The organism is Paenibacillus sp. Soil750, assembly GCF_001428045.1.
Taxonomy (GTDB): domain Bacteria; phylum Bacillota; class Bacilli; order Paenibacillales; family NBRC-103111; genus Paenibacillus_E; species Paenibacillus_E allorhizoplanae.
The window spans coordinates 1-56,328 of sequence record NZ_LMSD01000004.1 but is presented as its reverse complement, the minus strand read 5'-3'; the positions used below and the strand labels follow the sequence as shown (position 1 = coordinate 56,328).

60 protein-coding genes and 1 riboswitch (1 of these 61 only partly in view) are annotated in these 56,328 nt (G+C 47.5%); of the genes, 32 read left to right on the top strand and 28 right to left on the bottom strand.

Translation table 11 applies throughout. The features are described 5' to 3' along the window. The 6 genes from rsbW to ASL11_RS05560 all read left to right on the top strand — a co-directional run. Nucleotides 1–393, top strand: the 3' portion of a protein-coding gene (rsbW, locus tag ASL11_RS05580) for an anti-sigma B factor RsbW (protein ID WP_056610812.1). It extends 54 nt beyond the left edge of the window; the window shows 393 of its 447 coding nt (coding positions 55–447); the start codon falls outside the window, past its left edge; its stop codon occupies nucleotides 391–393. Beyond that, nucleotides 390–1,163 carry a sigma-70 family RNA polymerase sigma factor gene (locus ASL11_RS05575; protein ID WP_056610809.1) on the top strand — a complete coding sequence of 258 codons (774 nt, stop codon included), beginning with the start codon at nucleotides 390–392 and terminating at the stop codon, nucleotides 1,161–1,163. The genes rsbW and ASL11_RS05575 overlap by 4 nt, the downstream gene beginning before the upstream one ends. Before the next feature lie 97 nt (nucleotides 1,164–1,260). Next, entirely contained in the window at nucleotides 1,261–4,041 is a 2,781-nt protein-coding gene (locus ASL11_RS05570; RefSeq protein WP_056610805.1) for a CHASE3 domain-containing protein, read from the top strand. Then, on the top strand, nucleotides 3,936–4,904 hold the full coding sequence (locus ASL11_RS05565) for a CheR family methyltransferase (protein WP_082595274.1): 969 nt from the start codon (nucleotides 3,936–3,938) through the stop codon (nucleotides 4,902–4,904). Before ASL11_RS05570 ends, ASL11_RS05565 begins: the two co-directional genes overlap by 106 nt. Before the next feature lie 169 nt (nucleotides 4,905–5,073). Further along, nucleotides 5,074–5,238, top strand: coding sequence for a DUF1328 domain-containing protein (locus ASL11_RS35650; protein WP_082595273.1), 165 nt, complete (start codon nucleotides 5,074–5,076; stop codon nucleotides 5,236–5,238). Nucleotides 5,239–5,304: 66 nt separating this feature from the next. Next, nucleotides 5,305–5,697, top strand: a complete 393-nt coding sequence (locus ASL11_RS05560) for a general stress protein (protein WP_056610798.1) — start codon at nucleotides 5,305–5,307, stop codon at nucleotides 5,695–5,697. Between the two features lie 77 nt (nucleotides 5,698–5,774). Here ASL11_RS05560 and ASL11_RS35645 read toward each other — a convergent pair whose 3' ends face one another. Both ASL11_RS35645 and ASL11_RS05555 read right to left on the bottom strand, forming a co-directional pair. After that, nucleotides 5,775–5,975: a cold-shock protein gene (locus ASL11_RS35645; protein WP_081787428.1), complete on the bottom strand. Its 201-nt coding sequence runs from the start codon at nucleotides 5,973–5,975 to the stop codon at nucleotides 5,775–5,777. Nucleotides 5,976–6,040: 65 nt separating this feature from the next. Next, nucleotides 6,041–6,241, bottom strand: coding sequence for a cold-shock protein (locus tag ASL11_RS05555; RefSeq protein WP_028555458.1), 201 nt, complete (start codon nucleotides 6,239–6,241; stop codon nucleotides 6,041–6,043). A 223-nt stretch (nucleotides 6,242–6,464) separates the two neighbouring features. After that, nucleotides 6,465–6,561: riboswitch (purine riboswitch) on the top strand. A 60-nt stretch (nucleotides 6,562–6,621) separates the two neighbouring features. On the opposite strand from ASL11_RS05555, the gene ASL11_RS05550 reads away from it, so the two are divergent. After that, entirely contained in the window at nucleotides 6,622–7,986 is a 1,365-nt protein-coding gene (locus ASL11_RS05550) for an 8-oxoguanine deaminase (protein WP_056610792.1), read from the top strand. Nucleotides 7,987–8,042: 56 nt separating this feature from the next. Here the strand turns inward: ASL11_RS05550 and ASL11_RS05545 are convergent, their stop codons facing one another. Both ASL11_RS05545 and ASL11_RS05540 read right to left on the bottom strand, forming a co-directional pair. Beyond that, nucleotides 8,043–8,396, bottom strand: a complete 354-nt coding sequence (locus tag ASL11_RS05545; protein ID WP_056610789.1) for a hypothetical protein — start codon at nucleotides 8,394–8,396, stop codon at nucleotides 8,043–8,045. A gap of 111 nt (nucleotides 8,397–8,507) precedes the next feature. Continuing rightward, nucleotides 8,508–10,022 (bottom strand): copper amine oxidase N-terminal domain-containing protein, encoded by a 1,515-nt coding sequence (locus ASL11_RS05540; RefSeq protein WP_056610786.1) that lies wholly within the window; start codon nucleotides 10,020–10,022, stop codon nucleotides 8,508–8,510. Nucleotides 10,023–10,227: 205 nt separating this feature from the next. On the opposite strand from ASL11_RS05540, the gene ASL11_RS05535 reads away from it, so the two are divergent. From ASL11_RS05535 to ASL11_RS05520, 4 genes are all read left to right on the top strand, one after another. After that, on the top strand, nucleotides 10,228–10,767 hold the full coding sequence (locus ASL11_RS05535; protein WP_056610783.1) for an NfeD family protein: 540 nt from the start codon (nucleotides 10,228–10,230) through the stop codon (nucleotides 10,765–10,767). Between the two features lie 54 nt (nucleotides 10,768–10,821). Further along, the gene (locus tag ASL11_RS05530; RefSeq protein WP_056610780.1) at nucleotides 10,822–12,264 is read left to right on the top strand and encodes a flotillin family protein; all 1,443 of its coding nucleotides are present in this window, start codon (nucleotides 10,822–10,824) and stop codon (nucleotides 12,262–12,264) included. Nucleotides 12,265–12,504: 240 nt separating this feature from the next. Then, the gene (locus ASL11_RS05525) at nucleotides 12,505–13,995 is read left to right on the top strand and encodes an HD domain-containing phosphohydrolase (protein ID WP_056610777.1); all 1,491 of its coding nucleotides are present in this window, start codon (nucleotides 12,505–12,507) and stop codon (nucleotides 13,993–13,995) included. Nucleotides 13,996–14,045: 50 nt separating this feature from the next. Continuing rightward, entirely contained in the window at nucleotides 14,046–14,225 is a 180-nt protein-coding gene (locus ASL11_RS05520) for a hypothetical protein (protein WP_056610773.1), read from the top strand. Nucleotides 14,226–14,362: 137 nt separating this feature from the next. On the opposite strand, the gene ASL11_RS05515 is transcribed toward ASL11_RS05520, so the two are convergent. Continuing rightward, nucleotides 14,363–15,673, bottom strand: coding sequence for a hypothetical protein (locus ASL11_RS05515; RefSeq protein WP_056610770.1), 1,311 nt, complete (start codon nucleotides 15,671–15,673; stop codon nucleotides 14,363–14,365). Beyond that, nucleotides 15,660–16,226 (bottom strand): RNA polymerase sigma factor, encoded by a 567-nt coding sequence (locus tag ASL11_RS05510; RefSeq protein ID WP_056610767.1) that lies wholly within the window; start codon nucleotides 16,224–16,226, stop codon nucleotides 15,660–15,662. The genes ASL11_RS05515 and ASL11_RS05510 overlap by 14 nt, the downstream gene beginning before the upstream one ends. Nucleotides 16,227–16,515: 289 nt before the next feature. Here ASL11_RS05510 and ASL11_RS05505 point away from each other — a divergent pair, with 289 nt between their 5' ends. From ASL11_RS05505 to ASL11_RS05490, 4 genes are all read left to right on the top strand, one after another. After that, entirely contained in the window at nucleotides 16,516–16,965 is a 450-nt protein-coding gene (locus tag ASL11_RS05505; protein WP_056610763.1) for a hypothetical protein, read from the top strand. Nucleotides 16,966–17,174: 209 nt separating this feature from the next. After that, nucleotides 17,175–18,404, top strand: coding sequence for an S-layer homology domain-containing protein (locus tag ASL11_RS05500; protein ID WP_056610759.1), 1,230 nt, complete (start codon nucleotides 17,175–17,177; stop codon nucleotides 18,402–18,404). Between the two features lie 130 nt (nucleotides 18,405–18,534). Continuing rightward, a complete protein-coding gene (gene araD, locus ASL11_RS05495; RefSeq protein ID WP_056610756.1) occupies nucleotides 18,535–19,224 on the top strand; it encodes an L-ribulose-5-phosphate 4-epimerase in 690 nt (229 codons plus the stop codon). A gap of 406 nt (nucleotides 19,225–19,630) precedes the next feature. Next, on the top strand, nucleotides 19,631–20,122 hold the full coding sequence (locus ASL11_RS05490) for a GAF domain-containing protein (RefSeq protein ID WP_056610753.1): 492 nt from the start codon (nucleotides 19,631–19,633) through the stop codon (nucleotides 20,120–20,122). A 124-nt stretch (nucleotides 20,123–20,246) separates the two neighbouring features. On the opposite strand, the gene ASL11_RS05485 is transcribed toward ASL11_RS05490, so the two are convergent. From ASL11_RS05485 to ASL11_RS05475, 3 genes are all read right to left on the bottom strand, one after another. After that, nucleotides 20,247–20,528: a response regulator transcription factor gene (locus tag ASL11_RS05485; RefSeq protein ID WP_056610750.1), complete on the bottom strand. Its 282-nt coding sequence runs from the start codon at nucleotides 20,526–20,528 to the stop codon at nucleotides 20,247–20,249. A 200-nt stretch (nucleotides 20,529–20,728) separates the two neighbouring features. Continuing rightward, nucleotides 20,729–21,364, bottom strand: a complete 636-nt coding sequence (locus tag ASL11_RS05480) for a thiamine diphosphokinase (RefSeq protein WP_056610747.1) — start codon at nucleotides 21,362–21,364, stop codon at nucleotides 20,729–20,731. Nucleotides 21,365–21,484: 120 nt separating this feature from the next. After that, entirely contained in the window at nucleotides 21,485–21,718 is a 234-nt protein-coding gene (locus ASL11_RS05475) for a hypothetical protein (protein ID WP_056610744.1), read from the bottom strand. Nucleotides 21,719–21,838: 120 nt separating this feature from the next. On the opposite strand from ASL11_RS05475, the gene ASL11_RS05470 reads away from it, so the two are divergent. Further along, the gene (locus ASL11_RS05470; protein WP_056610741.1) at nucleotides 21,839–22,576 is read left to right on the top strand and encodes a DUF554 domain-containing protein; all 738 of its coding nucleotides are present in this window, start codon (nucleotides 21,839–21,841) and stop codon (nucleotides 22,574–22,576) included. A 2-nt stretch (nucleotides 22,577–22,578) separates the two neighbouring features. On the opposite strand, the gene ASL11_RS05465 is transcribed toward ASL11_RS05470, so the two are convergent. Next, entirely contained in the window at nucleotides 22,579–23,280 is a 702-nt protein-coding gene (locus ASL11_RS05465) for a response regulator transcription factor (RefSeq protein ID WP_056610738.1), read from the bottom strand. Between the two features lie 238 nt (nucleotides 23,281–23,518). On the opposite strand from ASL11_RS05465, the gene ASL11_RS37825 reads away from it, so the two are divergent. After that, nucleotides 23,519–23,719, top strand: coding sequence for an S-layer homology domain-containing protein (locus ASL11_RS37825; protein ID WP_082595272.1), 201 nt, complete (start codon nucleotides 23,519–23,521; stop codon nucleotides 23,717–23,719). Between the two features lie 167 nt (nucleotides 23,720–23,886). Continuing rightward, nucleotides 23,887–25,515, top strand: a complete 1,629-nt coding sequence (locus tag ASL11_RS05460; RefSeq protein ID WP_056610735.1) for an S-layer homology domain-containing protein — start codon at nucleotides 23,887–23,889, stop codon at nucleotides 25,513–25,515. Between the two features lie 370 nt (nucleotides 25,516–25,885). Here the strand turns inward: ASL11_RS05460 and ASL11_RS05455 are convergent, their stop codons facing one another. From ASL11_RS05455 to ASL11_RS05435, 5 genes are all read right to left on the bottom strand, one after another. Then, nucleotides 25,886–26,398: a spore germination protein GerPE gene (locus tag ASL11_RS05455; RefSeq protein WP_056610732.1), complete on the bottom strand. Its 513-nt coding sequence runs from the start codon at nucleotides 26,396–26,398 to the stop codon at nucleotides 25,886–25,888. Between the two features lie 3 nt (nucleotides 26,399–26,401). Next, nucleotides 26,402–26,584 carry a hypothetical protein gene (locus ASL11_RS05450; RefSeq protein WP_056610730.1) on the bottom strand — a complete coding sequence of 61 codons (183 nt, stop codon included), beginning with the start codon at nucleotides 26,582–26,584 and terminating at the stop codon, nucleotides 26,402–26,404. 46 nt (nucleotides 26,585–26,630) lie between these two features. Continuing rightward, nucleotides 26,631–27,341: a spore germination protein GerPC gene (gene gerPC, locus ASL11_RS05445; protein WP_056610727.1), complete on the bottom strand. Its 711-nt coding sequence runs from the start codon at nucleotides 27,339–27,341 to the stop codon at nucleotides 26,631–26,633. Nucleotides 27,342–27,429: 88 nt separating this feature from the next. Continuing rightward, nucleotides 27,430–27,639: a spore germination protein GerPB gene (locus ASL11_RS05440; RefSeq protein ID WP_056610723.1), complete on the bottom strand. Its 210-nt coding sequence runs from the start codon at nucleotides 27,637–27,639 to the stop codon at nucleotides 27,430–27,432. Nucleotides 27,640–27,674: 35 nt separating this feature from the next. Next, nucleotides 27,675–27,899: a spore germination protein gene (locus ASL11_RS05435; protein WP_056610720.1), complete on the bottom strand. Its 225-nt coding sequence runs from the start codon at nucleotides 27,897–27,899 to the stop codon at nucleotides 27,675–27,677. A 129-nt stretch (nucleotides 27,900–28,028) separates the two neighbouring features. On the opposite strand from ASL11_RS05435, the gene ASL11_RS05430 reads away from it, so the two are divergent. Further along, nucleotides 28,029–28,487 carry an Hsp20/alpha crystallin family protein gene (locus tag ASL11_RS05430; RefSeq protein WP_056610716.1) on the top strand — a complete coding sequence of 153 codons (459 nt, stop codon included), beginning with the start codon at nucleotides 28,029–28,031 and terminating at the stop codon, nucleotides 28,485–28,487. Nucleotides 28,488–28,632: 145 nt separating this feature from the next. Here the strand turns inward: ASL11_RS05430 and ASL11_RS05425 are convergent, their stop codons facing one another. From ASL11_RS05425 to ASL11_RS05390, 8 genes are all read right to left on the bottom strand, one after another. Beyond that, complete coding sequence (locus ASL11_RS05425; RefSeq protein WP_056610713.1) at nucleotides 28,633–29,181, bottom strand: C40 family peptidase; 549 nt, start codon at nucleotides 29,179–29,181, stop codon at nucleotides 28,633–28,635. A gap of 258 nt (nucleotides 29,182–29,439) precedes the next feature. Further along, nucleotides 29,440–30,804 (bottom strand): sensor histidine kinase, encoded by a 1,365-nt coding sequence (locus ASL11_RS05420; RefSeq protein WP_056610710.1) that lies wholly within the window; start codon nucleotides 30,802–30,804, stop codon nucleotides 29,440–29,442. Further along, on the bottom strand, nucleotides 30,801–31,541 hold the full coding sequence (locus tag ASL11_RS05415; protein ID WP_056610707.1) for a response regulator transcription factor: 741 nt from the start codon (nucleotides 31,539–31,541) through the stop codon (nucleotides 30,801–30,803). Before ASL11_RS05415 ends, ASL11_RS05420 begins: the two co-directional genes overlap by 4 nt. Nucleotides 31,542–31,588: 47 nt before the next feature. Then, complete coding sequence (locus tag ASL11_RS05410) at nucleotides 31,589–32,458, bottom strand: PIG-L deacetylase family protein (RefSeq protein ID WP_056610704.1); 870 nt, start codon at nucleotides 32,456–32,458, stop codon at nucleotides 31,589–31,591. A 76-nt stretch (nucleotides 32,459–32,534) separates the two neighbouring features. Then, complete coding sequence (locus ASL11_RS05405) at nucleotides 32,535–32,744, bottom strand: hypothetical protein (protein ID WP_056610701.1); 210 nt, start codon at nucleotides 32,742–32,744, stop codon at nucleotides 32,535–32,537. Continuing rightward, on the bottom strand, nucleotides 32,744–33,910 hold the full coding sequence (locus ASL11_RS05400) for a Ger(x)C family spore germination protein (RefSeq protein WP_082595270.1): 1,167 nt from the start codon (nucleotides 33,908–33,910) through the stop codon (nucleotides 32,744–32,746). Before ASL11_RS05400 ends, ASL11_RS05405 begins: the two co-directional genes overlap by 1 nt. Further along, entirely contained in the window at nucleotides 33,907–35,343 is a 1,437-nt protein-coding gene (locus ASL11_RS05395) for a spore germination protein (protein WP_056610695.1), read from the bottom strand. The genes ASL11_RS05400 and ASL11_RS05395 overlap by 4 nt, the downstream gene beginning before the upstream one ends. 13 nt (nucleotides 35,344–35,356) lie before the next feature. Further along, nucleotides 35,357–36,451: a GerAB/ArcD/ProY family transporter gene (locus ASL11_RS05390; protein WP_056610692.1), complete on the bottom strand. Its 1,095-nt coding sequence runs from the start codon at nucleotides 36,449–36,451 to the stop codon at nucleotides 35,357–35,359. Between the two features lie 184 nt (nucleotides 36,452–36,635). Between ASL11_RS05390 and ASL11_RS05385 the strand changes: the two genes are divergently transcribed. Continuing rightward, nucleotides 36,636–36,959, top strand: a complete 324-nt coding sequence (locus ASL11_RS05385) for a hypothetical protein (RefSeq protein ID WP_056610690.1) — start codon at nucleotides 36,636–36,638, stop codon at nucleotides 36,957–36,959. A 92-nt stretch (nucleotides 36,960–37,051) separates the two neighbouring features. Here ASL11_RS05385 and ASL11_RS05380 read toward each other — a convergent pair whose 3' ends face one another. Continuing rightward, nucleotides 37,052–38,017: an aldolase catalytic domain-containing protein gene (locus ASL11_RS05380; protein ID WP_056610687.1), complete on the bottom strand. Its 966-nt coding sequence runs from the start codon at nucleotides 38,015–38,017 to the stop codon at nucleotides 37,052–37,054. A gap of 168 nt (nucleotides 38,018–38,185) precedes the next feature. Between ASL11_RS05380 and ASL11_RS05375 the strand changes: the two genes are divergently transcribed. The 4 genes from ASL11_RS05375 (at nucleotide 38,186) to ASL11_RS05360 (ending at nucleotide 42,338) form a co-directional block, all read left to right on the top strand. Next, on the top strand, nucleotides 38,186–39,034 hold the full coding sequence (locus ASL11_RS05375; RefSeq protein WP_056610683.1) for an inositol monophosphatase family protein: 849 nt from the start codon (nucleotides 38,186–38,188) through the stop codon (nucleotides 39,032–39,034). Nucleotides 39,035–39,151: 117 nt separating this feature from the next. Continuing rightward, complete coding sequence (locus ASL11_RS05370) at nucleotides 39,152–39,568, top strand: hypothetical protein (RefSeq protein ID WP_056610680.1); 417 nt, start codon at nucleotides 39,152–39,154, stop codon at nucleotides 39,566–39,568. A 468-nt stretch (nucleotides 39,569–40,036) separates the two neighbouring features. Then, nucleotides 40,037–40,804 (top strand): hypothetical protein, encoded by a 768-nt coding sequence (locus tag ASL11_RS05365; protein WP_056610677.1) that lies wholly within the window; start codon nucleotides 40,037–40,039, stop codon nucleotides 40,802–40,804. A 178-nt stretch (nucleotides 40,805–40,982) separates the two neighbouring features. After that, nucleotides 40,983–42,338, top strand: a complete 1,356-nt coding sequence (locus ASL11_RS05360; RefSeq protein WP_056610673.1) for a dicarboxylate/amino acid:cation symporter — start codon at nucleotides 40,983–40,985, stop codon at nucleotides 42,336–42,338. Between the two features lie 90 nt (nucleotides 42,339–42,428). Here ASL11_RS05360 and ASL11_RS37065 read toward each other — a convergent pair whose 3' ends face one another. The 3 genes from ASL11_RS37065 to ASL11_RS05350 form a co-directional block, all read right to left on the bottom strand. Further along, a complete protein-coding gene (locus ASL11_RS37065) occupies nucleotides 42,429–42,587 on the bottom strand; it encodes a hypothetical protein (protein ID WP_164483561.1) in 159 nt (52 codons plus the stop codon). 390 nt (nucleotides 42,588–42,977) lie between these two features. Continuing rightward, entirely contained in the window at nucleotides 42,978–44,237 is a 1,260-nt protein-coding gene (locus ASL11_RS05355; protein ID WP_056610670.1) for an NAD(P)/FAD-dependent oxidoreductase, read from the bottom strand. Nucleotides 44,238–44,607: 370 nt separating this feature from the next. Further along, a complete protein-coding gene (locus ASL11_RS05350) occupies nucleotides 44,608–45,378 on the bottom strand; it encodes an FAD:protein FMN transferase (protein WP_056610667.1) in 771 nt (256 codons plus the stop codon). 214 nt (nucleotides 45,379–45,592) lie between these two features. On the opposite strand from ASL11_RS05350, the gene ASL11_RS05345 reads away from it, so the two are divergent. After that, nucleotides 45,593–46,276: a response regulator transcription factor gene (locus ASL11_RS05345; RefSeq protein ID WP_056610663.1), complete on the top strand. Its 684-nt coding sequence runs from the start codon at nucleotides 45,593–45,595 to the stop codon at nucleotides 46,274–46,276. Beyond that, nucleotides 46,273–47,787 (top strand): sensor histidine kinase, encoded by a 1,515-nt coding sequence (locus ASL11_RS05340; protein ID WP_056610660.1) that lies wholly within the window; start codon nucleotides 46,273–46,275, stop codon nucleotides 47,785–47,787. The genes ASL11_RS05345 and ASL11_RS05340 overlap by 4 nt, the downstream gene beginning before the upstream one ends. A 441-nt stretch (nucleotides 47,788–48,228) precedes the next feature. Here ASL11_RS05340 and ASL11_RS05335 read toward each other — a convergent pair whose 3' ends face one another. After that, on the bottom strand, nucleotides 48,229–48,615 hold the full coding sequence (locus ASL11_RS05335) for a DoxX family protein (RefSeq protein WP_056610657.1): 387 nt from the start codon (nucleotides 48,613–48,615) through the stop codon (nucleotides 48,229–48,231). Between the two features lie 248 nt (nucleotides 48,616–48,863). Between ASL11_RS05335 and ASL11_RS05330 the strand changes: the two genes are divergently transcribed. From ASL11_RS05330 to ASL11_RS05310, 6 genes are all read left to right on the top strand, one after another. Then, on the top strand, nucleotides 48,864–49,673 hold the full coding sequence (locus ASL11_RS05330) for a hypothetical protein (protein WP_056610655.1): 810 nt from the start codon (nucleotides 48,864–48,866) through the stop codon (nucleotides 49,671–49,673). Between the two features lie 310 nt (nucleotides 49,674–49,983). After that, nucleotides 49,984–50,115 carry a hypothetical protein gene (locus ASL11_RS37820; protein WP_268796185.1) on the top strand — a complete coding sequence of 44 codons (132 nt, stop codon included), beginning with the start codon at nucleotides 49,984–49,986 and terminating at the stop codon, nucleotides 50,113–50,115. Nucleotides 50,116–50,341: 226 nt separating this feature from the next. Then, nucleotides 50,342–52,036 carry an efflux RND transporter periplasmic adaptor subunit gene (locus ASL11_RS05325; protein ID WP_056610652.1) on the top strand — a complete coding sequence of 565 codons (1,695 nt, stop codon included), beginning with the start codon at nucleotides 50,342–50,344 and terminating at the stop codon, nucleotides 52,034–52,036. A gap of 34 nt (nucleotides 52,037–52,070) precedes the next feature. Then, nucleotides 52,071–52,796, top strand: a complete 726-nt coding sequence (locus ASL11_RS05320; protein ID WP_056611329.1) for an ABC transporter ATP-binding protein — start codon at nucleotides 52,071–52,073, stop codon at nucleotides 52,794–52,796. After that, nucleotides 52,793–53,968, top strand: a complete 1,176-nt coding sequence (locus tag ASL11_RS05315; RefSeq protein ID WP_056610649.1) for an ABC transporter permease — start codon at nucleotides 52,793–52,795, stop codon at nucleotides 53,966–53,968. Before ASL11_RS05320 ends, ASL11_RS05315 begins: the two co-directional genes overlap by 4 nt. Before the next feature lie 19 nt (nucleotides 53,969–53,987). Beyond that, entirely contained in the window at nucleotides 53,988–56,204 is a 2,217-nt protein-coding gene (locus ASL11_RS05310; RefSeq protein WP_056610646.1) for a hypothetical protein, read from the top strand. Nucleotides 56,205–56,328 lie beyond the last annotated feature (124 nt).

Here is a 56,328-nt window from a genome sequence, read left to right as displayed (position 1 = left end):
GTTCGACTCACCTTATACGGCGTTGCAACCAAAGCGGGCTTCTCCTTTGAAGATATTGAAGATATGAAAGTCGCTGTCGCGGAAGCGTGCAACAACGCCATTCTTCATGCTTATGCAGAGGGGAATCCAGGCATCGTAGAGATTCAATTCGAGCCTAGCGAGGGCTATATGAAAATAACGGTAAAGGATGAAGGCGACAGCTTTCATTACGTTCAAACGGCCCCCGAAGAAGTAACGCTGCACCATAAATCGATTCAAGAAGCTAACGTTGGTGGACTCGGTCTCTTTCTGATGCAAGCATTAATGGATGATGTGCAGGTGTTAGCGCGTGGAGGCCAAGGAACTGAGGTCATTCTGACCAAGCAGGTGTATAGAAAAGAGGAGATTGTATGAATGCGAAGGGAACTGTCTCTTCCTCCGACCCTTTATATGAGATCTATGAAAAGAAGAAGATTTATAAGGAAACCGGATGTCAAGAGGCAGCTACCGCATTGCTCTTGCACTATGAACCGATTGTGCGAATGGCAGTAGCCAAAATGTCGCGAAGCCGCCCTGATCTCTACGAAGATCTCTTTCAAGTCGGTCAGATGTCGATGCTTAGATTGTTTACGCAGTATGACCATGCGATGGAAGTGCCCTTTGAAGGCTATGCCATGAAAAGCCTCATCGGTCATCTCAAAAATTATTTGCGTGACAAATCCTGGTACATACAAGTCCCCAGACGCATTAAGGAAAAGGGAGCGCAGATTCAGCGTGCGTTGGACGAGCTGACGGCTAAGCTGGAGCGCTCGCCGAATGTGGACGAAATAGCAGCTTATTTGGAGCTGAGTCCGGAAGAAACCATCGAAATCCTAGCTGGACGCGATTATTATCACTACACATCCCTAGATACCCCGCTCACAAGTGAGGGGGATGGGGCCACGATTGGGGATATGATAGCAGGTGCCTCCGATGACTATCAAGCCCTAGAGCGGCGTATGGATCTTGCAGAAGCTATGGATTGCTTGAAGGAAGAGGAACGTACCGTCATTGGGATGATCTACCAAGAAGGGCAGTCCCAACGCCATATTGCCGATCAGCTAGGCATCTCTCAGATGAGTGTATCTCGTATTCAGAAGAGGGCGATGTCGAAATTAAAAACAGCATTAACCTCGAATGTATAGCAGGTTAGTTACCTGCTAGGGGCTGAAATTGTGGTATAGTAGATTAGTATAATGTTATCTTACATTTGCTACCAACTGTACCAGGAGGCACTTTCTTATGTTTAATTCCATCCTACTTAAGATTAAACCCAAGATTATGCTGGGTTACATCTTAATTATTATTTGTCTAGGTCTAGCGCTACTAGTTGTGAGTAGTCGCGTAACGGATCTGCAGAAAGAAGTTAGTTTCATCTCCTCCCATGACATGGAAGTACACGATCAGCTGCACGAATTACAGAAAAATGTGCTCGATATGGAAACAGGCTTGCGCGGCTTTGTCATCACAGCCGATGACCAATATCTAGAGCCTTACAATGACGGAAATCGAAGCTGGCTTGAAACGTTTAATAAAATTCATCAGCTTATCAGTGATAATTCCTCCCAAGTGCAAAGCTTGGATTCGATTAAAGAGACGATTCAGGCTTGGTTGAAAACGAGCGGGGACAATGTTATCCGCATGAAAAAGGAAAACAATACAGCAGCAATCAATGACTATTTTAAACAGAATGCAGGCAAAAAAGTGATGGATCAGTTGCGGACGCAATTTGATTCCTTTCTCATCACGGAGAAGAAGCTTACCTCTTTAAGAGTCGAGCAAATCGCCAAAAGCAACTATAATCTTAAAGTTGTTCTTTTTACTATTTTGGCTCTTATTTCCATTGTGGCTGTAGTTGTGGCATTCATTCTATCGAATTCGATAACGAACACCATTAAACAAGTTACCCAGAAGATTCGCGATATTACCGCAATGGAAGGGAATCTAGCTTCTCGGATTGAAGTGAGGACGAATGACGAGATCCGTGTGTTGGCTGAAGCAACGAATGAGCTATTGGCGAGTTTAGAGAAACAGAGCTGGATTCAATCGGGTATTACAGAAGTTGCAACACTATATCAAGGCATACGTGATATAACATCGCTAAGTGAAGCCTTTATCCATAAGCTGGCACCCATGTTGGATGCCAGCTATGGCGTTATCTATCTAAGGCTGAACGAAGAAGGACAACCTACTTATGAGAAAATTGCTGGATATGCAGTCTCTGGACAGGATCAAGCTGCTTCCCGTTTTCAACTAGGCGAAGGCTTAGTTGGACAGTGTGCAGTCGATAAACGAATTTTCCTGATGGATAATCTTCCTGATAATCATGTAAAAATAACGTCTGGATTAGGAATCTCAACGCCTCGCAGCCTTCTATTAGCACCGATTCTTGTAGATGGAAGAACCGAAGCCGTTATTGAGTTGGCTTCCATTCATCAATTTCAGTCAAAGCATCTGACTTTGGTTGATTCTCTGCAAGAGAAGTTCGGGACGGCGATTACGAGTGTGCGCAGCCGTATGGAAGTGGAGCGTCTCCTCTCAGAGTCGCAAATTCTGACGGAAGAGTTGCAAACGCAATCGGAAGAGCTTCAGACACAGTCCGAAGAACTCCAAATGCAGCAGGAACAGCTGCGGATGACGAATGAGTTTCTGGAGGAGCAGAATCAATTTTCTGAGCAGAAAGCAGCGGAGCTCGAGAAAGCCAAAGACGAGCTTGAGAAGTATTCGTTGCAGCTGAAGACAAGTTCTCAGTACAAAACCGACTTCTTGGCTAATATGTCTCATGAATTGCGTACACCGCTGAATAGCATCATGATTCTTTCGCAAATGCTAGTCGAGAGTAGCGGAGACATGCAAATGTCCGAGGTCGTGGAGTATTCGCGTGTGGTGAATGCGGCGGGTCATGATTTGCTGTCATTGATCGACGATATTCTGGATTTATCCAAGGTCGAAGCTGGGAAAATAGAGATTATGCAGGACGAAGTTAATGTGACGGAGATTCCACAGTCCATGGAGCTTATGTTCGCACCAGTGGCTGCTAAGAAGGCGCTTGATTTCCATGTTATTCTGGATTCAAATGTGCCGTCTGTCATTGTGACTGATGGTCAACGCCTGCAGCAAATTCTGAAGAACCTGCTGTCAAATGCTTTTAAATTTACCGAAACAGGCTCTGTTACGATGAGAATAGCTCTCTCTGATTCAGCGCGTATTAGAGAAATTCTCCATCGAGGTTCAGAGGAAACGATTCTTGCAATTTCGATCAAGGATACAGGTATTGGGATTCCAATTGATAAGCAGCACATTATTTTTGAGGCCTTCCAGCAAGTGGATGGTACAACCAATCGTCAGTATGGCGGGACGGGTCTTGGTCTATCGATCTGCCGCGAGTTTACCCGATTGCTTGGAGGGACGATTGTTGTGAAGAGTGAACTGCAGGTAGGCAGTACGTTTACCTTATATATCCCAAATAGCCCAGAAGATCGTGTTCACCCTGACGATTCCTCTGCGCAAAATCAGATCGCCGCTTCTAGTGAACATGTGATTCCGTATAGGGGGGAGGCTTCCTACGCGAAGAGTTTCTTTAGTGACGCTGAGCTTTCCCTAGAGGGGCCAATTAACGCGGATGCACAGCTGTTCGAAGGGAAGAAAGTATTGCTTGTCGATGATGATGCCCGTAACGTCTTCGCACTCGTGAGCGCCTTAGAAATTAAAGGTGTAACGGTTGTTGTAGCCGAGAATGGTAGAGAAGCGATTGAGCTATTAACCGTGGATTCCGATTACGACTTGGTATTAATGGATATCATGATGCCAGTTATGGACGGTTACGACGCCATGAAGGAGATACGGGGAGGGCTGGAGTTGCGCCACTTACCCATCATTGCATTGACAGCAAAAGCTATGAAAAGTGAGAAAGAGAAATGTCTCGAAGCGGGAGCATCGGACTATATTACGAAGCCGCTGCAGATGGAGCAACTCTTCTCGCTGATGCGGGTGTGGCTCACGAAGCAGGTGAAGAAGCATTGACACGGGAACCTCAAGATGTATGGAATGAGTTGGAAGAGTCCCCTGTCGATGAGAGGGAAAATATTGAGATCAATCTGCTCCTGGAGGGCTTATATCAAATGTACGGATTTGATTTCCGTCATTATGTGCGCTCCTCTTTACGCAGGCGTATTCTAAACCGTATGAAGATGGAAAAGCTGCCAACGATAACAGCGCTTCTGGAGAAAGTGCTGCATGAGCCGCTATTCGTAGACAAGCTACTGGGCGATATGTCGATTCGCGTGACGGAAATGTTTAGAGACCCCAGTTTCTTCAATGCTTTTCGGACCCAAGTCGTGCCAGAGCTTCGGGACTATCCGGAAATTCGAATATGGCACGCGGGTTGCGCAACAGGCGAAGAAGCCTATGCCATGGCAATCCTCATGCAAGAAGAGGGCTTGGCGGAGAAAACGCGAATTTATGCTACTGACATGAACGAGCAGGCCATAGAATCGGCGCAAAAAGGCGCCTTCCCGCTGAAGCAGATGCAATTGTATACGACTAATTATTTGGAATCCGGTGGCACCAAAGCGTTCTCGGAGTACTACACTACGGATCATCAGTATGCGTATTTCAAACCGCAGCTGAAAGAAAATATGATGTTTGCTCAGCATAACCTAGTGACGGATGGCTCCTTTAACGAATTTCACGTTATCCTCTGCCGGAATGTGATGATCTACTTCGATCCGAAGCTGCAGCAGCAGGTGCACAGTTTGTTTTACAGCAGCTTAACCCCGCAAGGTTTCTTGGGTCTCGGGAAGAAAGAGTATATTCTCCACGTGCCTGAAGGTGTGCAGTATGATGATTTTGTACCACATGAGCGTATATACCGTAAGAAATCATAGCAGGTGTTATCGGAAAGGGTGTCCCAAAGCCATGTATATGGCGGGGGCACTTTTTTCTTTTGCACGAATGACACATTCGTGCAAAAGCCTGTTTCAATCCTAGGAGGGATGGGTAATAGAAAGCATAGCAAGATGAACACTATCGAAAAGGAAGAGAGAGGTGTTGGGTATGTTAGGATGGGCTATGACGTTTCTAGTAATTGCGTTAGTTGCAGGTGTTTTTGGATTCTTTGGGATTGTCTCAACAGCAGTTGGTATTGCCAAAATCTTGTTCTTCGTTTTCCTTATTATGTTCGTAGTATCACTAATCTTCGGCGGACGTCGAAGCATGTAGAACAAAGTAGCTACTCAAGGTAACACGGATACACCCTATAAAACCCATTGACGAGGAGGAATTGCCATGAGTACGTATACCAGAGTAAGTGTGACATCCAGTCTTGAGGATACGCAGAATAAGGTACAACAACTGCATAACGAAGGCTTTAAAAAGGATCATATTTATGTTCTGACACACAGTGCTGAAGGTACAAATTACGTCGCGGAGTATGCGGGTGCAGAGCAGATTTCGATGGCCGAAGAAGGATTGTTCACGTCGATCGCCAATCTGTTCCGATCACGTGGCGAGGAGTTGAGAGCGAAGATCCTGGCGCTCGGCGTGCCTGAAGCGGAGACGGACAGACTCGTAACTGAGTTGGAGTGGGGGAAAATCCTCGTATTAGCTACCCCTCATATGAGTGAGGAAGATACCTTGATGATGTACCAAGGCGAAGCATTTCAGCGAACTATATATTAAGTGGATTACTATCATATAGTCCTATAACAAGAAAAGCCCTTGTCTCCATTGGAGACAGGGGCTCTTCTGTGCCGGATTCATCGCCTGCTGCTTGTGTTCGATAAGGTTGGGAGCATCTTTAAATCCTTGACCATGGATGAATTGCAAATCGGACATGCGGGACTATCCGCGAATGAAAAGTTATCTCTCATCCAGCAAGAGCACTGATCAGTGCTGCAGGTCCAGATGCTGGTTTGTTCCTCCGGTACTGGTTCCAATGATTTTTTTGAAAAATACAATCGAACTCCTCCTTGTCATAATTGACTCTGACGCGCAAGCAGTTAAAGCAATATGTGATGAAGGACTACAGCTTGACTACATTTTCAGCTTGCGGTCCGCGGTTACCTTGAACAACTTCGAATTGCACACGTTGGCCTTCATCCAAGCTTTTAAAACCTTCCCCTGTAATGGCGCTGAAATGAACGAATACGTCATTGCCGCCTTCCATTTCGATAAACCCAAATCCTTTTTCTGCGTTAAACCATTTTACCGTACCAGTTTCCATGTGTTCATAAACCTCCAACAATAATTTGTGCCTGCGATTCTCATCGGCGGAATCAACTCGTTCCGATGAGCTTGTAAGTCATTAACGCAGCTTTGATAATATATCCATTATTAGGGAAGCTTATTCCACTTTTCTGAAAAAACATCATAGTTATTTTCAACGGTAATGCCCTCTTGACGTTTCTTTATTAGCTGATCTATACTATTCCTAAATTTAGCAAAAGTTTTACGACAATTTCATAGTTCGTATAACCTCGATAATTCGGTTCGGGGGCTCTACTGGGAACCTAAATCCTAACTACGAACACAATATATGCGTATATTGTGTTTGTGGTTAGGATTTTTTTGGTTCCCTTATTCTATTTTAGGAGGCTAATGAAAATGGGTTCCATCTTGATTCAAAATGCGAAGGCAATTGTAACAGTAGATGCAGAGGACCGCGTGTTGGAGCAGGCGGATCTGCTGATCGAGGGCAATCAAATTGTACAGATAGGGAAGGGATTATCTCCGAAGGATGCCTCTACGCAAATTATTGATGCGTCCAACATGTTCGTGTATCCTGGTCTCATCAATGTGCATCATCACTTGTATCAGACGTTTACGCGTAACCTGCCTCAGGTGCAGAAGCTTGAGCTATTCGACTGGCTCCGCTATCTGTATGAGATTTGGAAAGGTCTTACGCCGGACGCTGTTTATCATAGCTCACTAACCGGAATTGCCGACCTCATGAAGAACGGTTGTACGACCGTATTTGACCATCACTATGTTTTTCCTGAGCAAAATAGTGCTCATTTCATCGATAAACAGTTCGAGGCCGCTGATCGACTAGGTATACGTTTCGTGGCTTCACGAGGATCGATGACGCTGGGCAAGGATCATGGCGGATTGCCGCCGATGAGCGTCGTGCAGGACAGCCGTACGATCCTCGCGGACAGCGAGCGGCTTATTGACCTTTATCATGACGCCAGGGCAGGCTCGATGCGACAGGTCGTGCTAGCGCCGTGCTCGCCATTCAGTGTATCCGCAGATATTCTGCGGGAATCTGCGGCACTTGCAAGAGCTAGAGACGTGCGTCTGCATACACATCTCGCCGAGACGAAGAATGAGGAAGCCTATACGCTCCAACGATTCGGCATGCGGCCATTGGCCTATATGGAAAGCTTAGGCTGGTTAGGCTCCGATGTGTGGTATGCGCATGGCATTCATTTCAATGATGATGAAATGAAGCTGCTCGCGCAGACGAAGACCGGCGTCGCCCATTGCCCCATTTCCAATATGAAGCTATCCTCTGGCATTGCCAGAGTGCCTGAGATGCTGGAGATGGGCATTCCAATTGGTTTGGCTGTCGATGGCAGCGCTTCTAATGATGGCTCGAATCTGCTGGAGGAGCTTCGCGTCGCCTACCTGCTTCACAGGTTGCAATCTAGCGCATTGGCGCCAACCGGATATGATCTATTGAAGGTAGCAACGAGGGGGGGAGCGCAGATCCTAGGTAGATCCGACATTGGGTCGCTGGAGGTAGGCAAATCAGCAGACTTGTTCATGGTGCGGGTCGATCAGATAGACGCTGTCGGAACGCATACCGACGCTAAGTCGTGGTTGGGGACAGTAGGCCTCAAACGTGCGGTCGACTACACGGTCGTCAATGGCCGAATCGTAGTGGAGAAGGGGATTCTAACGGGAGCAGATGAGGGGAGGCTGTATGAGGACTGTCAGGCCTCCTACCAGCGCTTCATTCAGCAATAACGAATAAAGCTCGCTCTCTCAGCCTAAGTGGCCTTGAGGAGCGAGCTTAATGTGTTTTAGGCAAGCAGAAGAATAACTAACAGTTCAAAAAGCACAAGCGTCAAAATTTGATTATATTGTGCTGGTGTGTAGATCGGTCTGTGATGCCCTTGTTGGTGACCATGATGAGGATCCGTATTCAGATACACGTGATGGCCATCTGCATTAATGAGAACACCTTCATGTGTATGCCCATCAATTGTCGTGACACGAATCTTACGGCCCATGTGTGGATGCAGTGCATGCATGAGGGCATCTCTTTTGTGCTTCATCATGTGCTGCCAGTTAGGCTCAGCTTGATACAACATATGAGGTCCTTGGTGTCCGTGATGAACTTGCGGCCCTTGTGGATGCATAGGGTTTGTATACATAAACGTTCACTCCTTCTCGTTCAACTGCGCTCTCGCAGCAGGCTTTCTGCCTAGGTTCATTACTAGACTATTCAGCTATACGAAAAGGGTGATCGCCTATGTAAAAATTACTTAGTCGCGGTGGATCGTAGCCACCCTGGTATCATCATTAAAGGAAACATCGCAGCCGAGCTGTTCTACAATGAAGCGGATGGGCACATAGGTAGAATTATGGTATAGCGTAGCGGCACTTATCAATTCTGGAACAGCGGCACCGTTGACAGTAGCCAACTTGCTATCTAATGTCAAAAGAATGGTGTTACCAGTCAAGTAGTCCTTGATCGTAACCTGTTTAAGGTCACCGTTCCAACCGACCTCAGCGCCCAGCTGCTCAGAAACAAAACGAACAGGTGCCAATAATTTACCATTTGTATCGATAAATGGTAGTGGTTCGGATTCAGATCCACCTGTCCCGTCGCTTGCCATATTGATATCTTTTTTGGTCACTTGCAGATCGTTTTTAAGCATTTTATAAAGCGTAGATTGCTTATCTAATGTAGCAAGCACCCTGAAGATTGCCGTAGCATCTGGTTTAAGTTGAAGTGCGCCGGACGTATCTACCTTGCTAGCCGTAACCGGTTTATTCAAATTCCAAGATTCACTCACATAGGAAATCTTAATCGCGGAAGCGCCATTGTTTGATTTCGTAAGAGGCATATTGATCGCGATGTTCTGCTTACGAATTTGCTTGTCACTATCAATGAAAAGATCTGCTTGAAGTGATGCTTTAGCACTGAACATATCTTTCGTTGGATCAATGGAATCTGCCAATCCCGCTAGGTAATCATGGATCGGGGAGTACACAAAGCCAAGCGTCAGATCTTTATTCGTTAGAAGACTCAAAGCAATGCTTTTATCTCCAGCAGCGATCTGTTCTTGAATCACAGGAGCAAGTGCATCGTATAACTGGCTAAGCACTTTTTTGAGGCCAGCTTCGTCGGCAAGAACGTTAGCTAGCAGCTTTTGCAGAAGAGAAGCTAATTCCGTGCCGCTAAGCTCTACATGTGCTTTTTGCAACGAAAGCGATTCATTATTGACTTTATCCGTTACGGAAGTAATTGCTAGATTAGCAGGATCCGTGGTATTCGCTAAAATAAGTTCGATAAGTCCTGATTTAATCTCAAGTAATTTATTACCGAATTGTTCTTGGATAGCCTTAGGTAAGAAACTTAAGAAAGAAATATCAGCCCCGCCTAAAAGATCAATAACGATCGGCTGTTTCGCACCTTCAATGCTAAGGTTGATCTTCGTACCCTCCATGGCAACGTTAAAAGGGATGCTACCTTTACTGTAAATAATCTTTCCTTCAGCAGATAGACGTTGACTATCCTGCGTTTTTACTGCGAGCTCAACCTTTACATCCTGCAGGGCTGCAAGTGCGGCCTTTTCCCCCGCGGATAGCTTAGACGTATCGCCTGGGACAAGCTCAAGCTGCAAAGTACCTTTCGACTCGGAAGACTTCACATTCGCGCCATTCTGAACGGCCTTCGCCAGTTCCAAACCTTGTATTGATTGACAACCCGTTAGCGTCAACATCATGATTACCAGCGCTGCCGAAATTAACCAAGTCCATTTTTTTGAATACATGGGATAATCTACTCCTTTTGTTTTAATAGATTTAACGATAAGTCATCGAATGATTATACGCAAGTAGTACGAGAAGGATGCGCTTTATATGTTTAAAATTAACGAAGGGCAATTGCTGTCCTCCTATGCGATATAGGGGGATTTTTCTTTGAAGCGAAACCTTTTATTCCCAATTTCGTCTAAATTTATGTGGGAGGTAAAGCTGATGATGACGATGTTTATTGTTTGTTTTTTTGTAGGTCTCGTACTTACGTTGCTCATCACACTTTTCGGTGTGGACAGCTTTGAGCTGCATGGCGATGCAGGCGGTACACATGGACACGGGCATAGCAGCCCATCTTGGTTCAATATGTCTTCGTTGCTCGCGGGTTTGACGGTGTTCGGCGGCATGGGGTACATCCTTAACAAGGTTGGCATGACAAGCGGTTTACTCATTCTTCTCTGTGCTATTGCTGCTGGGTTAGTGATGGCGTGGCTCTTCTTTCTTTTGTATGCGAAGGTTATTTATAAGCACGATGACAGTATGAAGGAGAGCGATTTTGAGCTCAGCGGTCAGTTGGGGAAGCTTACAGTTCCGATTAATGGAAAAGGCATGGGCGAAATGGTGTATGTCCTCCAAGGAACTACGCGCTCCATCAGTGTTCGTTCCGAGAACGGTGAGTCCCTAGCGAAAGGGACGAAGGTTGTTATTTTGAACATGAGCAAAGGTGTGGCAACGGTGACGGAATTTAGTGAATTTGAATAGTAGCTTCTTGCTTCAAACAATAGTGAGGAATGACAGGGAGGTAGGGCAGGAAGGATGTATTCAGTGCTTATCATGGTTGTTGCCATTGCAGTTGTTGTTTTTATCTTACTGGCTTCGATTGTAAAAGCGTATAAGAAAGTGCCGCCGAATGAAGCGATGATTGTGTTTGGTTTAGGTGGCAAAAGAGTTGTGCAGGGCGGCGGAACGTTCGTCATCCCCGGTTTTCAAAGTTACAAAACGATCTCGATGATGCTCACGAGCTTTGACGTGAAGCCTGACCAACCGATGTTCTCTCTGCAAGGTATTCGTCTCAAAATTGAAGCTGTCGCTCAAATCAAAATCCAAAGTGATCCCATCGCGATCGCAACCGCTTCCGAGCAGTTCCTGGATCATTCGATGGCGGAGCGGGAAGCGATGATTTTGCACTCAGTAGAAGGGCATCTGCGGGGGTTAGTTGGGCAGTTGACGGTAGAATCGATCCTCAAGAACCCGGATGAGCTTAACAGTAAGATGAGGGAAACATGTTCGGAGGATTTGGATAAAATGGGGCTAAACCTCATTTCCTTCGTGCTGAAACGGGTAGCGGACGATCAAGGCTACATCGAGAATTTGGGTGTACCTGAAGTGGAACGGATTCGCAAAAGCGCGAGCATTGCCAAAGCGGAAGTCGAGCGAGATATTCAAATCCGGCAGGCGGATACAGAGAAGGAGTCGGCCATTCGCAAGGCGGAAGCCCATCAATTGACGATTGAAGCGGAGAGCGCGGCGTCGGCGAAGGAGGCCCAGTACCGCAAGGAGCTCAGCATGAAGGAAGCGGAGTTCAAGCAGGAGACGACGAGTCGTCAGGCGGAAGCGGATTTGGCTTATGAATTGAAGCAAAAGCAAATTCAACAGCAACTCGTGACGGAGCAGGTACGGATCCGTCAGATGGAAGCGGAGGCGAACAAAACCGTTCGCCAGATCGAGGTCGAGCTGAAGCAGAAGGAGCTTGAGGCTTCTGTTATTAAACCAGCCGAAGCGGAGAAGCTGGCGGCTATCATGCGCGCCGAGGTGAGCAAGCAGCGGCAAATTCTTGAGGCCGAGGCGGATGCGGAGTCGACGAGAAAGCGCGGGGAAGCTACGGCGGAGGCTGAGCTCGCCAAAGGGAAGGCGAACGCGGAGGTTGTGCGCCTAGCAGGGCTTGCGGAAGCAGAGGCGCTAGAGAAGAAGGCCGAGGCCTATAAGCAGTATACGCAGGCGGCGGTGACGGTGGAAATTCTCCGTATTCTGCCGGAGCTGGCGGAGAAAATTGCGGCGCCGCTGAGCAATGTGGATAAGATCACCGTGATCTCGCAGGACGGTTCGACGTCCGGCGTCAACCGGATCACCGGCGATATTGCCAAAATGATCGCGCAGGTGCCGGAGATCACCCAGACGCTCACAGGCAAAAGCGTGACCGACCTAGCACGCGCGTTCCTCGGAACGGATGCTGACCCGACGTTGAAGCGGGAAGGATAGGGAAGGGCTTGCGCGGGGGCGGTTAGGCCCGAAAAAAGGGCGCTAAAGTCACGGACACGGAGCTAACAACAAAGCTACACTCTTAACTATAGAGTGCGGCTTTTTTCTTTTGCCAGAACAGCTAACAAACTAGTCGATTCTACTAGAGATATCAAGCGGATTTTACTAGATTACGATACAATAGAGAGGATGCGAGTCTTCTTCGCAGTGAGTATAGTTTGGATAGAGGCGGGGAGACATATGCTGATATATAGGAAGTTTCTACGTGATCTTTTACGAAATTATATGATGGGTTCGGGGATTGCTGTTCTTGTTGTGGGCGGGGTTATTATTTCGACAACACTTACGATTTCGGGGGCCGAAATGCTCCGAGTATTTATTATTATGATTTTATCGTTATGTGTCATGATGTTTGCGGAGTTTCTGATATTTCGGAGGCACATTGGGCCTATTCGCGAAATGATGGGACAAGAGAAGCCGTCGCTTACGACTATTCGTGCAGCCTACTTACAGACACATCGCTTTCCTGCCTTGTCGGTGATGCGGATCATGGGGCCGCACTTTTTGGGGCTATCCATTCCGGCAATGACCATGGCGAGCTTAGGGATCGCATGGGGTTGGTTGACACTGCCTGCTTTTTACATAGGGCTGGCGGGCATCGGTGCCATACTGATTGCTAGTATGCATGCGTTGCTGGAGTTTTTTACGACGGCGCAAGCCATTCGGCCCATGCTGATACATATACGTGAGTTAGGGCAGCAGATTCATGGGGAGGACGTCTCGTTGGATGGACGCGTCATCGTGTCAATTCAGCGGAAGTTTCAGCTGAGTGCGTTTCTCATCGGTACGATGCCGCTATTTCTTTTTAGCTTAGCAACGCAAATTCGGTTGAGCACAAGTGTGGATTCCTCCCAGTTGATCGCTGATTATTGGAAGTGGGCGGCGATTATTCTTTTGCTGGGCGTTGGCTTCTCGTCTTTGGGAGCACGCTTGCTGGCCAGTGATATTCAACAGCCGATTGAGGATTTACATCGCGTGATGAAGCAAGTACAGTCCGGTGATCTCAAAGTTAGGGCCTCTGACTTATACTCGGATGAGTTCTCGCGGTTGATTGCAGGCTTTAACCATATGGTGAAGGGCCTCGATGCCCGTGAAAAAATGAACAATCAGCTCCTGCAGAGCTATTACGCTACGCTTGCGGCAGCTCTCGATGCGCGAGATGCCTATACAGCAGGGCATTCAACGCGCGTGGCCAAGTACTCTTTGTTAATTGGACAAGCGGTTGACCTGAGCGAACAGGAGCTCGACTGGTTGTACAAAACAGCGCTGCTGCACGATATCGGCAAAATCGGTGTGCGCGATGCGGTGCTGTTAAAGGATGGCCGACTAACCGACGAGGAATTCGAGCAAATCAAGCGTCACCCAGATCTGGGTGAATCGATTTTGAAACAAATTGAGCCCGCTGAGGCGATGGCTCCTTTGCTTCCAGGCGTGCGCTCGCATCACGAGCGCTACGACGGTGCAGGCTATCCAGATGGCCTGAAGGGCCAGGATATCCCGGTGTTCGGCCGCATCATTGCAGTAGCCGATGCGTTCGATGCGATGACGTCCGATCGGCCTTATCGGAAGGGGATGCCTATCCAGAAGGCGATGGCCATTCTCGCTGATGGGAAGGGGAGCCAGTGGGATCCCCGCTTTGTTCAGGGCTTTATGGATGCGTACAAGGCCTAGTTGCTGAGAGTGGTAGTCAGGAGGCTGCAGGGGATTAGGTAGCTGAGGGCTTGTGGAGCCAACTAAATGAAAAACATACAGCTAATTCATCCGTATTTGATGGAATCGAACGAATAGATGGAAAAAGTACAGTTAAAATTGCCGGAATTGGTGATATTGCCGATTTGGGCGGGAATTACCTACAGGAAATCCAGTTATTCTCGCGCATGAGTGGAAATCAGCAAAATTAGCTACATAGAATCCAGTTAAATTTGTTGAAGTGCATCGGGAGCGGCGGGGAGACGTTTGGGGCGTAGAAGTAGAAGTTGCTAACCCAGCCGAAACCACAATAAACCCGCTGTCCAAGAGGACCAGCGGGTTTTATGATCTAGCGGGTTTTCACTTGTGCTTCCACTTCCACGGGCCGAGACTCTGTCTCAGTGGACAGGTAGCGCCCGACCTTGTCGATCCACTCCTGAACGTAGTGATCTGTGGCCCATTGTGCCATGACCAGCTGTTCACCAGGCTCCAGGTCTAAGGTAAGCTGGGGAATGCTGCCAGGTGCTTGCCCGTAGGAGTAAAATTTGAGCGTATCTCCCTCGAAGATGACGAGCATATCGTCCAAGGGGGAGGTTAGCGCATCCGTAGCTTTCGGCCACGAGGACTTGATATTGGTCCAAGAACAACAGATCTCGTCGTGATTAACGACTTTATCAGGCAATTGGCGTGGGAAATCACGCAGTACGTAAGAATCAGGTCTCGATAAACTAGCTTTCGGTGTTTCAGCAACTTTGCCAACCCACTGTCCTGCCTCACGCTGCACGGTCCAACTCTGACCCGATACCTCGCTCATTGCATTGTCTGCCATGCTCGACATCCTCGCTAGATCCGTACTCGTACTTGTGCCAAAGACATCCATCAAGGACACGTGGTTCTTGTCCACTGGCTTTTTGTAGAATTGCAAGGTGCGTGCTTCCTTCAATTGTGGAAGCGTGCGCACCCAGATGCGATCCGCATGATAGGTTGCATTGCCATTCCAAGCTGCCTCTGACTCGGCAATGGAGACGTACTGGTTGCCTGCAAACAACAGTGTTTCTACGCGATTGAATTCTTGATCCTCTGGCTCTGTGAAGCGTTCTGTCTTGATCGGCTGATCAGCCAAATGAGCAGATAAATAGTGAGACTCACCTTTGTTAGTCAGACGTGTGAGGGAGTCGATTTTCCAGAAGTTTTGCTTATACGGCATCAAAATACCAGTGCCTTCGGAGGTTTTCTGTAATTGCCCGCGAACGGGCGCTATGAGCATCGTCCGATAGGTGCTGTAACGAAGTGGCGATAGCACGCGCCCTTGGCCGCCACTTGTGGCAGGCTGATGCTCTGTCCGTAGCCCAATGAGCAAGGCTGTGTTGATGGGAGCAGGAGGGGGCGTGGAGACGGTGACTGCCGCCGGCATCATTTTCCCTTCGAGCGCAGCAGCCTCACTTTGCGTATGCATTGTATGCCATGGGAAAAGAAGTACAACAGCCATGACCGTACCTATACCAGCAACGCAGAGAAGAGGCTTTACCTTGGACTTGTTGCGCTCTTTCTTTCGAATCTTTTGCTCAATATCCTGCTGAAGCTTGGAGGTGAACCCCTTCTGTACGAGGGGCGCATCTTCCAATTGCTTCTGGAAGTCATCCGGCTCAGGAGTGTTCAAGCGCTTCACGCTCCTTCAGACTAAGAACCTTAAGTCTGGCGTGGTGAAGTCTGGATTTAACGGTTCCTTCCGAAATATCCAGAATAGCTGCCATTTCCTTGGTTGTCATCTGATAATGTGCGTGAAGAATTAAGATTTCTCTATATTTTGCGGATAAAGACATGACTTTCTGCCAAATTTCACTTGCATATAAATTTTCAACCGCTTCTGTTTCAGCCGAACTTGCGGTACCTCCCGATTGCACGAATCCAACCAGAGTCACCTTGCGCCAAAACGCTTTGCGCATATAATCATAAGCGGTATTGCGGGTTATCGTAAGCAACCAGGTTTTAACCGCAGCTTCACCACGGAAAGTCGTCAGATTGCGATATACTTTTAAGAAAGCATCCTGTGCAATATCGTCAGCTGCATCTTTATTACGACAAATACTGAAGGCATAATTCCACACATCATTCCCGTAGGTTTCCATTAAATTACGAAGGATCACCTTCTGATCTGTTGTTTCTGCAATGTACTTCAAATAATCAAATACATGGACACCCGTCGTTTCCAATTCTCTCACCTCTCCTATATAGACGCATCTATTTCCGAAAAGTTCACCATTGGAAATAAAAACTTTACTTATAACTTTCGTAAGCCCCTGGCCCTTTGTGCCTCATCAGAGCCTATTCTTTATTGAAACTGTTCATGCCCAATAGTTAGAGCGTGATCGGCAGGAAATTGTACCTAGAAAACAGAACAATTAAAGATAGAATATGAACGTATGCGTTCTTGCTTGACAACGAAGCGCTTTAGCACGCAATATGAAGGAAGGACTAGATCCTTCGGAGAGGAAGAGCAGCATGAATTTCGTTGAGCATATAGCAGATCATTTGCGATCCGGGCTAATAAGTAATTATCCGCAGCCGATTGCCCTGAACCTAGGTTTAGTGTACACAGTGAAGCTAGAAGACAAGAAGACGAATTTAATTTGGCTTCCTTATGAATATACAGGTTTAGCTTACATCGATATGGGCCTGCAGGTGAATGTTTACCCGTACTACCGGGGCACAATTATCGAGGAAATTGAACTTTCCCGAGGAACGGATCTCTACAAGCCACAGACGGAAGAAGCGTTCACGAGGACTCTCTATACAAAGGGGTACGAGCTGCACCAACTGCTGCAAGAAGAGCAATACAGTCATTTACAGGGGAGTGCACCTGATTACCTAGCTAAAATGATGTACATTGTCGACTGGATGCGCTATTACAATTCTGCTAAAGCGGTAGCAGGGACGAAAAAGAAAGAGTAATCATGTTCATGATAGCGGATCTTGCTTTCTACCTAGTAGAGGGCAGGGTCTTTTTGGCCTTTTATATGGCTATAGACCCAGTTAAGGGGGGCTTATCCTGCCTCAATGAATGGGCTTTTTAGCATGTTCTCAAAGACTAGTAGAAGGCTTATCCTAGAGAATGGTAGAAGTTGGTGCCGAAAATTAGGATAGAAGCGGAGAAATTGGCGATGATACGATGGAATAAATGGCTGACAATTGCGACGATCGGTTGCCTATTAACAATAGGTGGCCTGCAAGGTAGAAGCGAGGCAGCAGGGTTTAAGGATATTGGGGGACATTGGGCGGAGCAGACGATCGACCAGATGGTGCAGCAAGGTTTATTGGATGGCTTTCCAGATGGAACATTCCGACCAGATGAGACCGTTACCGCAGATCAATTTGTGAAAATTGTACTGCTAGCCTTCACAGATAAGTTCCCAAATGGGGAACGGAAGTGGAAGACAAGCTTTTTGCAAACGCTGAGTGCAGGTAATCAAAATATTTTACAACAGGACTACCGGGATTTCACGTTTAAGCCGAACACGGTCGGTTATTGGGCTAAGCCATATTTGGATTTGGCAAGTGATCTTCATTTTATAAGCAAAGGACAATTCACTGATTATAAAGCTTCATTGAAGCGAGAAGATGTCGCGGAGATTTTGTACTATTTATTGAAGGAAACGGAATATTTGGAGGACGAGACGTATAGTCTTGCGGCAGCATCTCATTTCGGAGATTTACAGAGCGCAACGAGCAGGCAGCAGAAGTTTATCGGAGAGTCGATGACGAAGGGGATCATGGAAGGGTATCCGAATGGTTACTTCGGGGTAGGTCAATATGTGACACGTGCCGAAGCGTTGCAAATTATTACGCGTTTGCAGACGAAATCAAAGCGCGTCAGCGTGAAAAACGATAACGAAGCTTTCATCAAAGTCGTGCCCACCAAGGATGGCAGCTACAAGAAGCTCGTTTTCCCAGATGAGCGCATGCTGCAAGCCTACGAAGTGATGGAAGGGGCAGGCAAGCTGCGCGGGACGAATTACGATCTGGAAGAAACGACGCTGCGTTTATTTCGGAATTCAGAAGCCAAAGCGCAATCTCTGAGCGGAGCAACGGCGGAAGCGCGCAACAGCAATGAAGCTTCTCTCTGGTTGGATCCACAGTTTGCGACCTATGGCGTCACTGTCCGTCTGGAGGACGGGGTGCTTGCTCGTAATACGGAAAGCATCCGCAAGTTTACGGATTTCCTATTCGGGTATGATGCAGACATTTTCAACCGCCAATTTACGGATGCCTGCGCACGTGCCGCAGCGAAAGGTGTTCTTGAAACAACGACAACGCAAATCGGTAACTATTCAGTAGAAACACGACTGGAATCGGATGGGAAGACGATTGTTTTCTCTATTATCCATTCATAGAAGGTGATCTTGGGATGTACATACAAGTTGTTTTGTTTATTCATTAATTGTGAAACATCTAGCTAACATATACGTACAAGTGTGTAATATGGCTATATATGTACATTTTATCGGAAGGTGTTGAGCTCAGATGCTAGAGGAATTGAGACAGCAAGTTTTGGAAGCCAATTTGGATCTGCCCAAATATCGGCTAGTTACGTTTACATGGGGCAATGTCAGCGGAATTGATCGTGAGCAAGGACTCGTCGTGATTAAACCGAGCGGCGTACCTTATGAGGATTTGAAAGCAGAAGACCTCGTTGTCGTGGATCTGCAGGGTAACCTTGTGGAAGGCAAAATGAAGCCATCTTCGGATACGCCAACGCATTTGGCGTTGTACCGCGCTTTCCCATCGATTGGCGGCATCGTTCATACGCAATCGCCGTGGGCGACAAGCTGGGCGCAGGCTGGCCGCGCGATTCCGGCACTCGGCACGACACATGCCGATTACTTCTACGGCGAAGTGCCGTGCACGCGTCTGATGACTGAGGCGGAGATTCAAGGGGCTTACGAGTTGGAGACAGGCCACGTGATCATTGAAACGTTCCGTGAGTTGGATCCCGCGATGGTTCCGAGCGTGTTAGTGAACTGTCATGCACCATTTAGCTGGGGCAAGGATGCGCACAATGCCGTTCACAACGCGGTTGTACTAGAAGAGGTTGCGAAGATCGCGTATCGTACGTACAACTTAAACCCTTCCATTCAGCCGATGGATCAAACCTTGCTGGATCGTCATTTTTTAAGAAAGCACGGAGCCGACGCGTATTACGGGCAAAAATAAGATCTTATTGAGGGCAATCTGCTGAATTAGCGGATTGTCCTTTTTGTACACATACATAAGGAGAGGAGTTAGTCGATGAAATAGACTAACTCCAGCGTGCCAGCGGCAATTGTAGAAGAGATAGTCAGTTTTGTAGACTAATTCTGAGATTTCAGCTTCGTTTCTCCAGAGATAGTCAGTTTTGTAGACTAATTCTGAGATTTCAGCTTCGTTTCTCCAGAGATAGTCGGTTTTATAGACTAATTCTGAGATTTCAGCTCAGTTTCGCCAAAGTTAGTCGGTTTTGTAGACTAACGCGGGCGCGCTAGTGGAAATTGTAGAGGAGTTAGTCGCTCCAGTACCTTTTGGCGGGGAGCCGTTCATTTGGTATGATGAAAGTAGACTAGGCAGAAGAGGATGATGACAGATGTTTGCGAAATCGAATTATAGCGGAACAAGAGAAGAACAATATACATTGCTGATCGGGCAAGCCCACGCGTTAATACAGGATGAACCGAACCGTATTGCGAATCTGGCGAATGCATCTGCATTGCTGGGGCAGTTTCTAGAAGACATCAACTGGGTAGGATTCTACTTGGTGGATGAGCTGCTTGAGCGGAAGGAGCTTGTGCTAGGACCTTTTCAGGGATTGCCGGCCTGCGTGCGAATTCCTTTCGGTAAAGGGGTGTGCGGTACGGCTGCTGAGCGCATGGAAACTGTGCTTGTTCCTGATGTCCACGCTTTCCCGGGACATATCGCTTGTGATGCGGCTTCGCAATCGGAGATCGTGATCCCGATTGTAGTGGGAGCCGAACTTGTCGGGGTGCTGGATATCGACAGCCCGAGCCTCAATCGGTTCGATGATGTCGACCAGCGTTATCTGGAGCAGTTTGTGCAGAAGCTCGCCGCTGCGTTGTAACCTAGATATCTAGCGAGCTCTCGCGGCGATTAGCTGGAAAATAAATTCCGCCGTCATTTCGGCGAAGGGACGTTTCACAAAGAACCGCCAGCTGCTCAAGCAACTGGCGGTTCTTTGGGTCTCATTATGAAGGGTAAGCGTCGGTACTGATAATAGCCGATAGAAGCTTGCGCATCGATCGCGTGCCGACTTTATCCATGATTTTCTCGATGTGTACTTTGACTGTTTTTTCACTGATAAAGCAATAATCTGCGATTTCTTTGTTGCTATAACCACGCAAAGCGATAAGGCTAATAATTTCGGCTTCACGCGTTGTAAGGACATGTCGAGATGCAAAATGTGTGATAACAGAAGGTAGTTTGGTAGGAAGAAGATTTCTAACAAGGTTCTCTTGAACAGGGGGCATGCTTAAACGACCTCAATATCTCAATAAATGTCTAGCGTATCCTTTATTATAACAGAGTTAGCTATCCTATAGCAGGGAAGGGAGTGTCGAATTTCCAAATTTTCATGTAACTTCTGTCGAGTTAAACTGACGGAACGCTGATTTCACGGTCAATTCTAGCCGGCTTTAGAAAAATAGAAAGAGTGGGAACCTGCATCTCACTAATCCTTGCTTTGAATCACAAGCAATAAGCCTGAGGTAAGCTCAATGAGGCCTTCTGGCTCAAGGAGAATATTACTGATGCCAAGCGACATCCCAATTTCAAGTGTTGCTTGATGAAGGGGATATTGGAACCCGTGCAGCGTGATCCCCGTAACCTCTAGGCTTAGTGGAAGCAGGGAAGTATGTGTGTAAGGCCCCTTCCTCACGCGAGTCGGTTGATCGATCACCATAATGAGATTATTGGCATCCATAATCGCACAGGGAATGCCATGCGCGATGCCTTTGCGAAGCAAATGCACATTAGCAAGGGAATGATCGAACCGTGTGCCTAACGCGCCGACGAGCAGAATTTGGCTTGGATTTTGATCCAATGCCCAATTAAAAGCCATCTCCGTATCCGTCAGATCCTTATAAATCGGATCACAGTCTATGAACTCTTGGCTAGAAGCTCGAATAAGGGCAAGCTCCTCGGTTGTAACGGAGTCGAAATCCCCCATCGATATATGAGGGATGTGGCCGTTTTGAATGAGAAAAAGGGCCCCACGATCGGAACCAACCAGAATATCATCCGCGCGAATCTCCTCTAGCGCCCAATCGCCAAGTGTGCCGCCTGTTATTATCATTATGCGTGTCATATAGGAATCCCCCGGGGAAAATTAACCACTGTATTCCCCTAGTATAGCACAGAAGAGAGAAAAACCGAGAAGCCATAGAGGCTGCTCGGTTTCTTTGTGCAGGATGACGCTTAGTAAAGCTTAGGTTCTTGCATCTACACGCTTACGCATGGGGTTAAGTTCCGACTGATCATGATCAATCTCCGCCTCATCGGCAAAGCCTTGCAGCTCATACGTACTGCGGCCTAGAACCAGGTCGGCGGGGAACTCATCACCTCGTTTAAGTGTAACCTCTTGCCCAGCCTCATTGGCATAAATACCGTCAGTTTCGACCGTATCGCCAGTCATGGGATCCATTGATTTGTTCTTCGACATTCAACATGCCTCCTTTCCTGTTGCTTATCCTTACCATTTCCAAGGTTGCAGGAAATTATGAGGAGAATCATGTAGAATGAGAAGGTCATTATAGCTTGTACGCAGGGAGGAATGAAAGGCATGGCTTTATGGGGGACGATCGTGAATGCAGTTGCCATTATTATCGGTGGATTATTAGGCATCCTGCTGCCCCGTATCTCAGAAAGTATAAAAAACACAGTTCTGCAGGGCCTAGGGCTCGCAATCACTGTGCTAGGTATTACAATGGCACTCAAATCAGATCAAATTGTGCTCGTTATCATGAGCATTGTGATTGGCGGTATTCTTGGAGAGCTCATGCGAATAGAAGCGAATCTGACCAAACTTGGCGATTGGCTGCAGACCAAGATAAGCAAGCAGCCGACATCTCATCCAGCGGCCCCAACTAGCATATCAGAAGGCTTCGTCACCTGTACGCTAGTCTATTGCATCGGCGCTATGGCGATACTAGGCCCTTTGGATGGCGGGCTGCGTCATAATCATGATATTTTATACACCAAGTCGCTGTTGGACGGGTTCTTATCCATTATTTTCGCATCTACCTTGGGGATTGGCGTTGTCTTCTCTGCCGCATCCGTGTTCGTGATGCAAGGAACGATTGCGTTGTTGGCAACGGTGATCGCCATGGCGTTCAGCCAAGCGTCTCTGGATGCCATGATTGTACAAATTACCGCGGTAGGTGGCGTGTTGGTGATTGGTGTGGGAATGAATATTTTGCAAATAAGAAAAATCAACGTGGCCAACATGCTGCCTGCTCTAGTCATTGCCGCGGCAGCGGTGCCTCTCCAACAGTTCATAACGGAGTGGCTGCATCGCTAAATTTACCCAGCGGAACCGTTAAATTTGTAACCAACGCCTCGTACAGTAATGATGTAGCGGGGCTCAGCTGGATTAAGTTCAATTTTTTTGCGCAAATTGCTAATATGTACAATGAGTGTGCGTGGATCGCCCATGCTGTCCAAGCTCCAGATGAGTTCAAAGAGGTGTTCGATTTTATATACACGGTTAGGTGTCTTGGCCATTAGGGAGAGCAGGTCGAATTCTTTGGCTGAAAGGGATATCGTTTGTCCATGCGCACGTACGATGTGGCTCACGAGATCAATTTCTAAACCAGGGAATTTAACCAATTGGGGATCATCCTGATGCTGCTCACGAATGGAGTTGCGGCGAAGAAGTGCTTTGACCCGGGCTACAAGTTGACTAGGGCTGAATGGCTTCGTCATATAATCATCGCCACCCATGCTGAGACCAAGTATGATGTCAATATCCTCACTTTTGCATGAAATAAATAGGATTGGCGTATTGCTCGTTTTACGGAGCTGACGACACACCTCTATACCATCAAGTCCTGGCAGCAAAATATCCAGAATAATGAGATCAGGCCTATGTTCTCTAACAATACCAAACACATCATGTCCGTTATTGGCACTGATCACTTTATAGCCTTCACGCGCCAAGTAGAGTTGAATTAACTGGACAATTTCTTGCTCGTCATCAACGACTAAAATGGTTTCTCCTGCCATGTTTGAAATCCCCCTCAGTGATGAAACAACTCCTAATGTAAGAAGGGTGTTTCCCTCTCTCAAATATTACATATATTACCTACATTATAGAACGATTCTCCCAATAATTTCTATCCATTTATTGACAATGAGGGGGTTCTCGCACGCAAAAATGACACATTTAGGTACAAAGTAGGCTTCGGGTCTTCTAAAATGAGAGTAAGCCGACAGTAATCGCTAATTTTCGACTTTCGGCCCTATTCATGCTCAAGCGGTTAACAAAACATTTGCGGATCAATCGCAGATTGCGGATTGGGCAAAAGCAGGTGTGAACGTAGCTGTGAAGCTGGGTATTATCCAAGGGGATGATGCTGGCAAATTCCTGCCGCAAGCTAACGTAACTCGCGCAGAAGCAGCGGCTATGATTCATCGTTTAATCCAAGCTTTAGACAAAGAATAGTAAAATCTAGCGGTGAGTATCCGTTAGATGTTGACCGTTACGGCAGCGTGCAAACACGCTGCTGTAGCGGTTTTTTGCCGTATCCCCAGTATTTACTCGTAGCGATTTTGGCAGCTTTCTAGGATGATAGAAGGAATCATAACGAATCGAATAGGGGATGAGACAAGATGAAAACCAAACGTGGATGGCGAAGGCTTGTTGTGGCCCTAGTCGTCGTCGGTGCGATGTGTCAGGTTAGTTTCGTGTACAAGAATGAGGTTTTAGCAGGGGCTACTGTGGCTCAGGGGAAGTTCAATATGTCCTACTTATTCAGCGGAGCGCCTAGTACGTATACGTCACAAGTCAATAAGAGCGGAGATACTTTAGATGTGGTGTCGCCGAGTTATTTTCACATAAAAGATGATGGTAGTTTAGAAGTCACAGATTTGCAGGCTTCCTTCATAACGGAAATGCACAGGCAAGGGAAGAGAGTTGTCCCCTTTCTAAGTAATGATTTTGACAGAACGATTGGTGGAAAAGCGATCGATGAACGGGAAACACTAGTTAAAGAACTTGTCGCAAGTATCAAAGCTAATCAGCTAGACGGCATCCAGTTAGATATTGAAAATGTAGGAGCTGAATACCGAAACAAGTATACCGATTTTGTTAAAAGGCTGCGCGCGGAGCTGCCGAATACGATGGAGGTTTCCGTTGCGGTGGCTGCGAATCCGACAGGTTCTACGACGAACTGGATTGGTCTGTATGACTATAAAGCCTTGGCGGCTGTCAGTGATTATCTAATGGTCATGACTTATGATGAGAGCTATCCTGGCGATCCTACGCCGGGTCCTGTTGCTAGCTTGCCCTTTGTTGAGAAATCCATTCAGTATGCGTTGTCTCAAGCTCCAGCGAATAAAATCGTATTGGGCATGCCGTTATATGGCCGCTATTGGAACCAAGATCCTGCATCCGATGGGGCAGGGATCGCTGCTAAAAGTGTTCAAAAGCTGGTAGATCAATATCGAGGGACAATCCGTTATGATGCAGCAAGCCAGTCACCCGTTGCTACATTTACGATCCTATCAACAGATGCGAAAGCAACTGTGAACGGCAAAGAGTTAGCAGCCGGTACTTACACGGTTTGGTTCGATAACGAGCAATCTATGAAAGCTAAGCTGAAGTTAGTAGGGAAATATCAGTTGAAAGGGACTGGCAGCTGGAGCTTAAATCAAGAGGCTGACGATACTTGGAGTTACTACCAGCTATGGGCCGATGGATTTTACTTCACCGATATGCAAAAGCACTGGGCGCAGGCCGACGTCCTGAACGCCGCGAATCGCGGCTGGATGCTCGGCACAGCCGCAGACACGTTCGCGCCCGACGCGGCGCTCACAAGGGCTGAAGCCGCGACGATTATCGTGCGCGCGCTTGGACTAGAGAGCGCGGCAGCCTCCAGTGCCGCGTTCAAGGATGTGCCTGCGACCCACTGGGCGTCGCAGAATATCGCGATCGCGCAGCAGCACGGGCTGATGCAGGGCATCAGCAACGATCGCTTCGCGCCCGATCAGAGCATGACGCGGGAGCAGATGAGTGTGCTGCTCTCCCGCGCGTTAAAGCTAACCACGCCGGGTAGCGGCGTGGCGAAGACGTTCACGGACGTGCCAGCGAATAGCTGGTCGGCAGAGGCCATTGCTGCGATGAGCAGCAGGGGCCTTGTCGACGGCTTCGAAGGCGGCACGTTCCGCCCGCTCGCGTCCTTGACGCGAGCGCAGATGGCTGCGCTGCTGAGCCGCGCGCAGCCGCTGCTCACGCCGTAAGTAGAAGAGGGTCCCAAGCCATGAGTGTGGCTGGGACCCTCTTTGTGCCATATTTTGCGATAATCACCTGTTCAAGATGTGTTCCTGGCATGAATACAACTGCAAAGGACTTTGCAAAAGTGCAAAAGTGCAACCTTTTTGTTCGAATCGGTCTCTCGATACTGAAATAATTGCAAAAAGGCAACTAATTCTGCCAGCGCCCGCCATTTTTGTAGCTTTAGGCGCTAAAGGATGCCTTTCTGCACTTATTCCTCTTGTTGAGCTGTTTACGCCGAAAATAAGTGTCTTTAAGCATCTTTGACCTCTACGCTTACTCAATCTATTCATCTCTGTTAGTGTGTTTGCGCCACTTAGCGCCATTTCGAGTCCCTTACGTTGGTTTAGATTGCTGCTGTTGGGTAACGAACACCATACGTGGTGGTTTGTTCTCAGCAGTTTCTTTCGGCTTCGTTGGGATATCGCCAATTGTGTCATCTGTCCCTGTATACACGAATGTCTGTTGTCCCTTGGGAGCAGGTTTATTGGTCACGAATTGACGAATATTTTTGATGCGGGTTTCGGCGGTAGTGACACGATTGCTGCCAATTTGAAAAAGAGAGGAAGCCGCGACTCCAAGAATACGGATGTTACGAACCGTTATATAACTCCCTAAGTTATCCACACACATTGTGAAAGGTTCGGGAGGCTGAGGGATAGGGAAAGGTCTTTGGTAGAAAGGGTAGGCCGCAAAGCTGCCCTCATTTCCATAATAAATAGGCACTTCACGCTGGACAGCAAAGACCCGGTTCTGCAAGGCAGTATAAACATTATCACCCGTATGCATCGTGCTTGCTGAGCCTATGCTATTGATATAGATGTTGCCAACAATCGATAGTCGAACCATCGATTAGCCCTCCGAAGCAAGTGGAACGAAAGGGGCGATAATGACCGATTCCGGTGGCGTGTCAAACATGGAGGACAAGGAGATGACCTCTGTATCCCCAATCAGGAAAACGGACGAACTGGATACCCCGACGATACGGACATCGCCAACACAGATTTGTTTGTTTTCTACATGTAAATTAAACATTTTTAGCCCTTCTCTCCCTTAAAATAGTTGATCTCGTTGGAACCATTTACTTGGGCAGACTGGATATGTAAGTCTCTATTGCTGTAAGGATGTCTTGCTTCGTTTTGTCCATGATATTGTTGGTTACAGCCTCCAAAGGTTCTTTGAACCCAACGCCGCGGTATTGATTCACATAATGTTGGATACGTGTATCCAGTTGCTTGCGAATATCTTCGATGATCAAATCTTTGTAATCCTCATCGAGTGGATGTTGATATTTATGTTCAAGGTTGTTAATATCGCCCTGTACGCCAAACTGCAAATACTGTTCAATGCCGCTAGCGACATCCGCTTGAATGTCTTTTCCTTGCTTTGCAGCTTCTCCGCGCACTGCCTCTTGACCCGCACCGATCCCGCCGCTTGGTCCTGTTCCCTGATATTGCCCGCCCTGGTAAAAAGGATTCATATCCATAGGAGCCATACCGCCACCGTTACTTTCTTTGTTCAAGGAATTACCGTTCACACTGAGATCCTCAATTTGATCTATTGCGCTAGGACTAATTCCGATCGTTAGCGTCCCGTCTAGCTTTTCAACCTTAAGCTGATCAAAATTATATTCTATTTTATCAATGTGAATGCGCTTCTCGTCCTTCATGGCTTTCAGATCCGCCTGCAGCTTGTTTACGGTTTGCTCTAACTTATCGATGCGCTGTTTCTGCATTTCGAGACAGGCAGTGATCTGCTGGGCCCATTGCTGCCACGTGATCGCGTTATTCATTCGGACATGCACCTCCTTCCGGATTACTCCGATATTCAAAGGACTGCCTGGCTAATCTTGAAGCGCAGTAAGTAAGATTTGGTTAGCGTTATGTCGGTGCCGGGAGAGGAACAAGGGCAATAGGATTAACTTCACTTGTTCCAAGCTCAGGGGCAGGTTCTACGAAACCGCCTGTATTGTACAGATTAGACAAGGAACGAATCGATCCCGCTGTGCCAATTTGGAGGACGGATGAGTTGGCGACAGAGTTTACTTTTAGCTGCTGAATCATAATGGTTTGATGGATGGTCCAGTTCATACGCTGTGGAACACCTCGCTCTAGGCTGACAATTGTCAGAGGATATTGCCGCTCGCATTCGCATCGATAAAGTCAGAATCATTGGTGACCGTCGTACTGTAAGTATTATAGACACGCGGAAAATCCCCGGTGTTAAATGAACCGGCTCCAGCGAAAGTCTTGGAGGAGCTAGTAGGTGAAATAATAAAGGAATCGCCGAAATGAACGACAGAGCTGGAGCCGACACTAATAATTTTCACATTCCCGACGATAGCTGGCATAATCCGATCCCCCTTGCGTTATCACACCTACAGTATATGAGGTATCCGCCTAGAGGTGCTCTGAATTTTCGGGAGGGTGTCACATCGGGAGGTAGGCACATATACTGTTAGCAAAATGAGGTGATAGGCTTGAGCGGATTTAATCGCCATCCTTGGCTGAAGTGGGAACAGGTTGAGAAGTTTCTTGGACAAAAGCTGCCATTCGCCGAAAAAGGGCAGACCTTTCTAGATAATATGACGTGGGCTGAAGGATATGTACAGGACATGCTGAAAAAAGCGATGCCAGGCATGGATGCCAACATTTCATCCTCTGGAACCATTGGTACAGAAATTTTTGAGACGCATGAGCACGTCATTGTTAAGGTGAAAATTGCAAAGGAAGAAGATCCAAGAGCGCTCCAAGTGTTCGTCAAATCGAATCAAATTAAGCTGACAGGCTTTACGAATGGTAAGAATCGCATTATAAAAGTGCCAACGCTGGTGTTGCCGAGAACTGCCAATGTCACCTATAAGCAGCGAGTATTGGAGATCAAGATTCGCAAGCGAGGGTTGAAGGAGAGCTATCATGAGGCGTATATCCGGTACTAGTCACCGCGCTGTAACCGAAAGAACCCCCTTAGGCCATATGGCTGAGGGGGTTCTTTCGGTTTGGTGTTGAGGGAATAGATGGAGGTTTTCCATCTATTCCGACTCTTTTTCATTTGTTATTTAAGCAGTGGCTGTCGTTAACCGACTACAGCACGCGACGTGCTGTCATATAACGGGAAGCCCACGTACCGCTGTTCATGTCGGTGATACGAACGCCGCCCGCGCCGTAGGTTTGAAGGATTTTGTTGTTGCCCATGTAGATTGCAACGTGGTGAATCACACCTGGTTTGCCTGGGATAGAGTAGAACACCAAATCGCCAACACGTAGATTGCCACGGGATACATACTTACCTACACGTGCTTGTTGTTGAGATGTACGCGGCAGGCTAACGCCTACTTTTTTAAATACATACTGCGTGAAGGAAGAACAGTCAAAGTTACGTGTTTGACCTGCAGTAGCACCGAATTTGTAAGGTGTTCCTAAATATCTTTTACCAATGGAAATGACTTGACTGCCTCTGGAAGTCGATGTTGCTGACGCTGTAAGCGCTGTAGCATTGGCTACTTCTGTTGACGCACTCGTAGCTGCTTCTGCCTTACCTGGTGTAGCTGCTGCAGCTACTGATAATCCTATAGATACGGACAATGCCGTAACGACTAATTTTTTGTACCAAGTTTTTTGTGGGTTTTTCATGGGGTTTGCCTCCTTAGAGTTTTCGCTGAGTTTTCGCCAAACTATCTTGCATTGAAGATTAGATACTTCAATGAATATCCGCAAGAATCTTGGTCAGTTGACTCTTAATTGAGTAACCTTGCGATGTGGTTGTCCACCTGAGACTCAGTATACCAGATGAAAATTGCCCTATTATTTACCATGCAACCTTGTAAATCGCGCTATATCAGGGGGAAAGCCCAATTCTGAGAGAATGATGAGAATCCCCTTATAATGTTCTTATTGACAGGATTGTGGAAGCGTTACAACGGCCGTGGAGCCTAGTCCTAGACTGCTTAGGAGCTCTATGGTTCCTTGATGTTTTTGCACAATATGCTGGGCAATAGCGAGCCCAAGACCTGCTCCTCCTTGCTTACGGTTCCTAGCTTTATCAGACCGATAGAAGCGGTCAAAGACGTGGGGGAGGTCCTCTTCCGCGATGCCAATTCCTTGATCCATGACTTTGATAATCACCTGTTTCTCTTGCAAACAGATGCGGATATCCACGATCTTCTGGCTATATTTTAACGCGTTGTCTATCAAAATAATAAGCAATTGCCTGATCTGATAGGGATCCCCCGTCATCGGAAGTTCTTTCATATTGAGCTCGGACTGTACACGAATCTCACGGGAAGAAGTGACGCGGAGAGACGCGGCAGTTTGCTCTACTAATGGAATAAGGTCGAATTCTGTATTCTGCTCACAATTTGTACGGTTTGTATTCGTGAGTGAAAGCAGGTTTTGCGTGAGCAGCTTCAGCTGGGCAGACTCAGATACGATGGCTTCTAGGGCCTCTTCCCGCAATTGATCATTGCTGGAAGCCCATCTCCGCAAGAGACTCGCATAGCTTTCAATAATCGTGAGCGGGGTTCGCAGCTCATGAGAAGCATCGGCGAGGAATTGCTCCTGTTTACGAAACATATCTTGCAGCCTGTCAATCATGCGGTTGAAGGTGTTGCCAAGCATCATCAGTTCATCATTAGCTTGGTTGGCAGGCAGTGTAATATGACGGAATGAACCGCTTTCCTCAATGTTTTGCATGGTAGCAATGAATTGTTTAAGGGGTCGAAACAGCACATTCGTATAAAAATAACCCCCAATCAGAGCCAAGATAAGCGCACCAATGGAAGTCAGGACAAGAATCGAGATCAACATTTCGGAGTATGTGCCAAGTCTTCGCAGGCTGCGTCCTATTTCTAAGAGGGCTACTTGTTTTCCGTCTTTGAACACGGGTGTCCGAACGAATAGTATGATGCCATCTGCATCAGTTAATAAGGCCTCAGACGCCTTAGTCGAATAGATTGCTGGGTAACTGGCAAGATTCGTATCGGAATAAATCTCATGTGCGACCTTCGAGTCTGGTGTAATATATCGCAGCATTTCTTGTGGGATGAGCAGCTCATCCATTTGCATATTATCTTTCCAATACTCGGGATGGTTAGGTAGATCCTTCAACAACAAAGCGCTGGCTTTATCCTTCAAAAGGTCAATTTCACCCTTCGTAGTCACGCGGATAAACATGTAATATACAAAAGTAAAGCTGAAGAATAGGACCACCATCAAACCGATTGATACCCACAACGTAATTTTTAGTCTCAGGCTCATACAGATTCCTGCCCATCGGAGGAGGAGTTGCCTTCTGAATCCGTCTTTTCCGCTTTAATTAAATATCCGATGCCACGAATCGTCTGAATTAGCTTGGTGGAGAAGGGCTTGTCCACTTTCTGGCGTAAATAACGAATATACACATCGACAACATTCGTATCCCCGATAAAATCATAGCCCCACACCTCGGTAATAATTTGCTCACGCGACATCACCTCATTCTGATGCTGGATCAGGAAGCGCAGCAAATCAAACTCCGTTGGCGTCAGCTCAATGGCAGTGCCCTCACGCGAGACCGCACGGCTCTTCAAATCCATCGTAAGCTCATCGATTTTCAGCAAATGATCCTGTTCGGGCACTTGCTCTTGCAGGCTCTTCTGCCGGAGTAGACTGCGAATGCGCGCAAGCAGTTCTACAGTGGCAAAAGGCTTTGTAACATAGTCGTTAGCGCCCTGATCCAGTCCACTGACACGATCAGGGATGGCATCGCGCGCAGTCAACAGAATGACAGGCAGCGAGGCATTGACCTGTCGAAGGCGCCTTAGAACCTCAAGTCCATTGAGCTCTGGGAGCATAACGTCAAGAAGGATGAGATCCCATCCTTCTTCGCTCAAGGCAGCTTGAAGTCCAGATCGCCCATCCCCACAAATAAGTACCTCATAGCCTTCATGCTCAAGCTCTAACTGCAGCACACGGGCAATACGTTCTTCATCTTCAATTAGCAAAATGCGGCTCATAGCGGCTCATATTCACTCCCAAAGCCACTGGATACAGGCAGCGGCATTTATTTGTATGGATTCGGTGTCCAGAAAATCTCTTCGCATTTGATAAAAGATTGTAGAAACTCTGGTTCAACTGGAATCTGCGTACGGTAAGCAAGCAACGCCTGCCACTTGCAATAGGCCTGAGCCAATGTCAGTGGCCGGCGGATCGGCGGCGGCCAAGGTACGTTCAACGGAACGCGATGTCCCTCTACAAGATGCGCTTCGAAAGGAAGCTCAGGCGTGATGCCGCGTGGCCATGGCCACTGAGATTCTGCACCGCTATGGATCAAATACGTATAGACCGCACCCATATACCCAGTTTGCAGGATGGCTTCCATGACGAAAGCATGAGTTGCCCCATGGTCGAGATGGGTATCAGCGGCATCCGTGACATAGATCTCTTTGGGCTGCAGCGTCGCGATTAATGCCTTCGTATCACCGAGGGCATAAGCCTTCCGATACGGTGCGGGGCAGCCGTAATACATCGTGTGAAAATCAGGCACGAGCCCGCCGTAGGTTGCCTGCCGCTGCGTAAAACGCTGCTGAAAGGGCGGCATAGCGCCCGTAGTGGCATATACGCGGCTCAGACCGGCATCTGGATAGCCGAGGAACGTCAGATCCTGTGGGCGAAGCCCGATCAGCGCCGCGGCTGCCAGAGCCTCTTGCTGGCGTATACGGGCCAGCTCCAAGTAATGAGCTGGCCCTAGCTCTTCTGGAGGCTTACCGAATAATAGGGTAGCCGCTTCCGGGTAGCCATCACCATTCGTGAAGAACACGACATGAACTCTTTTGCCGCAGGCAATGGCGTCCATGATCGTGCCAGCTGTCCCTAGTATTTCATCATCAGGATGTGGGGCAAATATAAGTAAATCAACCGGATATTTCTTCAAACGCAATTCCTCCCACGATTACATTAATCAATGAGATTAATGTATGTGGGCAGAAGCGGATGCGTGTTAACCCGACCTACTCCCAGCCAGGGAATAAGGGTTTTGTAGGTTCTGGAAGACGGAATCCGCCGATAAAGGCGCAACCAATCCCCCAAGCAATGATCATCCAGATGAGAAAGACAATCGCTTGTCTGCGGTTTCCTTTTCCCTGTTTCGTCCAATAGGTCATTTGCTGGATGGCAATGAGGATGGATGGAATCGTAAGTGCGGTCAATTTAATCCACATTATTGACTAATCTCATCCTCTCTTAAGTAATAAGGAGCGCCTTGAACACCGATTTGATAAATATTAGCGGCAACCTTAAACTGGACGTCTACTTCAGGGAAGATAGTTTCCCAGTCCTTCTCGATTTTTTTCCACAGCTTTGGATACTTCCGATAGACAGATTGTCCGAGACCGGCGTTGTCCGTCTTGTAGGTCGTTTGCAGGGTGTGAAAAAGCTTCTGATATATCTTCGTAATTTGCTCTTGAAAAGATGCATTAAGCTTCTCCATAATAGCGGGATCACTTGGATCCAGATTCGAATTATTGTCCATAATACGGCCAGTTGCTGTAATATCCATAATAAAATGCGGTTGCTCACCGGAGATTTCCACTCGTTTCTTAACATTTAACGTAGTGACTCGAACAGACAGTTTATTTTTCTGGTCAGGGAGAGCTACCTCCACGTCGCCGAAGGGCTTTTTGCCTAACAGGCTCGTTAGCGCAACAGCTTGCATGTCGTCTACATAGCCTACCAAAGCGGTTCTATTAAACAAGGCGACACTGTTCAAAAGAATTTTACCATCTTTATCTTTGGAGAACGCAGCCGCAATGGGCTCAATACCGGTAGCGGCGGAGGAGGCATAGAAATTGCGGAGCATCGAAGGGACCACCATTTTTCGAACGATGATTTCACGCAAGGCTTCTTCCTTTGTGGCTTCCAAGGGGTACTCCGTCTCGACGAGACTTTTGGCATCGGTATCCCGAGCAATAACAAGATAGGTGCGCAAACGATTTTTTGGATTTCTTGAAATCAAATCTAGCAAGGGTGCCATGTTTTGCCGGGCTAATGATTCTCCAACCATGAAGATCCTACGGTGTGAAGGCAACACATCTCTTGAAAGTTTGCGCTCTAGCTTCACGGTCATGGCCTCCATATTGTCGCCATAATCGACGAGGGGCATGTACGTCTTCTGTTGCGTGCCACCACTTGTGGTCAATTGGCCTGCGCCAATTGATTTAGGAATCGCAATCTGAACATAACCACGGTACTTGCCTGTATCCGCCATCAGATCAAATGCGGAAAGCTGAATGATGGCAATGTCATTAATTTCTTTGCGATCCCAGCACCCCGTTAGAAGGATAAGAATCATCGTATATGTCATTAGTTGACTCATTTTTCTCATCATTCGTGCCTCTTGGTATCCGCCTCTGGCGGAGTTGTAACCAGATCACGGTCAAGGATCCAATGCGGAGAACGAACTAGAAAGTCCCGCAGTCCTTTTAATCGCAAAGGTCCAATCGGAGATAGGTAGGGAACGCCAACGGAACGGATTCCCGTCAAATAGAGGGCAAGTGTAAACAGTCCCAGCAGAATTCCGACGAAGCCGAGCGTACCTGCAAGCAAGAGCAGCAGCAAGCGCATGATTCGAATGGAAAAAGTCATGTTATAGCGTGGAATCATAAAGGAAGCGATTCCCGTCACTGAAACAACGATGACCATGGGGGTCGATACGATACCTGCTTGTACAACTGCTTGTCCGATGACGAGAGCGCCGACGATACTGACGGTTTGTCCCATGACGCGCGGTAACCGAAGTATCGCTTCGCGGAGTGCTTCGAATGTAATTTCCATGATGAGGGCCTCGACCATAGCAGGGAAAGGGGAGGCTTCACGGGCTCCTGCAACAGCAAGCAGTAAATTCGTCGGCAGCATTTCAGGATGGAAGGTTGTAATGGCCACATAGAGAGAAGGCAATAGTAGAGCCAGAATGATAGACAAAGAGCGAATAAACCGTATGAAGGTTGCACTGGTGAACATCAAGTAGTAGTCTTCACTGGACTGAAAAGCCGACCAGAATTGAAAAGGAGCAATTAACACGAAAGGCGTATTATTGGTGAATATAGAGACTTTCCCTTCTAGGAGAGCGCCTGCCACCACATCGGGCCTTTCCGTGTATTCCATGGTAGGGAAAATACTGAAGGGATTATCCCGAATCAGTTCTTCGATATAGCTGCTCTCCAGTACGGCATCAATATGAATAGCGGATAACCGCTTCATGATTTCATCGACAATTTCTTGATCCGCGATACCATCCAAATAAATGAGCCGTACTTCCGTTTGGCTGAGCGCGCCGATTTGCCAGGTTTTGATCCGCATTTTATCTGTTTTTAAACGACGTCGAAGTAAGGCAACATTCGTTTCCAAATGTTCTGTAAAGCCCTCCCTGGGGCCGCGGACACCTGATTCTGTTTCAGGCTGTTCAATACTCCGATGTGGCAAGCGGGCCAAATTGGCCAATAGTACTTGCATCTCCCCTTGCTCAGCGATCACAACAAAGCCAATGAGCAGACTATCAATCAACGTTTCAAAGAGATTGGTTTGTTTGACTTCCGGCGTTAGCAGGTAGGAGGAGAGCGTTCCTGTTGTTGGCTGCGCTTCAGATAAGGGTTTGGTTATCTCGCGTTCAATCCGCTCTGCGTCAACCAAGCCTGAGATGTAAGCGATAAGGGTAGAACGGATGTGTACAAAGACTAAATCTGGATCGTGATCAAGCTGCTGATTGATATCAGCTTGCAGCTGAGCGATATCGATGGCTTCATCAACGGGTGTTTGTTGCATCCGATTTCCCTCCTTAGCTCCCTACGCTGCGTTTTTTGAATACCCCGTTCAGGATGAAAATAACCAATGGGATTACGACGAATAAAGGGAGTTCAATAATCCAAGGAACAACCTTCAGGCCTACAAAAATATGGCTGGCAATGTTTTTGGCGGTGTAGATGGAAATAAACCAAATCAGTAAAGCGACCGGTATAATAACCGCGCGATGATTTTCCGTTCTCCACTGCATGGTGATTGTTGTGCATGCCGCATAGGCGTACAGAATGATTTTGAACAAGCCGCCTGTAATGAAAGTTGTTACGACAAAGGGATCCAAATTGTCGATGAAATCGGCGATTCGGATCAACTGAAAGCTGGTGAGCAGCGGATAAAAGGAACGGTAGAACAGGTCAGGTCCCAGCGTACTAACGGCAATAAGATCAAGTACGACAAAAACAGTGCCGACTAGAAGGGAGGAGTACAACGCAGCCTTACGAAACTTGCTAGGGCTGACAGTTAATTTCCAGAATACGGCGAAGATGATAACTTCACCGAAGGTTGTTGTTAAGCCTAGTGGGAATATCGTTACACCAATGCTTCGCCAATCCGATGCAACAGGCAGCAGCCACGAGAAGTCAATGGCATCCGAGAAGAAAAGCAAAATGAGTTGGATGCAGGTAAACAAAAAAACGATGATAATACTGAGTTCAGCTAACCGAGCAATTCGTTCAATCCCAGCATAACAAGCATAAGCAACTAATGAGACAAGTAGCAGCATTAAGAACGGGGCTGGTGTACTTGGGAGTAGAAATGTGCTCATTAACTCACCTAAATCCCTTAGAATACGCCCCGATTCGTAAATAAAAGCAAAAATATAGAGAGTGGTTAACAGGTGGCCTACATACTTGCCGAAGGTTATTTGAAGCAGAGAAACCAAGGTTTCACCTGGATTGCGTTCATAAATACGAGAAAACATCCATACGATGCCTATTCCAATGGTGGCACTGATTAGGGCAGCTAACCAAGCGTCCTGCTTAGCACCGCCAGCGAAGCCAAATACAATGGTTGTACCCAACTGGAATAAAAACATCAGACAGAATGTTTGCCATGTCGAGAGCACTTGAATCACACAGAACCCCCCTGACGTGCTAATGATCTTACTATTTTCAAATTAGGGAAAAAATATCCTTCCTTGCCTTTAAACACCTGAGGTCATACAGAATAGATAGTGAAATCGTCCATTAGCCTAGTCCACATGACCCTATGTCGACATAAAATAAGTCCATAGACGACGTAATGAAGGAGTAGAACCTATGAGCATATCTCCCAAAAAGAAGGAGCGCATTAAAGTCAAACACAAGGTAGTGATTTTACTCCAAGATCGTGATGCTACTGCTAAAGTTTACGTGGAAATTCTTGGGGATTTAAAATCACGGGAAGTTATGATGGAAGCCATGAAACGCTTAGAAAATGGGTTAATCTATACGGATGAGAAATGTACAATGCTCATTGATAGTGATTATATCGAGGTGCTTCCGAGAAGGAGTCTCAGTCGTAGAGAAAGGGAGGACTTCATTTTCTTAATCGATCGGGCATACGCAGAAAACTATGTCGTTTCGGCAAAAATTATCAAGTAATGGTTTCCATGTGGTGCAAAAAACCCCTAGTCGTGCAGTCAGGAGCTAATCTTTCCTGAACTGGCGAGTAGGGGTTGTTGAGGTTACGTTGATTATTTCTTACTTGCAGATGGGAATGTTTCTACGGAAGTTAAACGATCGTAGAAATCAGTGAAATTATTTCTTTCAGCTGAGTCAAGCAAGGCCATTGCTGTACGAGGGTGCTCGTCTAGTGCACCAACGATCATGTATGGAATGAGGTAGCCCCAATCCCATTTCTCACGCATTGTAATCATATGCTTCTCAATGATTTCAAGAACAGGACGTACATCGTAGCGTGCACCTTTGAGGTGGCTGAGCAACAATTCAGTCGTACAGTTACCAGCAGCGCGACCCATACCGTATACGGATGAATCCAAGAAAGTTACACCTTTGGAGGCTCCTGTGATCGTGTTAGCGAAAGCAAGCTGCATGTTGTTATGCATATGCAAGCCTAGCTCCTTCTCAGGAAGTAAGCGTTGGAATTTGGATACTAGGTAGTCAATATCTTTGCTGCCCATGCTGCCGTAAGAATCTACGACATAAACAACGTCAACTGCGCTTTTGTTGATTTCTTCAAAGGCTTCCGTTAATTCGTTCTCCATTACGTGGGAAAGCGCCATGATGTTCAGGGATGTTTCGTAACCCATGTCATGGAATTTCTGAACAAGCTCAAGACCTTTATCAACATCCTTGATGTAACAAGCAACGCGGATCAGGTCAAGTAAGCTGTCTTCACGAGGCAAAATATCTTTCTCATCCACACGTCCGATATCAACAAGAGCGGATAGTTTTGTATCTGTTTTTTTGGTGATAACATCACGCAAGAAGGATTCGTTTAGGAATCTCCAAGGGCCGGATGATCCGCCTTTTAGTAACTTTTCTGAGTTTTTGTAACCAATTTCCATATATTCTACGCCGGCAGCGCTCAAGCCGCGATACATATCTTGGACAAACTCCACGCTAAAATCCCAATCGTTAACTAAACCGCCGTCTCGAATCGTACAATCCAAAATCTTGTGTTGATGATGCTTTACCATACTCGCAAATACCCCTTTCGACAGCTCTTGTCGCCTTCTGATTTTGCTATATTATCACTTATGAACAGGTGGCTTGTCAATGCAAGCATAGGCTTTCACGCAACTTTTCTAGGTAGGATATGGTAATATGGAAGGGACAGAAGTGATCACGTGAGGAGGATGCACGGAATGAATCGGAACGAATGGACATTAGCAAGAGAGGTTGCTGTAGGAGCAGCTGTGAAAGCAGGTGAATTGGCCAAGAAACGTTTTGGTGGTCAATTCATCCTTGAGCACAAAGATGAGCGTGGTGATCTCGTGACAGAGGTGGATGTGCAGGCGGATCGTCTTATCGTGGATGACATCCTGAGTGTGTTTCCGACTCATCGCATCTATAGTGAAGAAGCGGGTGAGGGTGGATCAGCAAGTGATTGGGTGTGGCACGTGGATCCCTTGGATGGGACGAACAATTTCGCACTGGGCATCCCCTTGTACGGTGTTTCCATTTCATTGAGTTATCAAGGTCGGATTGTACTGGGTGTCGTACATGATTCGGCCATGGAACTGACTTATGTGGCTGTTCAAGATGAAGGAGCTTGGCAAGGTGACAGGCGGTTGCTGGCGAGGCCTAGCGGTGCACTAACGAAGTCTACCGTTTCATGGATTCAAGGGCATGCCGTAACGAAAGACGATCAGCGGGCATTAGCGCTCCGACATCATCTGGAGTATTCGGTCAAAAGAGTGATGCGCTTATGGGCGCCTTCCATTGTATGGGCGATACTGGCCAGAGGAGATCTGCACGGGGTTGTTCTGTACAACTCCGAAGGGGAGGATCTCTATGCTGGCTTACTGCTTGCGCAGGAGGCTGGTGTGAAAGTGACGGATTTCGCGGGGAATCCGGTAGCTTTGCTCGGTGGCACAGCAGTCGTAGAGGAAGCGGTGACGGACGGAGCTATCTATTTGGTCGCCGCTGTACCGGCCTACCACGCCGAGCTGCTCCAGCTCGTTCAAAAGGCACTGATGACGACGTCGAAATAGGTTTTCGAATAGGATAGGAACAATTGGTCAAACCTAATGGCAGACTTTCCATTTGAGCTTATGCTTACGATGCTAGTTTTTCTGGCGAAAAACTTTTAGAAGAAAGGGTGCTGTTAGATGAAGGACTTTGTTCCTATCTTTTTTGAATTCGATCAAACGCGAGATGCGTTGCTGGCGTTAGACACATTAGAAGAGCTCGGCTATAAGCCTGAGCTGCTGGAAGGGGAACGCGCAACGTTGCACATTCATCTAGATGCGCAGGAGATTACCTCGGCCATCGAAATCTCTCAGTCCCACGGCGGACGGCTCGTGGATCGGCCGCAGACGCAGTCCGAGCAGGCCACCTTCGCAATGGCGTATGACCTGGAGGGCTCCATTCGCATTCCGGCACATACCGTGAATGAAGATTGGCCCGACAGCTATGCCGCATCCGCGGTGGTAGCGGACCGCGATGCGGTACCGAGCGATGACGAGGCGGCTTTCGATCCTTCGGCGGATGACTACAATCACTTTAGCGCCGGTATTCGTATTTAACTGGCGGTGGTAGTCGAAGGATGCGAAGCGGGACTGATCGTGGACAATGATAATAGCTCGAGGGTATGATCCTCGGGCTTTTTGGCCTGGCTACTGTTTTTCTTATAAGAATAGATGGATATTCTACAGCTAATTCAAGAGTTTTTCCTCCAAAAAACAGAATAGATGGATTACCTACAGTTAAATTCAGGGATTTCCGTCCACATGACCAAATTTGGAGATATTAACTGTACCTTTTCCATCTAAATCTAATATTGTAGGGAGATTGCCTTGAATAGCTGTACATTTTCCAGTTATTTTGTGCTGTTTAACTCGAGTCAGCTTCACCTTAGACCGTATATCCGGGCTCCGATAGTTGCTCTTCCCTTATCCAACATTATTTCATAAAGTGTTGAAAAGAAGGTAACCTTTCTCACCCTGCATACGTTTGTTGTAATAAGGAAGATATGTGAAGAAGGAGTGGTTCTCATGGGAAGCAGGTGGAAGATTGTAACCACCGTGGTGTTGGTTAGTTTGGTCAGCGCACTAGCAGGCTGCAGCGAAAAGATGACGGTAAACGGGGGCACGAGCAGCTCTGGGCCAACAACGACGCAACCAACCACGAGTGTCACTTCGTCGCCCTCCCCTGTGCCAACGACACCAGTTGCGACGTCCACGCCGCAGGCAACAGCTAGCGTGAAGCCTTCTCCAGCTGCAACGCCTCCCAGCTTCTCGACATCGGCAGATGCGAAGAAAGTCATCGAAGCCCGTGCCCAAGAAGTGATGGCCCTACTAAAGGAGAAGGATATATCGAAGCTTGCAGGTCTCGTGCATCCGCAGAAGGGTGTCCAATTCTCACCATATTCCTACATTCACACAGCGACAGACATTCAAGTGCAAGGCAGCAATCTTGCGACGTTATGGGCTAGCTCAAGTCTCACGCATTGGGGCACTTTCGATGGCTCAGGTGATCCGATTGACCTCACATTTCCTAACTATTGGGCAAAATTTGTGTATAACGCTAACTTTGCCGCCGCACCACAGATTAGCTATAACTCTATTATTGGCAAAGGGAATATGATCAACAATGTGTTCAGCGTGTATCCTACGTCTTCCTATATAACAGTTGAATACCATTTCCCTGGTTTCGATCCCCAGTATCAAGGTATGGATTGGACCAGCTTAAGACTTGTTTTTGAATATACAGGATCACAGTGGTATGTGGTTGCTATCGTTCATGATCAGCATACGATGTAGATAATTTACACGAAATTTTATAAAAAAGAACTAAAGCCGAATCGACCTTCGTATAAATAGGAGGAATGTTCGGTTTTTTATGTTAACTGGAAATTGTAACCATTGACAGCCTATGTGAGTTGTCATATATTTATCACAATTAAACCAAGTGAACCAATAGGGATTGGAGATGTTGACCATGCAAAACAACTTAGTTAGTGCATTTCAAACGAACTGGGTCAGTTTAGTCGTATCATTAGTAGTGATTGGATTTATCTATTTTTTAGGTAGAAAGAGAGTCAGTTTCGGTAACCGCGTATTTATCGGTTTAGGTTTAGGTATCATCGCAGGGGTCATTTTCAATCAGGCAGGTCTGCAATTCAAAAGTGTTAGTACGATCGGAACGATTTACGTCAATCTGATCAAAATGCTTGTTATGCCACTGGTATTTATTTTAGTTATTAACAGTATTTCGTCGTTGTCCAGCATGGCTCAACTTCGTAAATTGGGTTTCAAAACGATCGGTTGGTTCCTACTCACAACGGGAATCGCAGCTTTGATCGGTCTACTTGTGGCATTGGCGATTGATCCAGGTAATGGGATCGCTCAAGCGGTTCCGAAGGATTTTAAAGCCAAAGAAATTCCGACTTTCTCCCAAGTTATTTTGGATCTAGTACCATCCAATCCAATTAGCGACATGGCGAGTGGTAAGGTTGTACCGGTTCTAATCTTCGCGATTTTCGTAGCTGTGGCGATCGTATCCATAGGCTCCAAAAAACCTGAAGCTGTTGCATCCGTGAAGTCTTTCGTTACTTCAGCAGCTGCGGTTATGCACCAAGTTGTTAAGTATGTTATTCGTTTGACACCTTATGGGGTGTACGCGTTGATCGCGGCTATGGCAGCTAAATACGGTTGGGAAACATTGGAGCCGTTAGCAAAAATCATTTTGACTTCCTACGTGGCATTAATTATTCACTTCGTCTTGGTATTCGGTGGCCTTGTGCTGCTGGTAGCGAAAGTGAATCCAATTAAATTCTTCAAAAAGGCATATCCGACGATCGCTGTTGCTTTTACAACACGCAGTAGCTATGCAACACTTCCTGTGAACTTGGAAGTTATCACGAAACGCCTTCGCGTTTCACCGCGTATCGCAAGCTTCGTGGCACCGCTTGGGGCAACGATGAACTTCAACGGATGCGGCGGCGTTTGGCCGGCGGTAGTAGCGATTTTCGTAGCAAAAGTATACAATCTTCCACTAGGTATTTCTGAGTATCTATTGTTAATCCTAGTAGCTGTAATCTCTTCCATCGGGGTAGCTGGTGTACCAGGTCCTGCATCCATCTCAACAACGGTTGTATTGACTGCACTTGGCTTGCCGCTTGAAGGTATGGGTCTAGTTCTAGGCGTTGAAGCCTTGATCGACATGGGTCGTACAGCTGTTAATGCAACGGGAACAACTGTTACAGCATTACTTGTAGCTGAATCCGAAGGTGAATTCGACCGTGCTTCATTCGATCGTGATGAGGAAGATGAGTTGGAATTAGCAACTGCTTAATAAATTGACATGCAAAAAGACGAACAGCACCTTGGGTGTGTGTTCGTCTTTTTGGTTTTGGGGTAAGCGACGCTACCTCTTTGTCGGTATCTAAAACCGCGGGAATACGTAACGGACCAGGAAATACAGCAGTCCGAAAATGATAATGATGTACGCAGCATATTTGATAAAGGTTGATGCGACAAGTCCCTTGTCAAATTTTTGCTCAATTCGCTTCTGCTCAATGTCCACGCTTTTCGTCGGTTCCATCGTTCTCAGCTCCCTTGTTTGGTATTGGGGTTGATCTCTATACCAACTAATACCCGTTAGGGAGAAGGCTGAATCACCGGACTGCTACAAATGGAACAAAAGACATTAACTTCGTATCCGCATATTCTAGCTACCTGAGGGGACGAGTAGCATTAAATGGAAAACCTCCAGTTAAACTAACCAATTAGAATCGAAATCATCATTTAAATGGAAAAACCCCAGCTAATTTCACGTCATTCGTCAATTTCAACGAAGATGTGCAAAATTAGCTGGAGGAAATCCAGTTATTCAAAACAAATAGCATTTCTTGCGCAAAATAGCTGTAGTTTTTCCAGTTAATGAAGTTAAAGAGCGTCGGTGGTGGAGTTTCTGTATAAAAGGAGATATCACCTAGCCCTGCATCGCCGCATGCGTACCCGCCATATAACCCGTCGAGAATGCGGCGGTGATGTTATATCCACCCGTGTATCCGTGAATATCGAGGATTTCTCCGCAGAAGTAGAGACCTTGAACCAGCTTAGATTGCATCGTGCTAGGATCGACTTCCTTGAGCTGAATACCGCCGCCAGTCACGAAAGCTTCTTCCAAAGACAGCGTCCCCTTGACGATTACAGGGAAGGCCTTCATGAGCTTGCACAACTCCAACCATTTTTGCTTCGGAATGTTGTCATACGTCAGCTGCTCGTCCAGCTCCGATTTCGCGAGTAGAAGCGGAATGAGCCGCTCGGATAGCAGGGACTTGAGTACGTTTTTGATCGCTTTCTTCGCGTCGCTTCTAGCGAGCGTCATGCTCTCATTGTACACCTCGTCGGTGCTCAGATCAGGGAACAAATCCACCGTGACGAGCACTTCCTTGCGCTCGGACTTGTTCAGTTCCTTCACAACGAACTGGCTGCAGCGCAGCGCGATCGGCCCTGACAGACCGAAGTGGGTGAACAGTATATCGCCGCGATGCGCGATGATCGGCTTCCCCTTCGCGTTCAGCACGCTGAGCGTCACGTCGCGCAAGGACAGTCCTTGCAGCTCGCGACTGCGGATGAAAGGCTCCTTCGAGGTTAACGGAACCTCGGTCGGAAACAGCGGCGTGATCGTGTGCCCGCCCGCCTCCGCCCACGCATAACCGTCTCCCGTGGAGCCAGTATGCGGCACCGAGCATCCGCCGGAGGCGACGATCACAGCGCGGCTACTAATCGTCTCTCCGCCCTGCAGCTGAACGCCATTCACGGCGCCGTCCGCGTACAAGACCTTTTTGACCGGACTGTTGGTCCGGATCTCCACACCCTGGCGCCGCACTTGGCCGATCAACGCGTCGACGACGGTTTTGGCCTTGTCGCTGATGGGAAACATCCGACCATTGTCCTCTTCCTTGAGCTGGATGCCGAGATTCTCAAAAAAAGCAATAATATCCTTATTCCCAAAATGGGTGAATGCACTATAAAGGAATCGCCCGTTGCCGGGGATGTGCTTGATCAATTCATCCATGTCTTTGTTGTTCGTCACGTTGCATCTGCCGCCACCGGAAATGCCGAGCTTGCGCCCCAGCTTATCTCCTTTATCGACGAGCAGCACCTTCGCGCCGTCTCTGCTTGCAGCAATACTAGCCATGAGGCCAGCAGAACCGCCGCCAATTACGATTACATCATATGTCATTCCATAAAGCCCCTGCCTCGCGTATTTTCTCATATCATAGCATGTAAAGAGCAAGATATTCAAAAGATACACACAGTACGTGGATAACTTGTTGATAAAATAGCTGTTTTCGTGGATAACCGACCTATCGTCTGTGGACAAACATAGGTGAATTGTGGATAACATGCATTTTTCCCTAATTTCATCCACAATCGATCTTCCGTGCAATCCTTTAGGTAAAGCTATCAACACCCTGCTTACCATGTCCGTCGCTAAAATGATAGTGATCGACCTGAAGATCCAGCCATCGATGCCCGAGGGAGGTTTCCCGCCCGTAGTAGTGAAGCTCATCATACTTGGTAAGCACAATCGCTTCACAAGCGTCACTGCGTTAGGCGAAGAGGGACAGGCCAGCCTCTAGCCCAAGTGAGCCTAACAATCGTGCCCATACATGGCATGCCACGAGATCATGACCAGCAACTGTGCATTGCAGTACATCGCTGCCGGAGTCAGCATCTCTGCGATCTTCGAGTGGATTGTACGTAGATAGCGCTCCCTCTGGCATCGCAATCGCACCTAACTTGGCGTTCTCGTGCCATGGATTTTGAATCCCGATCATCCATGGCTCCTGCTCGGAGCTAGATGGTCCCCAGATCGTGACATCGCCCTGAGATAGCAGGCGTCCCCGTGAAATGGATAAGGTTTTCTTCAAATAGTCGGTTAATCTTTTCAGGGACCAACTTTTGTCGAGTCCTTGCAAATGAATATACGTATGCTCCGGCAGTGTAACTGATTTGGTCGTAGGATTTACCTTCCAACCTTGCGTTGCAGGAGCTGGTATGTGGGTTAGCGTGGTCTTCTCTTTATATAGAAGAGGCGTATATTTACCATCTGTGATGGCTTGATACATTTCAGCAAGGAACAGTACCTCTAGCATGGCGTTGGACACAAGGCAGCTTTCACCGGCTAATGTATTTAAAAGGTTAATTTCACTGTCAGGGAGGCTTTGGCTGAATCGCTTTTCTTCACGCCCGAACCATTCGTTGCCGATCTCATGAATCCGCAGCTGTTGTCTCTGCTCACCGAGGGGAAGAAGAAGTTCAATAGCCGAGTCCAGCGTTTGAAAATGAAAGGGGAGGAAGGTGTTTGTTGTCATTGTCATCAGGAATTCCTCTTTTCTGTCGAGTCCATACTTATAATGAGATCAGTATATGAGGGGTAGCTGAGATTGAATTGACCGTTAGCTGAAAAGTAGCTGAAGATATGTTAACTTTCAGCTAGCTTTCAGCCGCTGCTCAGATTGCTTTTAGGCAGGATATGGGATACTGATTGTAGAAGTCGTGTACGAATGAATTTCTCGGGGGAGACGATGGCAGATGCGTCAATTAAAAGGGATTAAAATACTACTCGTCGATGACGAGCCGCATATCTTAGAATTTCTAGAGCTAGGGCTAACGAACGAAGGCTTCGAAGTGATGACGGCACAAGATGGCATCAGTGCGATCACAGCTTGTAATAAATTTCAGCCGCATATCGCGATTCTGGATGTCATGATGCCTGGGATGGATGGTTTCGAGGTATGTCGCATGATTAAGAAGACAGACAATGTCGCGGTCATTATGCTAACAGCCAAAGATGAAATCGATGATCGGGTAAAAGGGTTAACACTCGGAGCCGATGATTACATGATCAAACCGTTTAGCTTTGAGGAGCTGCTAGCGCGGATCTATGCGCGGATTCGGAACCATTTTCCAAACTTGTTCGGGGAAGTCGTTATTGGACCGCTTCGCATGGACGACCGCCGCAAAGAAATCAGTATGCATGATCGGATCTTGGAGCTATCGCCAACGGAATACGAGTTGCTTAAATTTATGGCGATCAATCACGGTCTCGTGCTGAGTAAGACGATGATTCTGGATAAAGTGTGGGGCTATGATTTTGGCGGTGAGGAAAATATTGTGGAAGTGTACATACGCTCCCTGCGCGACAAATTAGGAGATAAGGAGCACAAGCTGATTCGCACCATTCGCGGGGCGGGGTATCGGATGGATTTGACATGAAGACGCGCGGTTGGTTCGCTGCTGTCTTGGAGACGAAATCCTTAAAGTTTCAAATTTTATCTCGCACCTTATTGGTGATGTCGGCACTCTTGCTGTTAATTGGCGTGTTTCAATATGTATTCATGCAGCAGTTTATGTTTCAAAATAAAGCAGAGACGATTCGCAACCAGCTTGCAGCACTGCCGCCTAACGTGTGGCTTCGGGCTGAGCTAGGAGGAGATAAGAGTACAAGCCCATTTCTGCCTAGGCAGGATTTCATGCGCAACAATCGGCAGGATAATTTCGGCGAAGGTCCGCGGATTTTCGTACCGGATTTAACAATTGCGCTGATTGATGACAAAGGGACCTATAAACTCGTTTCCTCCCAAGATGAACAGTCGACGCTGGAGTTGGACAAAGAAGAATATGTGAGAATCCTGCAAAAGCGCACAAAGAAGCAGGAACATTTAATCATGAAAGACAGCAAAGGGAATGAGCAATTAATTGTGTTTCATCAAATCGGGGGAGGGGAACCAGATCGTTCCCGCGGCTATCAGGGGCTCATTCAAGCAAGTACAAGCACAGCGCCGATTAAGGATGTTCTCCTAAGGCAGCTGCTCACGTTCCTATTTCTATCCATGCTTGCGATGGTTATTGGGTTGCTAGGTTTCCTGCCTGTGCTGCGCCGGACACTTGTGCCACTGTCTAATTTGGTAGATACGGTAAAAAGTATTGATTCCGGTAACTTGAATGAACGCTTCCCTGACCATCAAGGGCAGGCGGAGATGGATCGCTTAGCGACTTCCTTCAATAGTATGCTGGAGCGGTTGGAATTTTCTTTTGAGGCGGAAAAGGAAGCGAAGGAGCAGATGCGGCGTTTTGCTGCGGATGCCTCGCATGAGCTTCGCACACCGCTTACTTCCATTCATGGCTTCCTGGAGGTGCTGCTGCGTGGGGCATATCAACAGCCTGAACCGCTGTTGAAAGCTTTGAAAAGTATGCACGGCGAATCCGTCCGTATTAATAAATTAGTTGAGGACCTGCTGCTATTGGCGCGGTTGGACCGAACGCCGTCTTTCCATAAGACGGAGGTAGCCATGGACGATGTGCTTCATGAAATGGAGCATCAGCTGCGTCTGCTCGCAGGCGAGAGGGTGGTCACCTTCCTCTTGGAGCCGGAGACGCTGTGTCATTGCGATCCGGATAAAATCAAGCAAGTGATCCTCAACTTGTTCCACAATGCCGTCCAGCATACGCATCCAGAGACAGGTGAGGTAAGGGTCTCACTGACGAGGAGGGACGCAGGCATTGAGATCGCTGTACGTGATAACGGCCCAGGGATTGCGCCGGAGCATATCGCCCATTTGTTCGATCGGTTTTACCGCATCGACTCCTCGCGGGCAAGACGCAGCGGCGGAGCGGGCTTAGGCCTTTCGATTACGCGCTCCATTGTGGAGCTGCATGGCGGATCTATTCATGTGGAGAGCACCGTCGGTGAGGGAAGCGCGTTTATCGTGCGGTTGCCGCGATAGGTAGGAGAAGAAGAGGCTGACGCTGAGGCGTTGGCCTCTTTTGTGTTGGCGGCGTGCCCAGTGGCACCCGGATTCATGCCGAGTATTCAGCTTCGGCGGCGGCAATAGATGGATTTCATACAGTTAATTTGGATGAAAATCCTGATTTTGAGCAAATAGATGGATTTCATGTAGCTAAATTCAGCTGAAGTGGCTGATTTCACTGAAATCGTCAGAAATAGATGGAGGAAATCCAGTTAAAGGTTGGTAGTAGGGAATTGTGCGGGAATTAACTGTACTTTTTACTGTTAATGGTTGTGGGGAAGGGGAATGCATCCCAGCGCAAACAGTTTTCGCAACCCACCATAAACTAGCTACTCTAACCCATCCTCCTCCCCACCAGCATTGCCTATCCCGCGTACACGAAAGGCCAACCGTCGAACGGTTGGCCCTTGGCATCAGCTAAGAAACAAGCTTACGGCTACTCGGGCGAAGTGCCCATGATGCCATGACGAGCGCTAGAAATACTAGCGGCTGGGCAGCGAGGACTAAGCCATCGCCATTCAAAATATGCGAAGCTGCTGCTCCCGTGAGCTCGAAGAAAAAGCCAGCGTATGCCCATTCTTTCAGTCGGGGAAAACGCGGGATCAGGATGGCAATGACGGCCATCAGCTTCCAGAAGCCCAGGATGGTCAAAATATACTCGGGATATCCGAGCCCAGTCAATGTAGTGATTTGCTGCTCACCATGGGTTATGAAGAAGAATCCTCCGATGACGAAACTCGCAGGTCCTAGGATGGTGGTTACCCAGTAAGCGATTAGCTTATTGCGCTCTTTACGATAAGACATTAGACAGCGTCCCCCTATCTATTTCGAAATTGTGCTCATATAATCCTTATTCTACCATAAAGAATGCTGAAATCGAACACCAGTACGCAAATTTTAATGTAATTTAAGCCATACCATTTTCAGCCAATTCTCAGATAGCTCTCAACCAACCTTCAGTTTACGCTCAGATGGGTTTCAGGTAAGGGGTCTATACTTGGTTTTGTAAGGGAAACACAAACACAAATCCAAAGATGAGGTGGAATACCATTATGAAAAAAATCAGCAAAAAAATTCTCGCAGGTTCACTAGTAGCATCTTTTGTCATCGGAGTTGGCTTAGTAGGAGCCCTACATAACGAAGCGTTCGCAGATACAGCAGTAGGAAATTCCACAAGCACAGCGGCACCAACAGCAGGACAGGGCGGCAAAGGCTTTAACGATAAAGGTCGTGGACAAATGGGAGATCGCGGTGGCTTCCGTGGCGGTAACGTGATAAAAGAAACAGCAACGATTCTAAGCGTTGAAGAAAGCGCTGTGCAGGAAGCACTTAAAGCAGATAAAACATTAGCAGCGTTTGCCCTTGAAAAAGGATTATCGAAGGAAGATTACTTGTCCAAGCTTGTTGCAGCCGAGACAGCTACGATTACAGCTGAAGTCACAGCTGGGAAGCTGACACAAGAGAAGGCCGATGAGATTATTAAAGGTTTGAGCGACCAATTAACGAAGCAAATTGATAGCACTGGCTTCAAGGGCGGCTTTCCAGGCGGCGGTAAAGGTGGACCTGGAGGTAAAGGAGGTCCAGGAGGCTTTGGTGGTGGACACTTCGGCAATCCAGAAGTCATCACGACAATTCTGGGTATTACACAAGATGAGTTGAGAACAGAGCTGGAATCAGGCAAATCCCTCGTGGATATCGCAACAGCGAAAGGGATTAGCGAAGATGATTTGATCAGCAAAATTAAAGACGGTATGACAGATTCGATCAAGAAGGCTGTTGAGGAGAAAGGTACGGCTCACCAGCGTCCTGATCGGGGTGCATCCAAACAATCAGCAACACCAGCTCCGACAGCTACTAACTAAGGGGTTGTAATAGAAAGCTGCTCACCATGTGAGCGGCTTTTTGTGCTTGAGGTGGGAAGTTGCTGCAATGTTGCTAGATAGGGAGCACTTAAAGTAGCTAAGTGTAGGAATATGTCGAGCATAACAACTGGAAAACATACAGTTAATTTCGCATGAATTCCCGTTTTCATTCTACTAACTGTAAAAAGTACAGCTAATTTCGAGCTATTAGGCCAAGTACGCCAGAAAGTGAAGAAATAGATGTACATTTTCCATCTAATCTCTAGATTTGATGGAAAACCAGAAGAATAGCTGGAGTTTTTCCAGTTAATTGTGCGTAGGGTGGCAGACGGGTGGCAATAATCTTGGTGGCAGTCGGATTTCGGCGGTAGCAGCAGTGGCAGTGGCACTGGCAATATCGGTAGCAGCACTGGTATTGGTACTGGCAGCAACAGTAGTGTAGCAGTAGCAGTGGTAGTAGCAGTAGCACTAGCAATATCTGCAGCAGCAGCAACTTCAGCGCTGGCACACAGCCCGTCCCCATTTTCAGCAAACGCTCAGCTTTCGTTCAACTTACTTTCAGCTTACACTCAGACAGGTTTCAGTCGCCCCTAGTAGACTACATCTTGTGAAGATTGTACGACCTAGGCAACGAGTGTTTAGGTAAACCGTGAGAGGGGTTATGACGGATGAAAGTAGGCAGTAAGAAAAGGTGGCTCATAGTAGCCCTGGCGGCCATCCTGTGTGGGGCAGGTACATACTACTATGTACATAATAATGCGAAGCCAGCAACAGCGGCAACACAACAAACGACAATGAAAGTGACCAAGGGCGCCATTTCGATGGCCGTATCAGGGACCTCCCAATTGGACGCTAAGGATAAGCAAAACATTGTGATCCCGATCGAAGGTATCATCAAAACGATGAATTTAACCCAGAATCAAGCGGTTAAAAAAGGCGATGTGCTCGTCGAACTTTCTGTCCCGTCAACGGAAACGAATCTCAAGGAAGCGCAAGTGACCTTGGGGCAGCTGGAGAGTGATCTAGCTGAGCTGCAGTCTGAACAAGGAAATATGAGCGTATCCTCTCCGATGTCGGGCAAGATCACACTGAATGCTAATTTTGATGTTGGCAGCCAAGTGAATAAAACGACGAAGATCGGTACGATTTCAGATACAACGCAGTTTAAGGTAAAACTGCCATTTTCACTGCAAGAAGCTGTGCAACTGAAAAAAGGTGACCCCGTAGAGCTGAGCGTGGATGGCTACTTGTTATCCAAGGTTGGAGCAGTCGATACGATTGGCCATGAAATTAGCGCTGACGCGAATGGGAATAAAGTGGTGTTGGTCGATGTGCTCGTCGATAACGATGGTACGCTTTCGGCAGGCTTAAAGGTCAAAGGCAGTATCGGCAGCGGCACTACCAAGGTGGCGTCCTCCGATCAGGCTGAACTTGCTTATGTGCGCACGGCGTCTATTTTCTCCGAAGCTAGCGGTACGGTGAAAACGCTGAAATTCAAAGATGGCGATACGATTAAACAAGGCGATCTGATTGTGACCCTTTTTAACGACGACCTCCAAAAGAATATCGTCTCCAAACAATCTGCCATTGAAAGCCAGAAGATTCGTGTCAGCGATGCCCAGCAAAAAGTCGATCAATTAACGATCAAAGCACCGTTTGATGGCGTGTTCTCGGCGGATTTTGCCAACAGTAAAAATAATGTCCTTCGGAATTACCCGGTTGGCGCGCAGATTAATGCGAACACCACGCTCGGTGCAGTGGCTAGTCTAAGCACGATGCAGCTCGCAATTGCTGTGGATGAGCTTGATCTGACGAGTGTGAAGGTCGGACAAAAGGTTAACGTAAAAGTCGATGCGATTGCAGGGAAAACTTTTACAGGTGAAGTGACTTCTGTATCCAATGTGGGTACAACGACGAATGGCGTGACTACGTATGATGCGGTTGTGGCCATTCCGAATACAGCACAGAATGATTTGAAATATGCGATGACGGCGACGGCTGAAATCCTCATCCAAGATAAGAAGGATATTCTCGTACTACCGATTCAAGTCGTGACGACAACAAGAGGCAAGTCGACGGTTACGGTGAAGAAGGCCGATGGTACAACGGAAGAGCGGGAGTTAAAAGTAGGTATTCGAAGCAAAACGCAAGTTGAAGTGCTCGATGGCGTAAAAGAAGGCGAAGAGGTAGTCACGCCAGTTCGCAGAGCGACAACGACGACAAATCAGCAACAGCAAGGCTTCCCAGGCGGAGGTGCTTTCCCAGGTGGCGCAGGCGGATTCCAAGGCGGTGCAGGTGGAGCTGCTGGCGGCGGTGGTTTCCAGGGTGGCGGTAATGCTGGCGGTGGCGGAGCGCGTCAATAAAGAGCTAGCCTTGCCCCTGAAAGGAGCGAATGGGATGAATATCATTGAGCTAAATGAGATCACGAAGAGTTACACCCGTGGTGCGGAGGAATTGCAGATTTTGCGCGGCATTACCCTGCATATTGCAGAAGGGGATTTTGTCGCCATTATTGGTCCCAGCGGATCGGGTAAATCGACGTTGATGAATACAATTGGGCTGCTAGACAGCCCAACGTCAGGTTCATATACATTGGATGGCGTAGCTACTGAGAAAATGTCAGACAACGGACTTGCTCAGCTGCGCAATCGGAAGATTGGTTTCATTTTTCAACAGTTTAACCTGTTGCCAAGGCTGACAGCGATGGAGAACGTGGAGCTTCCGATGATTTATGCAGGTATTCCTCCTAAACAACGGAAAGAACAAGCCAAGCGCATGCTGACGAAGTTAGGGATGGGAGAACGTGGACATCACAAGCCAAGTGAGCTTTCGGGTGGACAGCAGCAGCGGGTTGCGATTGCGCGTGCATTGGCCATTTCACCGTCGCTCATTCTAGCGGATGAACCGACAGGCGCCTTGGATTCCAAAACGGGCATCGAGGTACTCGAGTTGATCAAAGAGTTAAATCAGCAGGGCAATACGATTGTGTTGATCACCCATGATCATCACATTGCAGACAATGCGAAGCGCGTGGTGGCGCTGCGAGATGGCGAAATCGTCAGTGATACGCGCAATGATGCTTGGTCGGTTGAAGTGCCTAAGTTAGAGGAGGCGCATTCATGAGAATTTGGGAGCTTTTCCAAATGGCGATGAGCACCATTCGCTCGAATCCGTTACGAACGGTTCTGACCATGCTAGGCGTTATTATCGGGGTTGCTTCGGTGATCACGCTTGTCTCGATTGGTCAAGGAACCTCCAAAGCCATCGAAAAGCAATATGAAGGACTAGGAACGAATCTCCTAACGGTTAACCTAATGGGGAACGGACGCGCCACACAGTTGAATTACGATGAGTTCATGACCCTAGAGGGCACAGCGGGCATCTCGTCGATTGCACCCACTATGACGCAGAATAGTAGCATTAAGTTCGACCGCACAACGGAGAGCTACAATGTGATCGGAACGAATGACCGTTATTTGGATCTGCAAAAGGGGAAGATGGCCAGCGGACGTTTCCTCGCTCAGGCAGATTTGGATTTCCGCAATCATGTTGCGGTTATCGGGAGTGAAGTGGCTACGAAGTTTTTTGGCAAGGAAGATCCGATCGACGAAGAAATTAATGTGAAAGGCTACATGTACACGATTATCGGTGTTCTTCAAACGAAAGGCTCCAATACGAGCGGAACTTCTTTAGACAGCTCCGTGTTGGTGCCGCTGCCGACGATGAGCCGGGATTTTAAGCTAGGTAACATTCGGACTGCCTATGTGGAAGCATCCTCTGGTGACCTCGTTAGCCGAGCACAATTAGCCGTAGAAGCTTACTTATTTCAGAAGTTTAAAAGCACGACCGGCTACAATATTTTGAACTCATCCGAGCTCATTAGCGCAAGACAAACGGCGTCTAGCACGCTGACCAACCAATTGGTTGCTGTTGCTGCGATTTCCCTGCTTGTAGGCGGGATCGGGATTATGAATATTATGCTCGTGACGGTGAGTGAGCGGACGAGAGAGATCGGGATTCGGAAGTCGATTGGGGCGAAGCGAAGAAATATTTTGCTGCAATTCCTAGTCGAAGCTACCTTGATTAGCGGGATGGGTGGTCTGATCGGTCTGCTGGTCGGGGTCGCTTTATCACTGGCCTGGCCGTATATCAATCCAAGCCAAGAGACGAGTCTTTCGATCAACGTAGGGCTTTACGCATTTTTATTCTCAGCACTTGTTGGTGTCATTTTCGGTTTATATCCAGCGAATAAAGCATCAAAATTAAAACCTATCGACGCTCTGCGTTACGATTAGGCAACAGGAGGTTTGTACTATGATTCGTCAACTAACATCGATTGGACTCCGCTCCAAAAACTCACTTAAACAGACAAGTCTAGCTGTACTACTGACGGGAAGTTTGCTGGCTGCCTCATGGGCAGCTCCAGTACCTTCCGCACACGCCGCATCCGAGGGCGTTTTTATCTCGAAGGATTCCTATTTTATGCTAAATAGAGCTTCACTTTCCTCATCATCCTTGCAATTTTCCGTCCTGTTCCATAATGGAGAAAATCAGACGCTTGATTTTAACAAGTATGGTGTACGTGTCACGGATGGTGCTGGACATAGTTACACGGCCAATTTGAGTGAGAAAAAGAGCGGCATCGTGAACGGCGGGCAAGAGGAAAGCTTCAGATTCTACGCGAATTTGCCAACTGGTGAAAATGCTGCTGATTTGAAAGTGGATGTATTCCGCTGGGATTACAATAAATCCGACTTCATGAATCATCTCGGTGAGCTGCCGATTGCCTCCGTCATCCAAGATGGGCAGCTGGAAGCGCCAGAAGAAATTATTAGCTTGCGCACGCTAGACAGCACACTTGCGAATGATGCGTCCCTTGCTTTTGGGCTAGGCCAGAGCGTACGTGTGACCGAGAATGGCAAATGGTACATGTACACGCAAGTTGCAGCAAAGAACTTAGGTTCAAGCAGCGTGAAAGTACCCGCAGGATTGCTAGCTAGACTTGTGGATGCCAATGGTATGAAATACACGGCGACAGTTGCGAGTGGGGCGGATACGGCTATTTTGCCCAATCAGTCCGATACCTTGACGCTCAAAACGCTAATTTCTAAAGGCATGCCTACAAGCGGGCTAACGTTGGAATATTATTATCTCAATCAAAGTGAAGATGTTTCACTGGGAACTTTAAGTATGAATTCGTCGCTGAATACGGTAGCTTTGGGCGTGAAACAGAGCTATGCGGGGCAGCAAGATGGCGAGAACGTGACTGCGAAGGCAAGCTCGTCTACGTATTCGATTCAAGCGGATGGTGTCCATGTTCAGACGGTGGTTACACTGAGCAATGACGGGGACGTTGTCGCTCCTGTCCCTTCCTTGGCAGCCTCCTACCAGTTCGGTGACTCAGGCTCATCCGTGTCATCGACAGATAACAGTACGCGCAGCGGCTTTTTAGCGCCGAAGGAAACGGCGACTTATTACTTCAATGCGACGCTGCCAACGGGCATCGATCCGAATGCGGCACAGCTCGTGCTGTGGCAGAAAGCGGCGGCTAGCACGGGAAGCACGACGGGGAGCGGGACAACGACCACGACAGGTAGTACGGGAAGCGGATCAACGGCAGGTAACAGTGGGGCTACGACGGGAACAACAGGAACAACAGGATCTACAGGAACAACAGGAACAACGGGACAACAGCCTGTGGCTGTTTTCGTGCTCAAAGGCGCGAGCGTAGCCCAAAACGGCTTCACCACAGCGGTAGACTATGAGCTTGGAACCAAGCTTGCTCTGGGCAGCAGCGTTGTGAACCCGAATCTGGATGTATCGCTCATTGAGCTTCATGCGCATGAGAATGACGATCTTGGCTACAAAACCGCGATCGCCAAATACAAAATTACGAACAACGGCACGAGCACGCTCGCGCTGCCTGATCTCCAGAACGAGCTCATCGATAATAAAGGCAATGCATATACCGGCTCTCGTCAAAGCGCGGCGGCTACGCAAATTGCACCAGGAAGCTCCTATGTAGTCAGCTACTCCTACTTGCTGCCTAATAAAGAAACGACAGAAGATGATTCATTTGCGCTGAATGTGTACGATGATAAGTCCGTTTCAGAAGGCAATGTGTCCGCAGGGACGTTCAAAGTTGCTTTACAGGGAGAAGAAACTGGAGATACCATCGCGATCTATCCATTCTCACTTAAAGTGAATGACAGCTCGATTGGCTGGACGTATAGCGGCGGAACCTATTCCTATGTTCTTCAACTAGACATGGATATTACACATGAAGATCAAGTCATTATTGATTCTAATTTCTCCAAAATCCAATTTGAAATGGTCGATTCTCTCGGTCGTATCGTTGGCACCCAAGATGCTTCATTAATGGGTACAGGCAAGTTAACGAGCGGTAGCCAGAGAGTAAGCATTTCCGGTTTGAAAAACGAGCAAGTGCAAACTGGCGTCATTGTCAATATGTATGAAGTCATTGACACACCGAACGGAACGGCGAAGCGCCTTCTGAAGCAATTTAAGTAAAAGAGAAAACAGCCCTACCCTTGGATTTGAACTGTGACCCGTAAGATGGACACTTTGAAAAAAGTGCCCTCTTACGGGTCATTTGTGTTTTAATCAGACTATGAGAATGGAGCGGAGGAAGAAA

Excerpts from the sequence above, each read along its gene's own strand:
- ASL11_RS05340 (WP_056610660.1), top strand. The coding sequence starts at position 46,273 with ATGAAGACGCGCGGTTGGTTCGCTGCTGTCTTGGAGACGAAATCCTTA.
- ASL11_RS05315 (WP_056610649.1), top strand. The coding sequence starts at position 52,793 with ATGAGAATTTGGGAGCTTTTCCAAATGGCGATGAGCACCATTCGCTCG.
- ASL11_RS05355 (WP_056610670.1), bottom strand. The coding sequence starts at position 44,237 with ATGACATATGATGTAATCGTAATTGGCGGCGGTTCTGCTGGCCTCATG.
- ASL11_RS05400 (WP_082595270.1), bottom strand. The coding sequence starts at position 33,910 with ATGATGAGAAAAATGAGTCAACTAATGACATATACGATGATTCTTATC.
- ASL11_RS37065 (WP_164483561.1), bottom strand. The coding sequence starts at position 42,587 with ATGGAACCGACGAAAAGCGTGGACATTGAGCAGAAGCGAATTGAGCAA.
- ASL11_RS05505 (WP_056610763.1), top strand. The coding sequence starts at position 16,516 with ATGAATTTCGTTGAGCATATAGCAGATCATTTGCGATCCGGGCTAATA.
- ASL11_RS05415 (WP_056610707.1), bottom strand. The coding sequence starts at position 31,541 with ATGAGCCGCATTTTGCTAATTGAAGATGAAGAACGTATTGCCCGTGTG.
- ASL11_RS05550 (WP_056610792.1), top strand. The coding sequence starts at position 6,622 with ATGGGTTCCATCTTGATTCAAAATGCGAAGGCAATTGTAACAGTAGAT.
- ASL11_RS05435 (WP_056610720.1), bottom strand. The coding sequence starts at position 27,899 with ATGCCAGCTATCGTCGGGAATGTGAAAATTATTAGTGTCGGCTCCAGC.
- ASL11_RS05470 (WP_056610741.1), top strand. The coding sequence starts at position 21,839 with ATGGCTTTATGGGGGACGATCGTGAATGCAGTTGCCATTATTATCGGT.
- ASL11_RS05525 (WP_056610777.1), top strand. The coding sequence starts at position 12,505 with ATGCTGATATATAGGAAGTTTCTACGTGATCTTTTACGAAATTATATG.
- ASL11_RS05375 (WP_056610683.1), top strand. The coding sequence starts at position 38,186 with ATGAATCGGAACGAATGGACATTAGCAAGAGAGGTTGCTGTAGGAGCA.
- ASL11_RS05420 (WP_056610710.1), bottom strand. The coding sequence starts at position 30,804 with ATGAGCCTGAGACTAAAAATTACGTTGTGGGTATCAATCGGTTTGATG.
- ASL11_RS05475 (WP_056610744.1), bottom strand. The coding sequence starts at position 21,718 with ATGTCGAAGAACAAATCAATGGATCCCATGACTGGCGATACGGTCGAA.
- ASL11_RS05395 (WP_056610695.1), bottom strand. The coding sequence starts at position 35,343 with ATGCAACAAACACCCGTTGATGAAGCCATCGATATCGCTCAGCTGCAA.
- ASL11_RS05360 (WP_056610673.1), top strand. The coding sequence starts at position 40,983 with ATGCAAAACAACTTAGTTAGTGCATTTCAAACGAACTGGGTCAGTTTA.
- ASL11_RS35650 (WP_082595273.1), top strand. The coding sequence starts at position 5,074 with ATGTTAGGATGGGCTATGACGTTTCTAGTAATTGCGTTAGTTGCAGGT.
- ASL11_RS05500 (WP_056610759.1), top strand. The coding sequence starts at position 17,175 with ATGATACGATGGAATAAATGGCTGACAATTGCGACGATCGGTTGCCTA.
- ASL11_RS05465 (WP_056610738.1), bottom strand. The coding sequence starts at position 23,280 with ATGGCAGGAGAAACCATTTTAGTCGTTGATGACGAGCAAGAAATTGTC.
- ASL11_RS05365 (WP_056610677.1), top strand. The coding sequence starts at position 40,037 with ATGGGAAGCAGGTGGAAGATTGTAACCACCGTGGTGTTGGTTAGTTTG.
- ASL11_RS05460 (WP_056610735.1), top strand. The coding sequence starts at position 23,887 with ATGAAAACCAAACGTGGATGGCGAAGGCTTGTTGTGGCCCTAGTCGTC.
- ASL11_RS05335 (WP_056610657.1), bottom strand. The coding sequence starts at position 48,615 with ATGTCTTATCGTAAAGAGCGCAATAAGCTAATCGCTTACTGGGTAACC.
- ASL11_RS05555 (WP_028555458.1), bottom strand. The coding sequence starts at position 6,241 with ATGGAAACTGGTACGGTAAAATGGTTTAACGCAGAAAAAGGATTTGGG.
- ASL11_RS05535 (WP_056610783.1), top strand. The coding sequence starts at position 10,228 with ATGATGACGATGTTTATTGTTTGTTTTTTTGTAGGTCTCGTACTTACG.
- ASL11_RS05545 (WP_056610789.1), bottom strand. The coding sequence starts at position 8,396 with ATGTATACAAACCCTATGCATCCACAAGGGCCGCAAGTTCATCACGGA.
- ASL11_RS05350 (WP_056610667.1), bottom strand. The coding sequence starts at position 45,378 with ATGACAATGACAACAAACACCTTCCTCCCCTTTCATTTTCAAACGCTG.
- ASL11_RS05480 (WP_056610747.1), bottom strand. The coding sequence starts at position 21,364 with ATGACACGCATAATGATAATAACAGGCGGCACACTTGGCGATTGGGCG.
- gerPC (WP_056610727.1), bottom strand. The coding sequence starts at position 27,341 with ATGAATAACGCGATCACGTGGCAGCAATGGGCCCAGCAGATCACTGCC.
- ASL11_RS05565 (WP_082595274.1), top strand. The coding sequence starts at position 3,936 with ATGTCTCGAAGCGGGAGCATCGGACTATATTACGAAGCCGCTGCAGAT.
- ASL11_RS05490 (WP_056610753.1), top strand. The coding sequence starts at position 19,631 with ATGTTTGCGAAATCGAATTATAGCGGAACAAGAGAAGAACAATATACA.
- ASL11_RS05575 (WP_056610809.1), top strand. The coding sequence starts at position 390 with ATGAATGCGAAGGGAACTGTCTCTTCCTCCGACCCTTTATATGAGATC.
- ASL11_RS05440 (WP_056610723.1), bottom strand. The coding sequence starts at position 27,639 with ATGAACTGGACCATCCATCAAACCATTATGATTCAGCAGCTAAAAGTA.
- ASL11_RS05325 (WP_056610652.1), top strand. The coding sequence starts at position 50,342 with ATGAAAGTAGGCAGTAAGAAAAGGTGGCTCATAGTAGCCCTGGCGGCC.
- ASL11_RS05570 (WP_056610805.1), top strand. The coding sequence starts at position 1,261 with ATGTTTAATTCCATCCTACTTAAGATTAAACCCAAGATTATGCTGGGT.
- ASL11_RS05320 (WP_056611329.1), top strand. The coding sequence starts at position 52,071 with ATGAATATCATTGAGCTAAATGAGATCACGAAGAGTTACACCCGTGGT.
- ASL11_RS05380 (WP_056610687.1), bottom strand. The coding sequence starts at position 38,017 with ATGGTAAAGCATCATCAACACAAGATTTTGGATTGTACGATTCGAGAC.
- ASL11_RS05425 (WP_056610713.1), bottom strand. The coding sequence starts at position 29,181 with ATGAAAAACCCACAAAAAACTTGGTACAAAAAATTAGTCGTTACGGCA.
- ASL11_RS05455 (WP_056610732.1), bottom strand. The coding sequence starts at position 26,398 with ATGGTTCGACTATCGATTGTTGGCAACATCTATATCAATAGCATAGGC.
- araD (WP_056610756.1), top strand. The coding sequence starts at position 18,535 with ATGCTAGAGGAATTGAGACAGCAAGTTTTGGAAGCCAATTTGGATCTG.
- ASL11_RS05540 (WP_056610786.1), bottom strand. The coding sequence starts at position 10,022 with ATGTATTCAAAAAAATGGACTTGGTTAATTTCGGCAGCGCTGGTAATC.
- ASL11_RS05330 (WP_056610655.1), top strand. The coding sequence starts at position 48,864 with ATGAAAAAAATCAGCAAAAAAATTCTCGCAGGTTCACTAGTAGCATCT.
- ASL11_RS05530 (WP_056610780.1), top strand. The coding sequence starts at position 10,822 with ATGTATTCAGTGCTTATCATGGTTGTTGCCATTGCAGTTGTTGTTTTT.
- ASL11_RS05485 (WP_056610750.1), bottom strand. The coding sequence starts at position 20,528 with ATGCCCCCTGTTCAAGAGAACCTTGTTAGAAATCTTCTTCCTACCAAA.
- ASL11_RS05405 (WP_056610701.1), bottom strand. The coding sequence starts at position 32,744 with ATGTGGATTAAATTGACCGCACTTACGATTCCATCCATCCTCATTGCC.
- ASL11_RS05450 (WP_056610730.1), bottom strand. The coding sequence starts at position 26,584 with ATGTTTAATTTACATGTAGAAAACAAACAAATCTGTGTTGGCGATGTC.
- ASL11_RS05370 (WP_056610680.1), top strand. The coding sequence starts at position 39,152 with ATGAAGGACTTTGTTCCTATCTTTTTTGAATTCGATCAAACGCGAGAT.
- ASL11_RS05385 (WP_056610690.1), top strand. The coding sequence starts at position 36,636 with ATGAGCATATCTCCCAAAAAGAAGGAGCGCATTAAAGTCAAACACAAG.
- ASL11_RS05345 (WP_056610663.1), top strand. The coding sequence starts at position 45,593 with ATGCGTCAATTAAAAGGGATTAAAATACTACTCGTCGATGACGAGCCG.
- ASL11_RS05560 (WP_056610798.1), top strand. The coding sequence starts at position 5,305 with ATGAGTACGTATACCAGAGTAAGTGTGACATCCAGTCTTGAGGATACG.
- ASL11_RS05310 (WP_056610646.1), top strand. The coding sequence starts at position 53,988 with ATGATTCGTCAACTAACATCGATTGGACTCCGCTCCAAAAACTCACTT.